The organism is Allokutzneria multivorans, assembly GCF_039537405.1.
GTDB lineage: Bacteria > Actinomycetota > Actinomycetes > Mycobacteriales > Pseudonocardiaceae > Allokutzneria > Allokutzneria multivorans.
Genome location: NZ_BAABAL010000005.1, coordinates 113689 through 169479, shown reverse-complemented (window position 1 = coordinate 169479; position 55791 = coordinate 113689). Strand labels below are relative to the sequence as shown.

Below are 55791 nucleotides of genomic sequence, written 5' to 3'. Positions count from 1 at the left end.
AGCGGGCGGGCGATCACGCACACGCCGGTCGCCACGTCCAGCCGCACCGTGAAGCGCTTGGCCGGTTTGTGCGGGGGCTGCTGCACGTGCCCGCGCGCGCCGTCGAGCAGGGGGCAGCACGGGCAGAGCGGGTCGTAGTCGTCGGTCGGCTGGACCACCGCGTCCAGCATCTTGCGGCCACCGGAGCTGATCATCGCGAGGTGCTTGAACCGTAAAGGCCCCGGCAGGGTCTCCGGGTCCTCGCCGGGCCACGACCAGCCGAAGCCGTCCGCAAGCTCGCGCGGCGCCAGCAGCGAGGGACCGTGATAGCTGTCCCACATCGGCACGCCGAGCCGGGGTTCGAGCATGTCCTCGCTGGGCTCGCGCTCCACCCAGTCGCCCTCCGCCCAGTCCGCCAGCCGCACCGAGCCGTCGCGGGTCAGCTCGATCCGCTGACGGCGGTCCCGGACGTCGTCCCGGAACACGTCCAGCTCGAAGCGCAGCCGCGACCAGCCGCGAGGGGTCTCCCTGGCCAGTCTGCGGAACAGTGCGGTCTCCGTCACACCTCTCGACTCTGCCCCAGCGGCGCCCGCTGAGCGAGGACGACGCACCGGATTGAGCTGAAGTGGTGATCATCGCAGGGAAAAAACCGCTTCCGGCCCAGCGAGAACATCGGTGGTCGAACCTAGGGTGAGAAGGTGAGCGAAACTCAGGGGCACCTGCACGCACCCACCGACGCGGCCGTTCGGCGGGCACTGCGCAGGGCGCGGGACGGCGCCACCCTCGACGTCACCGAGGCCGCCGTGCTGCTCTCGGCGCGCGGCGAGCACCTCGACGAGCTGCTGGCCGCTGCGGGCACCGTGCGCGACGCGCACCTGGCGGCCGAGGGACGCACCGGCGTCGTCACCTACAGCCGCAAGGTGTTCATCCCGCTCACCAGGCTCTGCCGGGACCGCTGCCACTACTGCACCTTCGCCACCGTCCCGCACCGCGTGCCCGCGGCCTTCCTCGAACGTGACGAGGTGCTCGCGATCGCGCGCGAGGGCGCGGCCGCCGGGTGCAAGGAGGCGCTGTTCACACTGGGGGACCGGCCGGAGGAACGCTGGCCGCAGGCCCGCGAGTGGCTCGACGCGCGCGGCTATTCCTCCACTGTGGACTACCTGCGCTCGGTGGCGATCGCGGTGCTGGAGGAGACCGGGTTGCTGCCGCACCTCAACCCCGGAGTGCTGAGCTGGGAGGAGTTCCAGCGCCTCAAGCCGGTCTCGCCCAGCATGGGCATGATGCTGGAGACCACCGCGACGCGGTTGTGGAGCGAGAAGGGCGGCCCGCACTACGGCAGCCCGGACAAGGAGCCCGCCGTCCGGCTCCGGGTGCTCACCGACGCCGGACGCGTCGGAGTTCCCTTCACCACGGGCATTCTCATCGGCATCGGCGAGAACCTGACCGAGCGCGCCGAGTCGCTGCTGGCGATCCGGCGCAGCGCACGCCAGTACGGCCACATCCAGGAAGTCATCGTGCAGAACTTCCGCGCCAAGCCGGACACGGCGATGCGCGGCATGCCGGACGCGGACCTGCACGAGCTGGCCGCGACAGTCGCCGTCGCGCGCCTGCTGCTCAGCCCCGGCGTCAGCGTGCAGGCGCCGCCCAATTTGATCGGCAACGAGCACGAACTGTTGCTGCGCGCGGGAATCGACGACTGGGGCGGCGTTTCACCGATCACCCCGGACCACGTGAACCCGGAGCGCCCGTGGCCCCACATCGACGCGCTCGCGGCACGCACCGAGGCCGCTGGGTTCGCACTCCGCGAACGGCTCACCGTCTACCCGCGCTACGTCAGGGCCGGAGCGCCGTGGATCGACCTGCGCGTGGCCGGACACGTTGCGGCGCTTGCGGAATCCGACGGCCTCGCTCGGGAGGGCGCGATCCCGGTCGGCAGCGACTGGCAGGAGCCCGACGGCGGCCTGGAGTCCAGTGGGCGCACTGATCTGCACGCCAGCATCGACACCGAGGGCCGCGCGCAGGACCGCCGCGCGGACTTCGACAACGTCTACGGCGACTGGAGCGAGCTGCGCTCCGATCTGCCCGTCGTCGCCGCGCCGGAACGCCTCGACGAGGACGTGCGCGCCGGGCTGAAGCTCGCGGAGTCGGATCCCGCCGCCCTGCTCGACGAGGCCAATTCCGTTGCGGCGCTCGCGTTGTTCACCGCCGAGGGCTCCGCACTCGAAGAGCTGGCCAAGCTCGCCGATCAGCTCCGCGCGAGCGTCGTCGGGGACGACATCACCTACGTGGTGAACCGGAACATCAACTTCTCCAACGTCTGCTACGTCGGCTGCCGCTTCTGCGCGTTCGCCCAGCGCGAGCGCGACGCCGACGCCTACCGGCTCTCCGCCGAGGAGGTCGCCGACCGCGCGCAGGAGGCCCACGAGGCGGGCGCGACCGAGGTCTGCATCCAGGGCGGCATCGACCCGAGGCTGCCGGTGACCGGCTACGCGGACCTGGTGCGCGCCATCAAGTCCAGGGTGCCGACGATGCACGTGCACGCCTTCAGCCCCATGGAGATCGTGAGTGGCGCGGCCAAGGCCGGGGTCAGCGTCGAGGAGTGGCTGACCGAGCTGCGCGATGCCGGACTGGACACGATCCCCGGAACGGCGGCGGAGATCCTCGACGACGAGGTCCGCTGGGTGCTGACCAAGGGCAAGCTGCCCGCGAAGACCTGGATCGAGGTCGTCAGCACGGCGCACCGGCTGGGCATCCGCTCCAGCTCCACCATGATGTACGGCCACGTCGACCACCCCGGCCACTGGCTCGGGCACCTGCGCACACTGGCCAGGATCCAGGACGAGACGGGTGGTTTCACCGAGTTCGTGCCGCTGCCGTTCGTGCACCGCAGCGCGCCGATCTACCTCGCCGGACTGGCTCGCCCGGGGCCGACGCTGCGCGACAACCGCGCGGTGCACGCGATGGCCCGGCTCGCGCTGCACGGCCGCATCCCCAACATCCAGTGCTCGTGGGTCAAGCTCGGCGACGAGGGCACCGCGCACATGCTCCGCGGCGGCGCCAACGACCTCGGCGGGACGCTGATGGAGGAGACGATCAGCAGGATGGCCGGCTCGGAGCACGGCTCGGCGCGCACGGTCGAGCAGCTGGAGCGGATCGCGGCCTCGGTCGGGCGGAGGGCGCGGGAGCGTACCACCACCTATCTGCATTCATGATCCAAATGGGGGTGACACGCGCTGAAACCGTGACCGCTACGCTCAGCCGCCGTTACCAACGCGTTGCCTGACACCTCTCCACTCGGTGCGGCGCGTTGGGTAGTTTCTCGGCCGTGTCCTGGTTTCCCCCACAAGGGCGGGAAGCTCCGTCAAGGAGGCACTTGAGTTGCGCAGCCGGATCGCTAGACGTGCAGCGCGTTTGTCCACCGTGCCAGCAGCGGCGCTGGTCAGCGTTCTCGCCTCGACCGAGGCGTCCGCGCAGGGCGCGCAGATGAGCCTCGCCGCGCCCGGTCTCTCCGCGAGCCTGGTGCCGATCACCGCGGTCGGCCTCGGCATCGGTGGCCTGCTGCTGGGCATCGTCCGCCGCAAGAAGACCGTCGCCGTCATCGACCCGGCCAACGAGCGCCGCGAGCCCGAGATGGCGGGAACCGCGGCTCCCCGCTGAGCGCTTCTGCGAGAATCCTTCCCGTGGCAAGCCCGACGCAAACCCAGGACCAGCCCGCTCGCAAGCCGCGCGTGCTCTCCGGCATCCAGCCGACCGCCGACTCGTTCCACCTCGGCAACTACCTGGGCGCGTTGCGGCAGTGGGTCGCCATGCAGGACACCCACGAGGCCTTCTACTGCGTCGTCGACCTGCACGCGATCACCGTCGAGCAGGACCCCAAGAAGCTCCGCCAGCGCACCAGGGTGTCCGCGGCCCAGCTGCTCGCGCTCGGCATCGATCCCGCGCGCTCCACGCTGTTCGTGCAGAGCCACGTGCCCGAGCACGCTCAGCTGGGCTGGGTGATGCAGTGCCTGACCGGCTTCGGCGAGGCCAGCAGGATGACCCAGTTCAAGGACAAGTCCGCGCGCCAGGCCGCCGACCACGTCGGGGTCGGGTTGTTCACCTACCCGATCCTGCAGGCGGCCGACATCCTGGTGTACCGGGCGAACGAGGTGCCGGTCGGTGAGGACCAGCGACAGCACCTGGAGCTGACCAGGGACCTGGCACAGCGGTTCAACTCGCGCTACGGCAAGACCTTCGTGCTGCCGGAGCCGCACATCGTCAAGGACACCGCGAAGATCTACGACCTTCAGGACCCGACCTCGAAGATGAGCAAGTCGGTGCCCGCGGGCGTGGTCGAGCTGCTGGACGAGCCCAAGGTCTCCGCGAAGAAGATCCGCTCCGCCGTGACCGACCTGGAGCGCGAGATCCGCTACGACACCGAGAAGAAGCCCGGGATCAGCAACCTCCTGGTGATCTACTCGGCGCTGACCGGGCGCGCCCTCTCCGCGTTGGAAGCCGACTACGAGGGCAAGGGCTACGGCGATCTCAAGAAGGATCTCGCCGATGTGGTCACCGACTTCGTGACGCCCGTGCGCGAGAAGGTCCGTGGTTATCTCGACGATCCCGCCGAGCTGGACAAGATCTTGCTGGGTGGTGCCCAGCGTGCTCGCGAGGTGGCGTCCAGGACGTTGGAGGCGGCGTACAAGCGGATCGGGTTCCTCCCTCCGGCGGGCTGATCTGCGGCGGTCACCCTGCCGGGGTAACTTCCGGTCGTGGCAGAGGTTGGGGAGCAGACGAAGCAGTCGTGGTTCGAACGCCAGCGGAAACAACGCCGCTGGCTGGACCATCTGGTCCGCTCCGGCGGTCGCTACGTCGACAACTACGGCGATCACTACGCGGCAGCCATCACCTACTTCTCGATCCTCGCGATCGTGCCGCTGCTGATGGTCGCGTTCTCCGTCGCCGGTGTGATCCTCGAAGGCGACGCCGTGCTGCTCGCGCAGCTGAAGTCGGAGATCGTCGCGGCGCTGCCCGGCGGGGCGAACGACTCTGTGGACAAGATCCTCGGCACCGTGCTCGATTCGCGGCAGACCGTGGGGTACATCGGTTTTGTCGTCGCCCTGTACTCCGGCTACAGCTGGATGGTCAGCCTTCGCGACGCGCTGACCGCGCAGTGGGGGCTCGCCCGGCCAGAACTGCCGTTCTTCACGACGCTGCTGAAGGATCTGCTGGCGCTGGTCAGCCTCGGTGTCGCGCTGCTGGTGTCCTTCGGCATCACCGTCGCGGGCAGCGGCATGGCGCAGATAGTGCTCGGGTGGGTCGGCCTCGCTGATCAGGGTTGGGCCCAGGTGTTGATCCGGGCACTGAGCATCGTGCTGTCCCTCGGCGCGAACTGGCTGGTGTTCCTGTGGGTGCTGGCGAAATTGCCTCGCAAGCCGGTCACGTGGCGCAGCGCCATGCGCGGGGCGATCTTCGGCGCTGTCGGCTTCGAGATCCTGAAGCAGGCCGGTGCCCTGTACCTCAGCCAGGTCACCAAGTCCACGACCGGTGCCGTGTTCGGCTCCATCCTCGGTCTGTTCATCTTCGTGAACCTGGTGGCTCGTCTGCTGGTGTTCGCGGCGGCGTGGACGGCGACTTCGCGCGACAACGCGCCGCCTCCGACCGAGAAGAAGACCCCAGCCCCTGCGGTCATCCAGCCGATCGTGGAGGTCCACGACGGCCCCAGCCCGCGCTCCGCTGCCCGACTGGTCGGCGCCGGTGCCGCGGCTGGTTTGCTCGTCGGCAGGCTTTTCAGGTCGCGGCGAACAGGCCGCTGACCTCGCGCGCCAGCACTGCGGCGTCGGCTGGGGCGACCGTGAGGTAGTCGCCTCTTCGCAGCGTCAAGTACCGGCCCGAGTCGTTGTCGTGGAAGCCCACCACGCGTTGTGCCCGCTCCCGGCTGCCTTGTGAAGTCCGCCACGTCGCGCAGAACTGACCCCGCCGGGTGATGCCCTCGCACATCGACACGAGCACGCGTGCGTCCGTGCTCGGCAGCCCGTCGCGGATCAGCGCCTCCGCGATGTCCGTTCCCCTGGCGCTGCGCCCCGCCGCTTCGAAGCTCGCGATCGGCACGCTCACCGAGACCCCGCGCCCCGCAGGCGCTTCCGGCAGCACCGCCACCATGCGTCCGACCGGATCGGCTGAGGGCAGTGACCGCAGCGTGCAGCCGTTGTGCTCCAGCACCGCGAGGACGTCCGTGTCCCCCTCCGAGCTGAGCAGGGCGCGGACCTCGCCGTCCACCCACGCCCGCAGCTCAAGCGCGCGCCGCCCCATCGCCAGCGCGCGCAACCGCTCCTGCACCGCCTCCGGTCGGCACGCGCCGCTCCGCGAGCCCCGCCCAGGTCCGCCGCACCACCTCCGCGCGCTCGGCGTGCGTCGTCCCGGGGGAGGGGACGTCCAGCACCAGCGGCAGCTCGCCCAGGCACGCCGACTCCCACAGCACGTCCAGCTCCACCTCCGACAGCCGCACGTCCACGTTCAGTCCTCCCCGATGACCGGTGGCGCGACGAGGCGTTCGTCGTCGAAGAGATCACTGCCCGGAATCCAGTACTTCCGCTGGTGCTCCGAGTCCTCCGCCTGCTGCGCTCCGCTCGCCGGTTGCAGAAATCCTTGCTGCCCAGGCGTTGCGACCGGCCGTCCCGCGGCCGTTCCTTTGCCCGCTGCCTGCGAACTCGGCGCCCCGCCGCTGTTCCCCGGCCCTGCTGTTCCTCCTGCGCCTCCGCCGAGGCCTCCTCCTGCTCCTGGGCTGCCGCCGACCAGCCCGCCGCCGACCAGTCCGCCACCGCTGCCGCCGCCCAGGCTCCCGCCCGAGTAGCCGCCTCCGCCGCTCGCCCCGGAACCCCCAGCTCCGCCACCCGGCGTGGGGTCCTGGTTCCAGACCAGCTCGCTCCGATCCGGCGGCACGATCGGATTCGGCCCCGGAAACGGGGTGGGCGTCGGCCTCGGGGTCGGCGTCGGGCCGGGCTCAGCGCGGTCATCCGGCCGCGGCGTGGGCACCGACTCACCGCCGCCACCCTGCCCGCCGCCGCTTCCTCCTGAACCCCCACCGCGCACCCTCGGCGGAACCGGCACCGGCCCAGGCGGTCCCGGCGGAGCTGGCGGCGGCGCGACCTCGGTGTTGAACACGATCTTCGGCACCGGCTGCAACGCGGGCATGCTGTCGACCCGCTGCCGCGTGTAGCTCGTGTGCTGCTCCATGATCTCCTGCGCCCGCCGCTCAGCGTTGCGTGCTTCAGCTTCGCGCTTCTGCCAGTCCTGGGTCTGCTTCAGCACGTCCCCGACCGGATTCCCCGTCGGCTGCACCGGTTTCGGCCCCGCGTTCTGCACCGGCGGCACGTTCTTCCGCGCCCAGTCCGAAGTCCCCGCCTGCCCCATCGTGCTGTTGCGCGAGGCAAAACTGGTCAGTCGCAGTCCGTCTGTGTACTGCCGCAACGACTGCATTCCCGCAGTGGCCTTCGTCGCCGCATCGCCCTTCCACACCGATTCGGCCGTGCCGAGCGTTCTGGCGACAGCGTCGACTGCGTTGATGAGGGACTTGTTCATCGACTCCAGGTTTTTCTCCGCCGCATTGCTGCTTTTCGCTCCACCGCCGACGTGAACCCAGTCCCAGATCTGTTTGTGGGCGATACCTTTCCACCGGACGTCGAAGTTCATCGTTCCCCCTCCCTGGCAGCGGTCAGCTTCGGGCAAGCAGCGTCTGCACGGCCATCTCGGCGACTCGCCTCGCTTCGACGCAGAACGGCTCAGGGCTGGTACCGCGCTCCCTCGCTGTAGTGCTGAAGACGTCGAGGTACTGCCCGTCCGCCACGTCGACAACCACCTGGCAGTCGTCTTTGAGCCTCTTGCCCGTCATCTCCAGGGCCGGAAAACCGGCCACAGTGATCTTGTTGCTCGAAGCGAGTCCCCCCTGCCTTTCCGGGGTCAGCCATGCACTGATGTCCTCGTTGACGACCAGGGAAATGAGTGAGCTGAGATTCGGTGGCGGCCCGAAGGAGTTCCCGACACTGCACTGCGGTTCGTCAAGCCTGTTGCCCTTGTCCGGCCTGCGCGTCTTGCTGTACCTGAGCTGCTGCAATTGCTCGTCGGTGAGTACCTGGCAGGGGTCGACCTCTTTGAGGGAGACGTCCTTGGGGCGCGAGCCCAGCGGGCGGGGCGCCACTGAGGTGCTCGGTGTTGCGGCGGTGGAGGAATGCGCGCCGTCGATCTTGTTGCCACCGCATGCCGTCAATGTCGAGAGCAGCGCGAGGGTAGCCAGAAAGGACAGCGATCGCCGAGTCACTTCAGGAGACCTCGCTTCATCAGGGCGGCATTGGTCTGCTCGACCATGTTGTACTGCTTCGCCGCCCCCATCAGGGCGTCGTGGTGAGCTTGATACTCGTTCATCAACTGGGTGAGAACGTTGATCAAGGACAGTGCGTCGTCGCTGAAGTGGTTGTTGAAGCGGCGCGCGGCCTCGACGCTCACTGGATCGCCGAGCCACGGCTCGTGAATCCGCAGCTCTCGACGGGATTTCTCCAGCTCAGTGCGCAGGATTTCGGCCTGCTCGGCGAAGGTCGCCGCGAGCTCGGGGATCATGTGCGGTTCTACGTCGATGACGTGAGCGGGCGGCCCGTCGGGTGGTGGTGCGGGCGCGGGTGGTCGGCGGCCGGAACCGCCGCCGTCGTGCACTGCGACCATTTCGGCTCCCCCCGTATCGGTCACGGCACTTCGATGCTAGCGAGCACGGGATCGCGCGGAGTGCGAGTTCGGGTGAAGACAGGGAAGTGCCCGGCCGATCAGCGGACCGGCCGGGCACGACGTGAGAAAAGGATCAGCGGGCGGCGAGTGCGCGGGCGCGCTTGGCCTTCTTCTTGCGGAGGTAGAGCAGCAGGCCCATCAGGGCGAGCACGCCCGCGACGGCGGTGAGGGGGCCGCCGACGTTGCCGAAGGCGGTGGGCGCGGCGCTGGGGTCGATGCCGTCGGCGGAGCCGTCGGGCTTGGCCTGGCCGGTGGTGCGGACGCCGTTGTCGCCGGGGGCGCGCTCGACGAGCTGGCCGACCGGCTTGACGTCGGGGCGCAGTCCGAAGCCGTAGTCGAGCAGCCGGGCGCCCTGCTGCCACGCCTCGACGGGCTGCTTGGGGGTGAACAGCACGACGGTGACGAGGCGGCGGCCGTTCTTGCTGGCCGCGCCGACGTAGGTGTGCTTGGCGTCGTCGGTGAAGCCGGTCTTGCCGCCGAGCGCGCCGGGGTAGTTGGCGAGCAGCTTGTTGTCGTTGTAGACGTCGACGTCGGGCTTGCCGTTCTGACCGGGGACGACCATCTGGCGGGTCTTCACGGCCTCGGCGAAGTCGGTGTTGCGCATGGCGGCGCGGAAGATCAACGCCATGTCGTAGGCGGAGGTGCTCATCCCGGGCCCGTCGAGGCCGTTGGGCGTCGCGGCCCTGGTGTCGAGCGCGCCGAGGCCGCGGGCGAGGGTGTTCATCTTCTTCAGCCCCTCCTCGACGCCGCCGGGGCCACCGACGGTGCGGGCGAGGGCGTAGGCCGCGTCGTTGCCGGACTTCATCAGCATCGCGCGGACGAGCTGGCGGACGGTGTACTTCCCGCCGGTCACCAGGGGCACGCAGGTGCACTCGCGGCTGGTGTCGTCCTTGGTGGCGGTGATGGTGGTGTCCGGGCTGAGCTCCTGCAGCGCGGTCAGCGCGGTCAGCACCTTGATGGTGGAGGCCGGGCGGTGCCTGCCGTGCGGGTCGTGCGCGGCGAGCACGGCGCCGGTGTCGAGGTCGGCGACGATCCACGAGGCGGCGGCTAGCTGCTTGGGCAGCGCTGGGGCCTTCTCGGGGACCACGTCACCGCACTCGGCGAGGCGCTGGCCGCCGACCGGGCGCTCGGGAACGGGCAGCGGGGCGGGGGCGGTCTTGCCGGGCGGTGGTTGCTCCGATGTGTCCACCGGCGGCGCTGGCACGCTGCGGTAGTTGCACGCGGTGGGCGGGTTCGACTGCGCGAGCGCTGCCGGGGCAGGGGCCGCGGTCAGCAGCGCGCAGACCGAGACCACCAGCGCCGCAACGGGGCGACGAGCGGTGAGACGCACGCAGGCAGGCTAGCCACCCGGCGTCGGCAGCGATAATCGGGATGGCTCTACGCAGTCGAGCGGTCGCGGTGCGTGTCAGGCCCTGGAGCGCCTGGACTGCTTCTTCCGCAGGTAGATGAGCAGACCGGCGACGAGCAGCACCCCGGCTGTCGCGGTGAGCGGACCGCCGAAGTTTCCGAAGGCGGTCGGAGCCGCGCTCGGGTCCATGGCGACCTCGTCGTTGGGATCGCGCACCGCCTGGGCCGTGGTCTCCGGCGCCGCGTTCGCGCCGGGAGCGCGCTCGACGAGCTGGCCGACCGGCTTCACGTCGGCCTTCAGCGCGAAGCCGTAGTCGAGCAGCTTGGCGGCCTGCTGCCAGGTGGCGACCGGCCGGGCCTCCGCGCGCAGCAGCACGGTGACAAGACGGCGGCCCGCCTTCGACGCCATGCCGACGACCGCATTGCCCGCGTTGGCGGTGAAGCCGGTCTTGCCACCGATCGCGCCGGAGTAGTTGGTCAGCAGCTTGTTGTCGTTGGTGACGGTGAACGCCGACTTCGACCCGGTCATCGGGAAGTTCGCGGAACGAGCCCGGGTGATCTCGGCGAAGTTGTCGTTGCGCATGGCAGTGCGGACCATCAGCGCGATGTCGTAGACGGAGCTGCTCATGCCGGGGCCGTCCTGGCCGGAGGCCGTCGCGGCTCTCGTGTCGAGCGCGCCGATCTGCCCGGCGAGCGCGTTCATCTTGCCCAGCGTCGCGTCGGTGCCGCCGAGCTGGCGGGTCAGCGCGCTCACCGCGTCGACGGCGGAGTCCACCAGGAGCATGCCGCGCAGCAGCTGCTTCACGGTGTACTTCCCACCGGCGCCGAGGCCGATCTTGTCGCCGTCCTGCTCCGTGTCTTCTTTGGTCACCGTGACCGTGGCGTTCATGTCCAGCTCCTGGACAGCGGCCAAGGCGGTGAGCACGGTGATCACGGAGGCGGGGCGGTGCCGCGCGTGCGCGTCGTTCGCCGCGAGCACAGCGCCGGTGTCGAGGTCGGCGATGATCCACGAGGCCGCGTTGACCTGGCTCGGGACCGACGGCGCCTTCTCCGGCAGCACGTTGTCGCACTCGCCGAGCCGGGGACCGCCGACGGGTCGCTCCGGCACGGGCAGCGGCGCGGGCGCGGTCTTGCCCGCCTGCGGCTGCTCCGAGGAGTCGACGGGCGGCGGTGGGACGTTCTGGTTCCCGCACGAAGACTGCTGCTGGACCTGGGCGGGGGAGGCCCACGCGGGACTCAGCACGGCCGCTGTCGAGGCCGCGCACACGGAGACCACCAGCGCCGCAGCGAGGCGGTGGGCGGTGAGACGCACGCAAGGCAGGCTAGCCACCCCGCGCCGCCTGCGGTAGGCGAAGCATCGGATACTTCTTTGGTGAAGCTCACCCGCCGTGCCTCGCTGTTCCTGCTCGCTTTCGGGGTGTGGACGTGGCTGATCTGGCCGAACTTCATGCTGAACATCGCCAAGGACGACAGGGCGTTCACGGACAGTGGCGCTCCCACCACGTTCTTCACCGTGCACTTGGTGCTCGTTCTCACGTCTTTGACGCTGGGAACTGTGATCGGCGTCATCGGCTGGCGGGGCTTCCGCGCTGACCGGGCGGCGCGCAAGACCGACTGACACCCCACCACCACACCCCCAGGAGACCCACCGTGGAGTTCCTCCGGCTCGCCCTCGTCTTCCTGCACCTGCTCGGCATGGCCGTACTCGTCGCGATGCTGCTGTTGCAGCGCAGGACGGCCCCGGACGGCCCGCTGAACAAGGGCTGGCTGCACGGAAGCCTGCTCCAGCTGGTCACCGGCCTCGCGCTGGTCGGCATCGCCGAGATGGGCGAGCCGCCGGTCAACCACGCCAAGGTGGGCGTGAAGCTGGTGGTGCTGCTGGTGATCGTCGGCCTGGTCGCCACCAACGTGCGCAAGGAGAAGTTCGCGGGCTGGCTGGTGCCGACGCTGGCCGCGCTGGTGGTGCTCAACACCGGCGTCGCGGTGTTCTGGGTCTAGCGCGGCTCGCGCCAGAAGCTCACCAGCTCCGGGCCGTTCGGCAGGGTGATCTTCCCGTGCACCTCGCAGCCGATCCGCTCGAAGTACCGAACCGAGTCGTGGTTCGAGGTTTCGAAATACAGCGGTAGTCCCTTTGCATCGCAGCGGTTGACCACCGAACGGAGCAACCGGGCGCCGACCCCCTTCCCCGCGCGATCGGGGTCGGCGCCGAGGAACCGGCCGTACCAGTGCGCGTCGTCCGGCCGGGCTTCCTCCAAGCGCTCCAAGCCTTTCAGCACCTCCGACGTGCGCCTGCCGGTGATCGTGGCCAACCGCAGGCGCGACACCAGGTCCCAGTCGAGCGAGGGACCCTCGCCCACGTGCAGGCCCGCGCCCTGGAGCACGCTGTCGCGCTCGGCGACCTCGATGCTGCCCAGCCGGAAGTGCTCGTCCCGCGCGCTGAGCGCGAAGAACCTCGGCAGCTGCCTGCGCCTGCGCGCGGCCCCCGGAACCAGCCACGCCGTGAACGGATCGTCCTGGAACGCCCTGCCGAGGAGGGCGGTGATCCTCGGCAGGTCCGCTCTGGTCGCGGCGCGAACGACGAGTCCCCCTGTGTTGACCATGTTCCACCGATAGCGCCGCGCCGATCGCCGGTCAACCGCGCCGAAAGGAATTCGGTATCAGCGCAAAGGAAAACGGGCCGCCACCGCGAAATGCGGTCACGGCCCGTTTCCGTTGAAGGCGGGTCAGCGGCGGAACAGCAGCGCGCGCTTGACCTCCTGGATCGCCTTGGTGACCTCGATACCGCGAGGGCAGGCGTCCGTGCAGTTGAAGGTCGTGCGGCAGCGCCACACGCCGTCGACGTCGTTGAGGATGTCCAGTCGCTCCTCGGCGGCCTCGTCGCGGCTGTCGAAGATGAACCGGTGCGCGTTGACGATCGCCGCCGGGCCGAAGTACGAGCCCTCGCTCCAGAACACCGGGCACGAGGTCGTGCAGCAGGCGCACAGGATGCACTTGGTGGTGTCGTCGAAGCGCTCGCGGTCCGCGGCGGACTGGATGCGCTCCTTCGAGGGCTCGTTGCCGTAGTTGATGAGGAACGGCTTCACGGCGCGGAAAGCCTCGAAGAACGGCTCCATGTCCACCAGCAGGTCCTTGTGGACCGGCAAGCCCTTGATGGGCTCGATGGTGATCGTGGTCTGCTTGCCCTTCTTCATCAGGTCCTTCACCAGGACCTTGCAGGCGAGCCGGTTGACGCCGTTGATGCGCATGGCGTCGGAGCCGCAGATGCCGTGGGCGCAGGAGCGGCGGAAGGTCAGCGTGCCGTCCAGGTACCACTTCACGTAGTGCAGCAGGTTGAGCACGCGGTCGGTCGGCAGCGCGGGGACGTCGAAGGTCTCCCAGTACGCCTCGCCGTTGTTCTGCTCCGGATTGAGCCGGTAAAGCTTCACCGTGACGACCGTCGAGCCCTCAGGCGCCGGGGGCCGAGCGCCCCGGATTCCGGCTTCCTCAACAGTTGCAGTCATCAGTACTTACGCTCCATCGGCTGGTACCGGGTGATGGTGACCGGCTTGTAGTCCAGGCGGATGTCCGCCGTCAGACCCTCGCCGTGCTTGTAGGCCATGGTGTGACGCAGGAAGTTCACGTCGTCACGGGCCTGGTAGTCCTCGCGCGCGTGCCCACCACGGGACTCCTTGCGGGCCAGCGCGGCCTGCACCAGGATCTCGGCCAGCTCCAGCAGGAAGCCGAGCTCGACGGCCTCCAGCAGGTCGGTGTTGAACCGCTTGCCCTTGTCCTGGATGGAGACCCCGGCGTAGCGCTCCTTGAGCGCCTGCACGTCGGTGAGCGCCTGCTTGAGCGTCTCCTCCGTGCGGTAGACCGAGGCGTTGAGGTCCATCGTGGTCTGCAGCTCACCGCGGATGTCCGCGACGCGCTCACCGCCGTGCGCCGAGCGCATCGACTCCACCATGGACTCCACCAGCGCGGCGGGGGTCTCCGGCAGGTCGGTGTACTCGCGGCCGAGCGCGTACTCGGCGGCGGCGATGCCCGCGCGGCGGCCGAAGACGTTGATGTCCAGCAGCGAGTTGGTGCCGAGGCGGTTGGCGCCGTGCACCGAGACGCACGCGCACTCCCCGGCGGCGTACAGGCCCGGGACGATGTTGTCGTTGTCCCGCAGCACCTCACCGCTGATCTTGGTGGGGATGCCGCCCATGGCGTAGTGCGCGGTCGGGTACACCGGCACCTGCTCGGTCACCGGGTCGATGCCGAGGTAGGTGCGGGAGAACTCGGTGATGTCCGGCAGCTTCGCGTCCAGCACCTCGGCGCCCAGGTGGGTCAGGTCGAGGTAGACGTAGTCCTTGTGCGGACCGGCGCCCCGGCCCTCGCGCACCTCGGTGGCCATCGCGCGGGCGACCATGTCGCGCGGCGCGAGGTCCTTGATCGTCGGCGCGTAGCGCTCCATGAAGCGCTCGCCGTCGGCGTTGCGCAGGATGCCGCCCTCACCGCGAGCGCCCTCGGTGAGCAGGATGCCCAGGCCCGCGAGGCCGGTCGGGTGGAACTGGTAGAACTCCATGTCCTCCAGCGGCAGGCCCTTGCGGAAGATGATGCCCATGCCGTCGCCGGTCAGGGTGTGCGCGTTCGAGGTGGTCTTGAAGACCTTGCCGAAGCCGCCGGTGGCGAACACGACGGCCTTGGCCTGGAACACGTGGATCTCGCCGGTGGCCAGCTCCAGCGCGACCGCTCCGGTGCACACCGGGCCGTTCTCGGTCTCGGTCATGCAGATGTCGAGCACGTAGTACTCGTTGAAGAACTCGATGCCGTGCTTGACGCAGTTCTGGTACAGCGTCTGCAGGATCATGTGGCCGGTCCGGTCCGCCGCGTAGCAGGCCCTGCGCACGGCGGCCTCGCCGTGGTTGCGGGTGTGCCCGCCGAAGCGCCGCTGGTCGATGCGGCCCTCGGGCGTGCGGTTGAACGGCAGGCCCATCTTCTCCAGGTCCAGGACCGCGTCGATGGCCTCCTTCGCCATGATCTCCGCGGCGTCCTGGTCGACCAGGTAGTCACCGCCCTTGACCGTGTCGAAGGTGTGCCACTCCCAGTTGTCCTCCTCCACGTTGGCCAGCGCGGCGCACATGCCGCCCTGCGCCGCGCCCGTGTGGGACCTGGTGGGGTAGAGCTTGGTCAGCACCGCGGTGCGGGCCCGCTGGCCGGACTCGATCGCCGCGCGCATGCCGGCGCCGCCCGCGCCGACGATCACGACGTCGTACTTGTGGAACTGCATCTCTTCTTCTCCCCGTGCCCCGCAGGGCGCGTTTCAGAGGTCTCGTTCGATGAGAGTCTGCCCCGGCCGCAGGCCGAAGTCAGGACTCAGCGAGGTCGTTCCTGGCAAGACGGCGGGGAGACCGCGTACCGGTGTTGTACGCGGGCTTTCCGACGGCGCCGCCAGGGGCGGGCTCGGCCCGGCTATCGCGGACACGGGCTTCTGAAACACGCCCTAGTGCCCGATGTTCGGGTTGAAGGTGAACAGCGTGTAGGTCCCGAGCACGACCGTGAGCACCATCGAGACGGTCAGCAGGACCTTCAGCCAGAAGCGGGTGCCGTCCTTGCGCGCGTAGTCGTTGATGATCGTGCGCAGGCCGTTGCCGCCGTGCAGCGCGGCCAGCCAGAGCATCGTCAGGTCCCAGACCTGCCAGAACGGCGAGGCCCAGCGCCCGGCGACGAACGCGAAGTTGACCTTGTGAACGCCACCGTCGAGGAACAGCATGATGAACAGGTGGCCGAGCACCAGGAAGACCAGCACCATGCCGGAGATCCGCATGAACAACCAGCTCTGCAGCTCGAAGTTGTTCCTGCGGGCGGGCTTGCGCTGCTGGTGGTGGGGGGAGCGCGGGAGGGCCAGGTTGGTAGCCGAGGGCACGGTCATCGTCAGCTACCTCCGAGCAGCATCGAGAGCGCCTTGCTGACCAGGTAGTAGGTGCCCGGGATCATCACGGCCAGCCACAGGACGATGATCGTCCAGAGCATCGGCCGCTGCAGGCGCGGTCCCTTGGACCAGAAGTCGACCAGCATGATCCGCACGCCGTTGAGCGCGTGGAACAGGATCGCCGCGACCAGGCCCAGCTCGAACAGGACGAAGAACGGGGCCTTGTAGAGGGAGATGACCTCGTCGTAGGCGTCGGGGGAGACCCGTACCAGCGCGGTGTCGATCACGTGGACGAAGAGGAAGAAGAACGTGAGCACGCCGGTGATCCGGTGCGCGACCCACGACCACATTCCCAGGTCTCCGCGATAGAGCTTGCCGCCACCCCGGGACTTGGTCCCGGAGCTGGGCGCCCCCGCCGCGGCGGTGGTGCTGGCCATGGTGGACTGGCCTCCAACATCGCTGGTGGATGAAGGCCCGCAGTCCGAGGGGGATACCCGAAACACGGACCCCGGCTCCGGCGTTCGTCACGGAGCCTTCGATTCGGGGAATGCTAGCCCCGGGCGCGCGCGGGTACCCACTTGGCACAGGGCTGTGTGATCGAGCAGACAGGCCGCGTGAGTGCGCTGGGCTGGAAGTTAGCCAAACCTTACTTGACCGGTGTTGCGCCGGACGAGCGGTTTCGAATTCGAAGATCTTGGCGCCCACGTGAATCGAGTTCGCCAATTGTCCAAACGTGTCCGTGCGTTGACCGGGCGTGTTCACCGGTCCCGGCGTCAAACGATTCGGTCACGTCGGCCACTTCGGGGGGCGGCATTCGGTGTACCGGCGGGTACGGTTGCGCGTCCGATATTCCCCGGCAACGCCGCCGCAGGCCGAAGTGTCCGGCCCGCCTCCGCCGTCCGGGTTCGCGCTGCTCAGTTGAGCAGGGAGGAGACACACGCCGTGCGTCGTATGCGTGGCACCGTTCTGGCAGCCGTTGCGGTCAGTACCGCACTCGTGCTCGCCGGATGTGCGAAGGACTCTGGTGCCCCCTCCGGCGGTGGCAACGCTTCCGGCAGCGAGTGCAAGCTCGCGCCCAAGCCGCCTGCCGCCGCGGCCGGGACCACCTCGTCCAAGGCCCCCGAGAAGGCCGACGGCAGTGCCCTCAAGGTGGGCCTCGCCTTCGACATCGGCGGTCGTGGCGACGCGTCCTTCAACGACTCCGCCGCCGCTGGGGTCGACAAGGCGATCGCCGACCTCGGGGTGAAGAAGGAGAACGTCAAGGAGCTCTCCGCGGGCCCGAACGAGGCCGAGAGCGCCAAGCAGACCCGGCTGCGCCAGCTCGCCGCCGACGGCGTGAACCCGATCATCGCGGTCGGCTTCGCCTACGCCGACGCCCTCAAGGCCGTCGCGCCGAGCTTCCCGAACACCAAGTTCGCGATCGTCGACGCCACCGTCGAGGGCGCGACCAACGTGACCCCGCTGGTCTTCGCCGAGGAGCAGGGCTCGTTCCTCTCCGGCGTGATCGCCGCGTACAAGTCGAAGAAGTGCAACGTCGGCTTCGTCGGCGGCGTGGAGACCCCGCTGATCCAGAAGTTCGAGGCGGGCTACTACCAGGGCGCGAAGGCCGCGGCGCCGGACATCAAGATCTCCAAGAAGTACCTGACCCCGGCCGGTGACTTCACAGGCTTCCAGGACCCGGCCAAGGGCAACGCCGCTGCTCAGGGCATGGTCTCCGGCGGCTCGGACGTGCTGTACCACGCCGCTGGCGCCTCCGGTAAGGGCGTGTTCACCGCGGCCAAGGCGGCGGGTGTCTCGGCCATCGGCGTCGACTCCGACCAGTACAACCAGAAGACCGTCGAGCAGGAGAAGGACGTGATCATCTCGTCCATGCTCAAGCGCGTCGACGTCGCGGTCTTCGACTACCTGCTGGCGGTCGCCAAGAACGACCTCTCCAAGATGCCGAAGGTCTTCGACTTCAGCGTCGGCGGCGTGGGCTACTCGACCTCGGGCGGCAAGATCGACGCCGACCTGCAGGCCGTGCTCGAGGGCTACAAGGCCCAGATCGTCTCCGGCCAGATCAAGGTTTCGGACAAGCCGACCAGCTGATCCGGCAGAAGTTCTGATAAGAGCTACGGGCCCGGAGGGGATCGCACCCTCCGGGCCCTATGCTCGCCCACCGCCGAACAACCGGCAGCCGACAACGACGTCGGGCCTTCACCACTGCTACGGAGCTGACACGATGACAACTCCGACCGCCGCCGCCGAGGGTGGTGTCGGCCAGCCAACCGGCGGTGCCTGCGCCGTCCGACTCTCCGGGATCACCAAGCGCTTCCCGGGGGTCATCGCCAACTCCGACGTCCACCTGAGCGTCGCCTCCGGTGAGGTGCACGCCCTGTGCGGGGAGAACGGCGCGGGCAAGTCGACCCTGATGAAGATCCTCTACGGGATGCAGAACCCCGATGAGGGCACCATCGAGGTCAACGGTCACGAGGTGCACTTCAAATCGCCGTCGGACGCCATCCGCGCCGGGATCGGCATGGTGCACCAGCACTTCATGCTCGCCGACAACCTGACGGTGCTGGAGAACGTCGTGCTCGGCGCGGAGTCGCTGCACGGCATCGGCGCCAAGGCGCGCAAGCGGATCGCCGAGCTGTCCGGGCCGACCGGCCTCAACGTCAGCCCCGACCAGGCCGTCGAGGACCTCGGCGTCGCCGACCGGCAGCGGGTGGAGATCCTCAAGGTCCTCTACCGCGGCGCGAAGATCATCATCCTGGACGAGCCCACCGCCGTGCTCGTGCCGCAGGAGGTCGATGAGCTCTTCGACACCCTGCGCGGGATGAAGGAGCAGGGCTACACGTTCCTGTTCATCTCCCACAAGCTCGACGAGGTCCGGGGCATCGCCGACAGCGTGACGGTGATCCGGCGCGGCACCACCGTCGGCACCGCGGACCCGAAGAAGATCAGCTCCCGGCAGCTGGCCGAGATGATGGTCGGCAGCGAGCTGCCCAGCCCGGAGACCCGCGACTCCACGGTCACCGACCGGGAGGTGCTGGTGGTCGACGGCGTGCGCCTGTGCAGCATGGGCGCGGACCGCCCCGTGCTCGACGACATCTCGCTGACCGTCCGCGCCGGTGAGGTGCTGGGCATCGCCGGTGTCGAGGGCAACGGCCAGACCGAGCTGGTCGAGGCGGTCATGGGCATGCGCAAGGCCGACGCCGGGCACATCCGGCTCGGCGAGCTCGACATCACCGGCCTCGGCACGCTCGCCCGCCGCGAGGCCGGGATCGGCTACGTGCCCGAGGACCGGCACAGGCACGGGCTGCTGCTCACCCAGCCGCTGTGGGCCAACCGGATCCTCGGCTACCAGACCCGCAAGCCCACGGCCAAGGGCGCCTGGCTGGACATCGAGGGCGCCAAGGCCGACACCCGCCGCATCGTCGAGGAGTTCGACGTGCGCACCCCGGGCATCGAGGTCGCCGCGGCGGCCCTCTCCGGTGGCAACCAGCAGAAGCTGGTGGTCGGCCGCGAGCTGTCCGGGAACCCGAAGCTGCTGATCGCCTCGCACCCGACCCGCGGTGTGGACGTCGGCGCCCAGGCGGTGATCTGGGACCAGATCCGCGCCGCCCGCGCGGCCGGACTGGCGGTCCTGCTGATCTCCGCCGACCTGGACGAGCTGATCGGCCTGTCCGACACGATCAAGGTGATGCTGCGCGGCCGTCTGGTGGCCGACGCCGACCCGGCCACCGTCACCCCGGAGCAGCTCGGCTCCGCGATGACCGGCGCCGCCGGGGAAGGGGACGAGGAGTGAAGCTCAACCTGCGTTCCGTCGTACTGCCACCGGTGCTGGCCATCGCCTTCGCCGCGCTGCTGTGCGGCCTGGCGCTGCTGGTCTCCGGGGCGAACCCGCTCACCGCCTTCGGCACCATGGTGGCCGAGGTCGGCGAGGGCACGGCGGCGGTCGACATCATCAACGGTGGTGCGACCTACTACCTGATCGCGCTCGCCGTGGCGATCGGCTTCCAGATGAAGCTGTTCAACATCGGCGTCGAGGGCCAGTACCGGATCGCCGCGGTCGTCGCGATGATCGTCGGCGGCGCCGTCACGCTGCCGCCCGGCCTGCACGCGCTGGTGATCATGCTGGTGGCCATCGTCGCGGGCGCGCTCTACGCGGCGATCCCCGCGCTGCTCAAGGCCTACCGCGGGGTCAGCGAGGTGATCTCCACGATCATGCTCAACGCGATCTCGCTGGGCATCGTGGCGTTCCTGCTCAAGCCCGAGATGTTCGGCGTGCTGCGCGCCAACAGCCTCACCACCGGCGAGCTGCCCGAGTCCGCGCACGTGCCCGGCATCTCCTTCGGCGCGGCAGGCACGGTCTTCGGCCTCGGCCTGCTGTCGGTGGTCGCCGGTGTCGGCTACTGGGTGCTGATGAACCGCACCCGCTTCGGCTTCGAGCTGCGCGCCTCCGGTGAGTCCGCCACCGCGGCCACCGCGGGTGGCGTCAACGCCAAGCGCATGATCATCGCGGCGATGCTGCTCTCCGGCGCCGTCGCGGGGCTCACCGCGCTGCCGGAGCTGCTCGGCCGCGACCACACGTTCACCCAGAACTTCCCGCAGGGCTACGGCTTCAGCGGTATCGCGATCGCGCTGCTCGGCCGCAATCACGCGGGCGGCATCGCCTTCGGCGCGCTGCTGTGGGCGTTCCTGGACCGCTCCGCGCTCGCGCTGGACAACATCGGCGTGCCCAAGGAGATCGTCACGATCATGCAGGGCGCGATCGTGCTCTCCGTGGTCGTGGCCTACGAGATCGTCCGCAGGATGCAGCTGGCCGCCGAGCAGCGCAAGGTCGGCCAGCAGCTCGGGACGACCAGCCCCCCTGACGACGCGGCAGCGGGCGGCAAGGACCAACCGGCAGCGACGAGTGCCGGTGGAGGTGCGGCGTGACCACGGTGATCTCCAACCCCGCCGACGGTGGAGCGGTTCCGCCCGCCCCTCGGCAGAGCAGGAAGCTGCCCGGCTGGTCGAAGGGCCTGATCTGGGTCGCCGCGGTGATCGCGGCGCTGTCCGTCGCCTCGTACATGACCGGGGTGGCGCAGCTGACCGCCACCGGCACCATCCAGACCGCGCTGGTGCTGGCCATCCCGATCCTGCTTGCCGCGCTCGGCGGCCTGTGGGCGGAGCGCGCCGGCGTGATCAACATCGGCCTCGAAGGCATGATGATCATGGGCACCTGGGGCGCGGCCTGGGCCGGCTACCAGTGGGGCCCGTGGGTGGCGGTGCTGGCCGCCGCGGCGTTCGGGGCGATCGGCGGCCTGGTGCACGCCGTCGCCACGGTCACCTTCGGCGTCAACCACATCGTCTCCGGTGTGGCGATCAACCTGCTCGGCGCCGGTCTGACGAAGTACCTGTCCACGCTGCTGTTCCAGCCGGTGTCGAACAACCCGCGCGAGTCACCGCCGGTCGAGAAGTTCGACACCTACTCCATGCAGCCGCTCTCGGACTGGCTCGCGGACCTGGAGAACATGCAGCGGGTCGGCCTCTCCGACGTCGCGGGCGTGCTGCGCGGGCTGGTCACCGGGATCTCCCCGCTGACCATGCTGGCGCTGCTGCTGGTCCCGGTCAGCTACCTGGTGCTCTGGCGCAGCCGCTTCGGCCTGCGCCTGCGCTCCTGCGGTGAGAACCCGACCGCCGCCGAGTCGCTCGGCGTCAACGTCTACCTGCACAAGTACTTCGCGGTGATCATCTCCGGCGCCCTCGCGGGCATCGGTGGTGCGGCGCTGCTGCTCACCCCCGGTGTGCACCCCGGCTACCTGGAGGGCCAGACCGGCGGGCGCGGCTACATCGGCCTCGCCGCGATGATCTTCGGCAACTGGCGGCCGACCGGCCTGCTCGGCGGGTCCGCGCTGTTCGGCTACGCCGACGGCCTCCAGCTGCGCAGCGGTGGCTCCACGGTGATGGCGCTGTTCTACGCGGCGGTGCTGGTGCTGTTCGCGGGCGCGGTCGCGCTGGTGTTCATGCGCAAGTACTTCGCCGCGGGCATCACGCTCCTCGGCGCCGCGGTGCTGTACTTCATCTACTGGTCGGTGGACGAGATGCCCAGCCAGCTCTCCACCTACCTGCCGCACATGGTGACCCTGGTGGTCCTCGCGGTGGCCGCGCAGCGCCTGCGCCCACCGGCCGCCAACGGCGATGAGTACAGGCGGGGCAGGGGTCACTAGCTCCAGTTTCGTTCGAAAGCCCGAAAGTGGGTCGTGCGTACCACTTTCGGGCTTTCGTTTGCGAGGATGCCGTAGTGGTCGCCGTCGATTGGGAACGCCTGCGCGCCGCCGCCGTCACCGCGGCGAAGTCCGCCTACTGCCCGTACTCCGGGTTGCAGGTCGGCTCCGCCGCCATCTGTGACGACGGGCGGCTCGTCCAGGGCTGCAATGTGGAGAACGCCTCCTACGGGGTCGGGCTGTGCGCCGAGTGCGCCATGGTCGGCCAGCTCCGCCTCACCGGCGGTGGGAACTTCGTCGCCGTCGCCGTGCGCGACGGGGGCGGGAACCTGCTGATGCCGTGCGGCCGCTGCCGCCAGCTGCTCTTCGAGATGGGCGGGCCGGACTGCCTGCTGGAGACCCCGCGCGGCGTGCTGCCGATGCGGGACGTGCTGCCCGACGCGTTCGGGCCCGACCACCTGCCCGGGAGAGCCAATGGCTGAGGACTTTGCCGCCGTCGACGTGATCAGAGCCAAGCGGGACGGCAAGCGGCTCACCGATCCCCAGATCGACTGGGTGATCGACGCCTACACCAGGGGGGTCGTCGCCGACGAGCAGATGAGCGCGCTGGCCATGGCGATCTTCCTCAACGGCATGGAGTCCGCCGAGACCGCGCGCTGGACCCGCGCCATGGTCAACTCCGGCGAGCGCCTGGCGCTGTCGGTGGACCGTCCCACCGTGGACAAGCACTCCACCGGCGGCGTCGGTGACAAGATCACGCTGCCGCTGGCCCCGCTCGTCGCCGCGTGCGGAGCCGCCGTCCCGCAGCTCTCCGGGCGAGGCCTCGGGCACACCGGCGGCACACTGGACAAGCTGGAATCGATCCCAGGTTGGCGCGCGCAGCTGAGCACCGAGGAGATCGCCGAGCAGCTCAACAAGGTCGGCGCCGTGGTCTGCGCGGCCACCGAAGGGCTCGCGCCCGCCGACCGCAAGCTCTACGCGCTGCGCGATGTCACCGGCACGGTCGAGGCGATCCCGCTGATCGCCAGCTCGATCATGAGCAAGAAGATCGCCGAGGGCGCCGACGCCCTGGTGCTGGACGTGAAGTTCGGCTCCGGCGCGTTCATGAAGTCCGCCGACGACGCCCGCCGCCTCGCCGAAGCGCTGGTCGGCATCGGCGTGGACCACGGCCTCAAGGTCAGCGCGCTGCTCACCGACATGTCCGTCCCGCTCGGCCGCGCTGTCGGCAACGCGCTGGAGGTCGCCGAGTCGGTGGACGTGCTGCGCGGCGGCGGCCCCGCCGACGTCGTCGAGCTGACCGTGGCCCTGGCCAGGGAGATGCTCTCGCTCGCCGGGATCACCACCGACCCCGCCGAGGTCCTCGCCTCCGGCGGCGCCTACGACACGTGGGCGCAGATGATCTCCGCGCAGGGCGGCGACCCGGACGCGGAGCTGCCGCGCGCGAAGCACGTGCACGTCGTCGGAGCTCCGGCGGACGGAGTCCTGGCCACGCTGGACGCCTACGCGGTGGGTGTGGCGGGCTGGCGACTCGGCGCGGGTCGTGCGCGCAAGGAGGACCCGGTGCAGGCGGGCGCGGGCGTGCTCTGCCTGGCCAAGCCCGGCGAAGAGGTGCGCAAGGGCGAACCGCTGCTGGAGCTGCACACCGACACCCCGGACGCCATCCCGGCGGCCTTGAAGGACCTCGAAGGCGGCTACACCGTCGCCGACTCCGCGCCCGAGCGCGGCTCCCTCGTCCTGGACGTCATCAGGGGCTAGTCAAGACGGCAAAGGGGCGCATCCGGCAGAAGTCCGGATGCGCCCCTTTTTCGACGGTTGGTCCTGGGTCAGGCGTCGATCTCCTCGGGGAGGTCGACGTCCTTGTCGTCACGCGACTTGCCGTTCACCTTCTGCTGCCGGGCACGGCGCTGCGGCCGGGGCAGCTGCGCCGGCGGCGGGGGCGGGGTCGGCGCGCCGCCACCGAGGATCAGCTCGGCGAAGGTGGCCATGGCCTCGTCCAGCTGCGCGGCGTTGCGGCGCTCGGTCTCCTCGTTGGCCTTGCGGACCAGGGAGAGCACGGTCTCGTTGGTCGGGCGGTCGCCGACGACGCCGGTCAGCTTGTCCAGGTACTGGCCGGTGGCCTTGCCGAGTTCGTCCAGCTTGGAGCTGAGGTCGCCCTCGACGCCGTCGATCCGGTTGTCCACGCCCTCGATGCGGGTGTTCACGCCGTCGAGGCGCTCGGCCAGCGCGTCGAGCTGGTCGGTGTGGTCCACCGCCGGGCGGGCCAGCACCTCCTCGAAGCGGCCCTGGAGCGCGTCGTGGGTCTCGGCGACCGAGTTCTCCAGCGTGGAGCGGGCCTCGGCGACCGAGCCCTCCAGCGAGACGCGGGCGTCGCTGACGGCGCTCTCCAGCGAGGTGCGGGCCTGGCCGACCTCGGCGCGCAGGCCGTCGGTGTTCTCGGTGAGCGCCCGCTGCAGCGCCTCGCGGGTGCCGTCGAGGTGCTCGTGCACGCCCTCGTCGACCTCGTCGATGCGGCCGCGCAGAACGGTCTCCAGCGCTTCGAGGCGCTCGCGCACCGGGCCGGTCACCAGGCCGGGCACCGCGGCGGTCTTGTCGTCCTGCTTGTCCATGTGCAGGTCGAGGTCGTCGAGGCGCTTGTGGATGTGGGACAGCTTGTCCTCGAGCCCGTCCATCCGGACGTGCACGCCCTCCATGCGACCGGACACGCCGTCCAGGCGCCCGTCGAGCTGGCTGAAGGGGACCGCGAGCTTGTCGACGAGACCGTCGACGGCCCTGCCGAGTCCGGCGATCGCGCCGTCCTGGGCCTCGAGCTTCGCGAGTGCCTCGTCCAGGCGCTCGGCCAGCACGCTGACCTCGGTGCGGTCCGGCAGCTCCGAGATGCGCTTGCGCACCGCGCCGAGGGATTCCAGCGGGGACATCCGGGCGTGGATCTCGTCCAGCGCGTCGAAGATCTGCTGCTGCTCGCTCTCACGGATCTCCGCGGCGCGGGTGAGCATGTTCCGCATCCGGTCGAAGGACATCGTCGAGTGGTTGTTCTCGCTCACGGCTGGTGACCTTCGTCCGATGGGGAGGGGAAGAGGACGGTGGCGAGCGTAGCCAGTCCCCCGATCAGTGGTCCAAGAGACCCCGCCGAGGGATCAGAAGTCCCAGGACGAGTTAGCCCGATCAGGTGACGCCAGGGCAGGCGTGAAGGAGAGGTGAAGAGAATGGCGAGATCGTCGTTCGAGCGCGCGGACCCCGTTCGAGTTACAAATACCCCGACTTTGACTGCGTTCCGTCGCGAAGAGGACCGCGAGGGGGCGCGAAGAGCCAGCCGACCGTGTGGAGTTTCGCACGGCACCACCGGGCCGCCATGATCATAGCGTGAGCGATTTCGGTGCGCGAACCGAGGTTTCGCAGGTGAGGGGTACCGTGTCGCCATGTCAACCCCGGTGACCCTGGAGAGCATTCGCACCGCACCCAAGGTGCTCCTGCACGACCATCTCGACGGCGGCCTCCGCCCGCAGACGGTCATCGACCTGGCCCGCGAGAGCGGCTACGACGCCCTGCCGACCCACGACGCCGAAGAGCTCGGCGTCTGGTTCCGGGACGCGGCCGACTCCGGCTCGCTCGTGCGCTACCTCGAGACCTTCGCGCACACCGTCGGCGTGATGCAGACCCGTGAGGCCCTCGTGCGCGTCGCCGCCGAGGCCGTCGAGGACCTGGCCGCGGACGGCATCGTCTACGCGGAGGTCCGCTACGCCCCCGAGCTGTTCACCGAGCGCGGCCTGAGCCTCGACGAGATCGTGCAGGCCGTCGAAGAGGGCTACCGCCTCGGCGAACGCCGCTGCGCGGAGGCCGGCAAGAAGATCCGCATCGGCACGCTGCTGTGCGCGATGCGCCAGAACGCGCGGTCGCTGGAGATCGCCGAGCTGACCGTCCGCTACCGCGACGCCGGCGTGGTCGGCTTCGACATCGCGGGCCCCGAGGCGGGCTTCCCGCCCACCCGCAACCTCGACGCCTTCGAGTACCTGCGCCAGCAGAACGCGCACTTCACCATCCACGCCGGTGAGGCGTTCGGCCTGCCGTCGATCTGGGAGGCCATCCAGCACTGCGGTGCCGAGCGGCTCGGGCACGGCGTGCGGATCATGGACGACATCAAGGTCGACGAGGACGGCACCGTCCACCTCGGCAGGCTCGCGGGCTACGTCAGGGACCGCCGCATCCCGCTGGAGATGTGCCCCAGCTCCAACGTGCAGACCGGCGCGGCGACCTCGATCGCCCAGCACCCCATCGGACTGCTGGCGAAACTGCGTTTCCGCGTCACGGTGAACACCGACAACAGGCTCATGAGCAACTGCACCGTTTCCGGTGAGTTCGCCGCGCTGCACGAGGCATTCGGATACGACTGGGCCGACATGCAGTGGTTCACGGTGAACGCGATGAAGTCGTCGTTCCTCGGATTCGACGAGCGGCTCGCGCTCATCAACGACGTGATCAAGCCGGGATACGCCGAACTGATCGGCTGATCCCGCAAAGCTGATCCCACAAAGAGAAAGGGCCCCCGCCACATTCGGCGGGGGCCCTTTTTCGTTCTCTGCTCAGTGCTTGCGGAGCCGGTCTTCGAGGTTGCCGACCAACTCCTGCCAGACGCCGACCTCGGCGGTGAACGGCGCGCTCGGCGCGAGCCGCGTGGGGTCGGGCCGCAGCACGAAGGAGACCATCCAGCCCAGCGGCTCCGAGGAGGACAGCGCGTTGGCCACGCGGTCGTCGTCTGCCCACTGCGCCGCGTCGGTCAGCAGCTCGACCGCGAGCTCCAGCTGCGTCGGGTCCATCGACTCCGGGCCCTCGGCCATGTCGTCGGCGACACCGTTGAGCACGTAGACGTTGCTCTGGTGGACCTCGACCTCCAGCTCCCCGCCGGTGGCCTTGGAGAGGACGTCCTCCCAGGTCGAGACCTCGGCGAGCTGGTTGCGCGTCGGGTCGGCCGCCGCGTTGTCGGCCAGGTGGCGGGCCAGCGCGCGGGCCGAGGTGAACACGTCGATCTGCCCGTCGGAGCCGAGGAAGACCGGGCGCTCCTCCTGGTCGTCGACCGGCAGGTAGCAGCGCAGCGTGTAGTACTCGGCCTGGCTGGTGATGATCTTGATCGGGTCGATGCCGACCTCGCCCCAGAAACCGATCGGTTCGTCGGAGTCCTCGTCGGACTCCTCCTCGTCGATCTCCTCGGGCTCGGCCTCCGCCGCCGCCTCTTCGTAGGCCGCGAGCTCCTCCTGCGCGGTGGCCAGCGCCTTCTCGTCCGCCTCCGGCGTGCTGATCAGGGTGTCGATCGCGTCGAGCACCTCGTCCCAGCGCTCGTCGACGACCTTGGCGACCTCGTTCCAGCGCGCCTCGCCCTCGCGGCCGGTGAACGGGAAGGTGCCCTGCTGCAGGACGCTGAACCCGGCGGCGCTGTCCAGCACCTCGTGCACGATCTCCAGATCGCACACGTCCGCGAGCGAGCGCAGGATCGCGACGATGTCGGCCAGGTCGCCGATCGTCCAGGTGTCCGGCTCCTCCGCGACCAGCTCCGGCACGCCGACCAGGTCGTAGCGGTGGTCCTCCTCGGGGACCAGCTCGCCGACGCTCAGCGCGGGCACCACGTGCCAGGCCGGGTGGTCGATGAGGTCGTGCTCGGTCGCGGTGCGGGTGTACGCCGCGAGCTGGGCAGCGTCCGGGAAGGCGTAGAGGTCCTCCTCGTGACCGAGGAACGCCTCCCACTCCTCGCCGTCCTCGCGCCAGCGCGGTGCCCACAGGGTGAGCAGGTCGCCCTTGGGCAGGACGAGCTCGATCGGGACGATGTCCTGCGCCATCCATGCCTCCGGGTCAGCGGACTTCTTCCGGGGCGCAGCCTACGGGGTGGCCAAGATCATGCGGTTCACCGGTCCGACCGCAGCGAGGACACGTCGAAGGTCAACACGTCGTCCTCGTCCACCACATCGGCGGAGTCCGTTGGCGCGTCCGGGAAATCGCCGCTCACCGGCACGTCCTCGGCCACCCGCTCACGCTCCGGGGCGGGCCCCGCGAAGGCCTCGATCGCCGCGGTCAGCTCATCGCCGAGCACGGGTGCCATCGCGTTGTACGCCAGCTGGTTGGCTTGTTCCGCGGCTGCTCGGGCCACTTGGACGATCTCTTCGCCGAGCCTCTGGCCCATGTGGACGGGGTGCGGGTGCAGCCGCAGTCCGACCAGGCGTCCGCGTGCGGTCACCGTGGCTTCCACCAAGCCGTCCGCGCTCGTCGCCGTCGCGCAGACCGTGGCCAGTGTGCGCTCCAGCTCGGCTGCCTTGTCCCTGAGCTGCTCCGCTGAAGCGATCAGTTCCGGTGTGCTCACAACGGCCTCCTCAGCAGCGGCCCGGCTTCGTCGTCGCCCTCGTCCTCCGCGCGCTCGATGCCCAGCGCGACCAGTTCTTCCTGCGCCGTTCTGCCCAGCACTCCGCTGACCGCGTGGTGCAACTGCCCACCCGCGACGCGCTCCGCGCGCCTGGCCAGCGCGAGGATCTCCCTCGCCAGCGCGTCGGTGTTCATCCGCAGGGCGTCCGGGCCGATCCGGACCTCGCGCAGGCCTCCGCCGGGCGACACCTCCACCACGACCTCGCCGTCGCCGGAGGTCGCCCGGCCGGCGACAGGCCCGACGCGGGCGAGGCGTTCTTCGGTGGCCTTGATGCCCGCTGCCGCGCGGGTGACGTCGTCCATGATCAGCTCGCTCTCAACCCGTCGGCCGGTAGAAACCGACGAACGGCATGCCGGAGTTGGTCGTGCGCAACGGCCGGATCTGCACCGGGTCCCCGGCCTCGACCATCTGGCCGTCGCCGATGTACATCGCCACGTGGCCGCGCCACACCACGAGATCGCCCGGCAGCAGCTGTCCCGGCGGCACCGACGCGCCGACCGCCTGCGCCGCCGAGTGCCTCGGCAGGTCGAGCCCGGCGTTGCCGTACGCCCACTTCGTCAATCCGCTGCAGTCCGTGGCCCTCGGCGGGTCCGAGGCCGCCCAGACGTACGGCGTTCCCAATACCGACAGCGCGTTGCGCACCGCCGCCGCTGCCACCGGGTTCGGCGCCTGCACGGTGTGCCCGCCGGGCAGGTTGATGTCGACCCCGGAGCCCGGCTGCGGCGGGATCGCCACCGGCAGGTTCGGCCGCCCGCCTCCGCCACCACCGCCTCCGCCGCTGTGACCGCCTCCACCACCACCTCCGCCACCCGAGCCGCCGCCCGGGCTCTCCGGAGGCGCTGGCGGGGCGATCGGCGAGCCGCCCGCACCCTGGGTCTCGACGACGCCGTTGCCGCCGAGCGGAGTGCCGAGTCCTGTGAGCGCACCAGGATCAGCGGGTTGCAGCGCCCGCAACCGCGCCGCCGCCTCGGTCAGGTGGTCGGAGACCTTCTTCAGCTCCGCCGCCGACTTCTCGACGTAGAGCGCCGACCTGCCGAAGGCCCTGGCGGTCGCTTCGCGCACGGCGTTGGTGTCGCCGCCCTTCTGCGCCGCGATCGCCGCTTCGAAGGCCGGTTTCGCCCAGCCGACGAACTCGTCCAGCAGGCCCTGGATCGCTTTGCGGCCCGTGGTGACCGCGCCAACCGCTCCCGCGACCGTGCCCTGCGCGCTCGCGCAGTTGCCCGACAACCGGTCCAGGCCTCCGTCGAGCGTGGCGACCCTGCCCTGGAACGCGTTGGCCCGGTCCCCGTACCAACCACCCATGGCCGTGCGCACCTGCGCTCCGTGCCGGGACTTCACGTCGGCGATCGCCGTCTTCGCCGAGCCCAGCGACTCCGCCGCCCTGCTCGCGCTCCCCGTGTCCCCGGCCAGCTTCGCCAGGTGCTCGCGCAGTGGCCGGACGAGCGGTTCGATCAATCCTGCGGCGTCCGCCACGCCGTCACCCCTGAGCCTGGGTTCGGCGCATCAGCGCGGCGTGGTCGGCGTCCTGCCGCTGGTAGGCCTTCAACGCCCCCGCGACCGAGCCCGCGAGCCCTGTCAGCCCCGCCGACGCGGCGGCCACCCCGTCCACGGTCGCCTTGGCCGCCTGCTGGAAGGCTTGGCCGACGCCGACCTCCGCGCCGATCCTGCCGAAGGCGTCGGCGGGCAGGGAGGTGATCGGGCCCAGTGTCGCGCTGCCCACCTTGCCGAGCTCGTCGGCCAGCCCCGGCGCAGCCGTCGAGTAACTCGTCAGCGTGGCCGGATCGACCTTGAAACCCTGCTCCACCATGCGACCCAGGCTGCCGCACCCCGTCGCCCGCTGTCCTGGAATGCGCGGGATTCACGCGAGTGAGGGAGCGACACCCGGGATTGTCAGGGGTGTCTGCCAGCATCCGGCCATGGGCTCGACGACAGCTGTTCCCGGGAGCTGGAACCGGATCACCCGCATCCTCACCGTGCGGGCTCCAGCCACCGCGAAGGAGCTGCTGCCACCCGCGACCGACGCGGACGTGCGCGCCGCCGAGCGGGCGATGGGGCGTGCGCTGCCGCAGGAGCTGCACGAGTGGTGGGCGAGCTGCGGCGGTGGCCTGCACCCGGTCCTGCCGCACGGCTACATCCCGTACCGGCCGATCGGGTCGGTCAGCGCGTGGCGGGAGTGGACCAGGCGGCACACGAGCGGCCCCCGGCCCGACGACTCCGCCGGTAGCCCGGGTGCTGGCTGGCACCCCGCGTTCGTCCCGATCGGCACGGACGGCGGCAACTACGACCTCGCCGTCGACCTGCGTCCCGGGCCGCTGCACGGTTGCTTGTTCGCCTTCAGCCACCAGTGGGGCGTCGCGCACCCGCCCGAGTGGCAGGGCCTCACCGCGCTCCTCAGCGGCATCGCCGACGCGCTGGAGACCGACGCGGCGGTCGGCCGCTACCGCCCCGTGACGACGAGAGGAGGAATGCTGATCTGGAAGCTGTGACTGAGGACGACCCGGAGACAGCGTTCGGCGAAGCCGTTGCCAGCGCCAGGTCGTCGGGAAGGGAGATCTCCCCGGAGGGCGTGGCGGCCGTGCGTGCCGTGGCGTACGGGGAAATCACGGTCGAAGAAGCGATCGCTCAGCGCATCGCCGCGCTGACCCGGCCGGAGTGAGGGTCAGGCGGCGGGGACGAGCAGCGCCCAGGACTTCACGGTGCCGTGGCCGGTACCCCAGGGCAGGTGCTCGGCGACGTCGACGAAGTGGCCGCTGACGTCGTTGTTGTTCAGCACGACCTCGACGGTGTCGTCGTTCTCGCCGGAGGTGCGGCCGCACAGGCTGTAGAACCACACGGGCCGGTTGGGCAGCTGGCCCTCGCTCATCAGGCGCTCGGCCACGACGAGGGTCGGCGGGCGCTCGCGGGCGACGTCGGCGAAGCCGCCCTCGATGCCGCCGAAGTCGCGCCAGTCGACGGGACCGGCGAACAGCTCGGTGGGGCGGCCCTCGCCGTCCGCGCCGAGCTGGTGGAACACGGCCTCGGCCAGCGAGTGGTCGGGCTGCTGAATGGCGATGAACACCGGGAGCACGTTGTTCACCCAGTACATCAGCGCGTCGGCGAGCGGGTGGGCCTCGTCGGTGCGCACACCGACGGCCTGGTCCCAGGCGTAGCCCTCCTCCCAGGCAGTGCAGCGCACACCTAAGGGCAGCCGCACGTACGCGCCGTCAGGAGCGTGCTCGGCCTCCTCGACGGCGATCTCCAGGTCGAGGTCGACCAGCGCCACCACGGAGCCGGTGCGCTCGGTGCGCAGGCCGTGCGAGCCGCTGAGCATCGCCGCGATCACTTCGGCGATGCCGCCGGCGTCGAGTTCTTCCACCTTGGACAACCCCTTCGAAGACGATGTGCCCCACGGTCCGCGGACTGTGGGGCACATCGTGGCCGAAGCGGTGGATCAGACTCCCATCGGGTGCCAGACCGTCTTGTGCTCCAGGTACGCGCGCAGCCTGGTGATATCGGGCCTGCGGGTCCAGTCCGGCTCCTTGGCGGAGGCGCGCAGCACCCGCTTGACGGTGCCCGCCGCGGTCCGCTCCAGGTCGGCGCGGATCACCTCGGGAGCACCGCACAGGTCGAGCGCGTTCACGTCCGCGTGCGAGGCCAGCCAGGGGCCGAGCTCAGCGGCGTTGCCGGTGAGCAGGTTCACCACACCACCCGGCAGGTCCGAGGTCGCCATGACCTCCGACAGCGTCACGGCGGGCAGCGGGCGGTGGTGGCTGGACACCACGACGCAGGTGTTGCCGGTCGCGATCACCGGAGCCACCACGCTCACCAGGCCCAACAGCGAGGAGGCCTGTGGGGCGAGCACCGCGACGACGCCGGTGGGCTCGGGCACGGAGAACGAGAAGTACGGCCCCGCGACCGGGTTGGACGCGCCGAGCACGGAGGCGACCTTGTCGGTCCACCCCGCGTACCAGACCCATCGGTCCACGGCAGCGTCCACAATGGACTCCGCCTTCTTCGCGTTCACGTTCTCCGCGGCGCAGACCTCCGCGACGAACTGCTCACGCCTGCCCTCCAGCATCTCCGCGACGCGGTAGAGCACCTGGCCGCGGTTGTACGCGGTCGCGCCGGACCAGCCGGAGAACGCCTTGCGGGCCGCGGCGACCGCGTCCCTGGCGTCCTTGCGCGAGGCGTGCGCGGCGTTGGCGAGGAAGGTGCCCTTGGCGTCGTTGACCGGGTAGACCCTCCCGGACTCCGAGCGCGGGAACTTCCCGCCCACGTACAGCTTGTAGGTCTTGGTCACGCCAATACGCCCGTCAGACATCGAGATACGCCTCCAGTCCCGCGCGGCCGCCCTCACGACCGAAACCGGACTCCTGGTAGCCGCCGAACGGGGCGGTGGGGTCGAACCGGTTGAAGGTGTTGGCCCACACCACACCGGCCCGCAGCTTCTGGGACATCCACAGGATCCTGGAGCCCTTCTCGGTCCAGATGCCCGCGGACAGCCCGTACGGGGTGTTGTTGGCCTTGGCGACGGCCTCGTCCGGGGTGCGGAAGGTCAGCACGGACAGCACCGGGCCGAAGATCTCCTCGCGGGCGATGCGCATGGCCTGGTGCACGTTGGAGAACACCGTCGGCGCGAAGAAGAAACCCTTGTCCGGCAACGGGCACGAGCTCGTCCAGCGGTCGGCGCCCTCGGCCTCGCCGGAGGCGGTCAGCTCGCGGATGCGGGCCAGCTGCTCCTGCGAGTTGATCGCGCCGATGTCGGTGTTCTTGTCCAGCGCGTCACCGATGCGCAGCGTGGAGACGCGGTAGCGCAGCTTCTCCATCACCTCCTCGGCGATGGACTCCTGGACCAGCAGCCGCGAACCGGCGCAGCAGACGTGGCCCTGGTTGAAGAAGATGCCGTTGACGATGCCCTCGACGGCCTGGTCGACGGGCGCGTCGTCGAAGACGATGTTCGCCGCCTTGCCGCCCAGCTCCAGGGTGAGCTTCTTGCCCGTCCCGGCCAGCGAGCGCTGGATCAGCTTGCCGACCTCGGTCGAGCCGGTGAAGGCGATCTTGTCGGTGCCCGCGTGGTTGACGATCTCCGAGCCGACGTCACCGGCGCCGGGCAGGATGTTCACCACGCCCGCTGGCAGACCGGCCTGCTGGCAGATCTCGGCGAAGACCAGCGCGGTCAGCGGCGTGGTCTCGGCGGGCTTGAGCACCACGGTGTTGCCGCAGGCCAGCGCGGGCGCGATCTTCCACGCCAGCATCAGCAGCGGGAAGTTCCACGGGATGACCTGCCCAGCGACGCCGAGCGGCTTCGGGTCCGGCCCGTAGCCCGCGAAGTCGAGCTTGTCGGCCCAGCCCGCGTGGTAGAAGAAGTGCGCCGCGGCCGTCGGCACGTCGACGTCGCGCGACTCCTTGATCGGCTTGCCGTTGTCCAGGCTCTCCAGCACCGCGAGCTCGCGGCCGCGCTCCTGGATCAGCCGGGCGATGCGGAACAGGTACTTGGCCCGCTCGCTGCCGGGCATCCGGCCCCACACCTTGTCGTAGGCGCGGCGGGCGGCCTTGACGGCGCGGTCCACGTCCGCGCTGGAGGCCGTGCTGACCTCGGCCAGCACCTCCTCGGTCGAGGGGTTGACCGTCTTCAGCGGTTCGCCCTCGCCCTCGACGAACTGACCGTCGACGAACATCCGGTAGTTCGGCTTGAGGTTGGCGATGTCCCGCGACTCCGGTGCCGGGGAGTACTCCCAGAGCTGTGTCATCTCAGTCCACCGTCACATAGTCCGGGCCGCTGTAGTGGCCCTCGAGCTGGGTCCGCCGCTGCATCAGCAGATCGTTGAGCAGGCTGGACGCGCCGAAGCGGAAGAGCTTCGGGTCCAGCCACTCCTGACCGGCGACCTCGTGCACGGCGACGAGGTAGCGCATCGCGTCCTTGGTGGCGCGGATGCCACCCGCGGGCTTGACCCCGCGCAGCTGCCCGGTCTGGTTCTTCCAGTCGTGGACGGCCTGCAGCATCAGGTGCGTCACCGGGAGGGTCGCGGCGGGGGAGACCTTGCCGGTCGAGGTCTTGATGAAGTCACCGCCCGCGAGCAGCGACAGCCACGACGCGCGGCGCACGTTGTCGTAGGTCGACAGCTCGCCGGTCTCCAGGATGACCTTGAGGTGCGCGTCGCCGCAGGCCGCCTTGATCGCGACGATCTCGTCGTAGACCTGGCCGTAGCGGCCGGACAGGAACGCGCCCCGGTCGATCACCATGTCGATCTCGGTCGCGCCCGCGTCCACGGCGATCCTGGTGTCCTCCAGCTTGATCGCCAGGGACGAGCGGCCGGAGGGGAACGCGGTCGCCACGCTGGCGACGCCGATGTCGGCGCCCTTCAGCTCGCGCACCGCCGTCTCCACCATGTCCGGGTAGACGCAGATCGCGGCGACCTGCGGCACGTCGGGGCGCTCGGGGTCGGGGCGGCGGGCCTTCGCGCACAGCGAGCTGACCTTGCCCGCGGTGTCGGCGCCCTCGAGGGTGGTCAGGTCGACCATCCTGATGGCGGTGTCGATCGCCCAGAGCTTGGACGCCTTCTTGATGCTGCGCGTGGCGAGCGTCGCGGCGCGTTGCTCCAGTCCGACCTGGTCGACGCCGGGCAGTCCGTGCAGGAACCGACGCAGCGCGGCGTCGTCCCTGGTGGCGTCTGCCAGCTCTGGGGGAAGTCCCGGGATGTGCGGCGGCTGGCGGTTCGCGGGGGTGTCCGCGGACTCGGCAGCCGTCGGCGGTGACGGTGCGGCCATGGCCAGGAGTCTAGGGCGTGGTCATCGGCCGTCCAGCCCGTTGAGCCGGACCTGTGGACAACTCATCCGCCCAGCTCACAGGAGGCGCACCTGGGGACAACCGTGCGCCGAGAGTGCTCTCCGATGGCACTGGTCACATCGGCCCTACCGGCATGAGAGCGTGACCACCGCAGGTCCGGCGATCGCCAATAGGCCATTCGGTGATTCCTTTTCTTAAGTGTTCATCAAGTCGTTGGTGGCTCACGTCGTCGCCGGTTACTGTGGAGTAGCCGGTGTGCCGAGGCAGGCCGGGCTAGACACGAGGGTCCACCGGACGCGCCACCGGTGGACCCTCGATTTAGTTCTCCACCAAGGCATCCGAGCGCGCGGGGAACACCAGGATCGCGTCGAGGTGCTCGGCATCGGGTGTCCGGTCCCACGCCCACGCGCGCATCTGCTCGGGGCTGCGCCTGCCGAAGAACCCGCGCCACAGCTCGAAGGGCTCCGCCTCCACCGTCGCCGCGGGCTCGCCGTCGCCGATCCGCCACTCCGAGCCGTCCGCGCGCACGACCAGCGCCCACGGCTGCTCGTGGTAGTGCCCGACCGCGCCGCCGATGTGCTCCAGCATCGGCCGCCACGCCGCCTCCGGCAGCCGCTCCAGACCGAGCGCCGAGCGCAGGTCGGCCTCGTGCTGGGTGATGTCGTGCACCAGCTGGAGCTGCGCTTTCTTCGAGCGCAGGCCCCGCTCCAGCTTCTCGCTGAAGCCCGCCCACTCCGCGAGGTTCTCCTCGACCGGCCTGTCCAGCCGCTCCCCGACGTGCCGTTCGGTCCACTCGGTGCCCGGAGCGCCGTCGAGCCGCCCGGTCGCGGCGTCGTGCGCGACTCCGCACAGGTGCGCGATCAACGCCCGGACAGTCCATTCCGGACAGGCGGCAACAGCTCGCCCCAGCTGCTCGTCGTCCAGCGTTCGCGCGATGGCGGTGATCCGCTGCCGTGCCCCGCTGTAGATCACGTCGTACATCAGCACCCCTTCTCCGGCTAACGTCTGTGGTCATGGACGTGCTCGTCGTCGAACACCCGCTGGCCAAGGCCCGGCTCACCACCATGCGTGACGCCCGCACCGACAGCGCGGCCTTCCGCGCCGCGCTGCACGAGCTGACCGTCATGCTGATCTACGAGGCCATGCGGGACGCTCCCGTCGCGGAGGAGCGCATCCACACGCCGGTGGCCAGGACGACGGGCTTCCGCCTCGCGAACCCGCCGCTGCTGGTCCCGGTGCTGCGCGCGGGCCTCGGCATGGCCGACCAGGCCCACAAGCTGATCCCGGACGCGCAGATGGGCTTCGTCGGCCTCGCCCGCGACGAGGAGACCCTGCAGCCGACGCCGTACATGGTCTCGCTCCCGGAGAACCTCGCGGGCCGCCCGGTGCTGGTGCTCGACCCGATGCTCGCCACCGGTGGCTCGATGGTGCACACGATCACGCTCCTCACCGATCGCGGCGCCACCGACGTCACCGCCGTGTGCACCCTGGCCGCGCCCGAGGGGATCCGCACCCTGGAAGCGGCCAAGCTGCCGGTGCGCGTGGTCACCGCGAGCGTGGACGAGCGGCTCAACGACTCCGGCTTCATCGTCCCCGGACTCGGCGACGCGGGGGACCGCCAGTACGGCGCGGTCTGACCCCGCCCCTCGGTCGAACCCGGTCATCGCGCGTCCCCCGGCTACTTGAAAAACATATAGCGAATCCGATCTTGGCCCGCCGCCGCGCGCGGGTCAAGGCTGCGCCGATCGAGTGAGCGCGGTGGTCTAGACCTTGACGAGTTGTGGTCTGGACCACATCGTCTGCTGTACACATCCGCGAACAGATTCCGCTCCGCCGCCCTGCACCCCTGGAGCGATCGATCATGTACCGCAAGCGATGGCAGCCGTTGCTCGCGCTCTGCGCGGGCGCCGTCGTCGTGCTCGGGCTCGTGTCCGCCCCCGCGCAGGCCGCGACGACCCCCACGGCGACGTTCACCAAGACCTCCAGCTGGGACGGTGGTTTCACCGGCCTGGTCACGATCACCAACGGCGGCACGACCGCGCTGAACGGGTGGAAGGTCGAGTTCGACCTGCCCGCGGGAACGAGCGTCGGCGCGTACTGGGACACCCTGCTCACCCGTGCGGGCGACCGCTACTCCTTCACCAACCGCGAGTACAACGGAGCCGTGGGCGTCGGCGCCTCGGTTTCCTTCGGCTTCAACGGGATCGGCAACGGCGGCCCGGCGAACTGCCGCCTCAACGGCCAGCCCTGCGAGGGCGGCGCGCCGGACACCGAGGCGCCCAGCGCGCCCGGCGGCCTCACCGTCTCCGGCACGAGCGCCACCACGATCTCCTTGCGCTGGAACGCATCCACTGACAATGTGGGCGTCACGGGCTATGAAGTCTTCCGAGGCGTGGCCTCCGTGGGGAGCACGCCCGACACGACGTTCACCGCGAGCGGGCTGACCCCCGAGACCGACTACGCGTTCACCGTCCGCGCCAAGGACGGAGCCGGGAACGCTTCCGCGCACAGCACTTCCGTGTCCGGACGCACCGGAAAGCCTGGAGCCGAAGGGCGCGTGCGCGTCGGGTACTTCCCGCAGTGGGGCATCTACGAGCGGAAGTTCTTCATCAAGAACCTGGACACCTCCGGCGCGGCGGCGAAACTGACGCACCTCAACTACTCCTTCGCCAACATCCACCCGACGGACCTGACGTGCTTCGCGGTCACCAAGCCGACGAGCTCGAATCCCGCCGACCCCGACCAGGGGACAGGTGCGGGAGATTCCACCGCCGACTACGTCTGGCCCTTCGACGCCGCGCAGAGCGTGGACGGCGTCGGGGACGGCGGCTGGGCGGGAACCGGTCCGCTGAAGGGCAACTTCAACCAGCTGCGCAAGCTGAAGGCCAAGCACCCCAACCTGAAGGTGCTCCTCTCGCTCGGCGGCTGGACGTACTCGAAGTTCTTCTCCGACGCCGCGAAGACCGACGCCTCGCGCAAGAAGCTCGTGTCCTCCTGCATCGACATGTACATCAAGGGAAACCTGCCGAAGCACTACGACATGGGCGGGCCCGCGACCGGGGCGAACATCTTCGACGGCTTCGACCTCGACTGGGAGTGGCCGGGCGCGGAAGGCCACCCTGGCAACCACTTCGGGCCCGATGACAAGGTCAACAACTCGCTGCTGATCGAGGAGTTCCGCCGCCAGCTCGACGCGCTCGGCTCCACCTCCGGCAAGAAGTACCTGCTGACCGCCTTCACCCCGGCTGCTCCAGCGCTGGCCTCCGCGGGCTGGGAGATGGCCAGGGTGGCGAACAGCCTCGACCTGTTCAACTTCCAGGGCTACGACTTCCACGGCGCGGGCAGCGACAACTCGTGGGAGCCCAACCGCACCGGGCACCACGCGAACCTGCACACCGACGTCGACGACCCGTACGCCACGAAGTTCAGCGTCGACGTGGCGTTGAAGATCTACACAGACGCGGGCATCGACCCGAAGAAGCTGGTGCTGGGCGTGCCCTTCTACGGTCGCGGCTGGCAGCAGGTGAGCGACGGCGGGAAGAAGGGGGAGTGGCAGACCGCCAACGGCGCTGCTCCCGGTGACTTCGCCGCGGAGGCGGGAACGCGGGCCTACAAGAACCTCAAGGCCCAGTTCCCGACCGTGCACCACGACGAGCAGGCCGTTGCGGCCTACGCGTTCGCGAACGGGCAGTGGTGGTCCTTCGACGACGCGTGGGTGATCGGCAAGAAGATGGAGTACGTCAAGGCGAAAGGGCTCGGCGGAGCCATGATCTGGTCGCTCGACGGCGATGACGGCACCCTCATGACCGCGCTCGACACCGGGCTGCGATGAGGGTGCGCTAGGCGGGCTGTCCTCAGTGGACAGTCCTGGTGGGGCTCGGGGAACCGTTGGCGGCGGGGTATCCCGAGCCCCTCCGCTATTCCGGCGCCGAGCACCAGCCGCGCGCCTGGGCCCGCAGCACGGTCTCGAAGTTGGCGGTGACGTCGATCCCCGGCGGCATGTGGTCCCTGGACTCCAGCGACACCAGCCCGTGCACCAGCGCCCACGAGGCCAGCGCGATCTCTTCGGCGCGGTAGCCCGCGAAGTGCCCGGAGTCGATCCCGGCGCGCACCATCTCCATCAGCGGCCGCAACGTGCTCACCGCCCGCTGGGTGGCCTCGGTGTCCGGCTCGAAGCCGGGGACCATGGTGGAGAACATGATCGAGTAGAGGTGCGGGTCGGCCCGTGCGCTCTCCCGGTAGGCGATGCCGAGCTGGACCAGGTCCTCGACGGGGTCCCCCGTGCGCTCCACAGTGGACAGTCGCTCGCCGAACCTGCGGAACGCCTCGAGGTAGAGCTCGCGCAGCAGCGCGGGTTTGCCGCCGAAGAGCGAGTACACGGCGGTGGTGGAGGTCCCGACGTCGGCGGCGAGCTTGCGCAGGCTGAGCCCCTCCGGCCCGTGCGTTGACAGGGTCTCCGCCGCGCGGTCGAGCAGGCGGGCGCGGAGCGCGTCGTCGTGAACCTTGGGTCGTGGCACTCCGGCAGGATAGAGGAACACTGTTTTAAAACTTCGGTGCGCCGCGTGACCTGGTGATCAGTGATACCACGGCGGTACCATCCCGCGCATGGCGATGACGCTGCGGTTGAGCGAGGACGAGAATCGGCAACTCGACGAGCTCGCCGCCGCGGAGGGGCGATCGAAGCAGGACGTGGTCCGCCTCGCCCTTGCCGACCGCTGGTCGCGGTTGAACAAGGAGCGTCAGCTGACCGAGGTCCTGGCCCGCGTGATGCCGCGCTACGGTGCCCTGCTCGACCGGCTCGGTCCCACCTGACCGCAAGGTCCGCGCGGCTGGCCAACGAGCCAGTTTATGTTGCCGCACTTGAGAAATCTCCTAGTTCGTCGCTGGATTCAAGTCCTCTATGCACGGCAGCCCGAATGGCCGATCCCGCGTCCACTGTCAGTGACCCCCGATATCGTCAGACAGCCACGTCGACCACGGGAAAAAGGCCGAGTGATCTCCTACCTGGACGCCAGCGACCTGCTGGTGCTGGCAACCGCCGTGACCGGCGGTGACCTCGTCGTGCGCGACGTCGGCCTGCTCGACGCGGCCGCGCACCGGCCGAGGGCGGCCGTGCTCGGCGTCGAGGCGTACGGGACGCTCTGGCTGAAGGCCGCCGCGGTGCTCGACTCCATCGTCTGCACCCGCCCGCTGGTCGAGGGCAACTGGCGGCTGGCGTGGGTGGCCGCCGTCACGCTCTGCGACATCAACGGCTGGTGGATCGATGCCGACGAGGACGACGCGCTGAAGATCGTCCGCGAGGTGGGCAGGGGTGAGTTCGAGGTCGCCGACGTGGCCGCGCGCTTCGAGGGCTGGGCCGTGGCAAAGGGTGAGCTGGGCTGATTTCCCCGGAATGAGCTTGACCTGGAGCGCACTCCAACTTCTACCGTCGTTCCCGTGAGCTACTCGATCGCCGAAGCGGCAGAACGCACAGGGCTGTCCATGGACACCCTCCGCTACTACGAGCGCATCGGGCTGATCGATCCACCGGCGCGCGACTCGGGCGGCAGGCGCAGCTACTCCGAGGACGACCTCGGCTGGGTGGGCTTCCTGTCCTGCCTGCGGATGACCGGGATGCCGATCCGCCTGATGTGCGAGTACGCCAGGCTGCGGCGCTTCGGCACCTCCAGTGCCGGCCCGCGCAAGCAGATCCTGCTGGAGCAGCGCACCTCGGTGCGGGAGCGCATCGCCGAGCTGCAGATGTGCCTGAGCACGCTGGACTACAAGATCGACAACTACGAGATGATCGAGCGCAGGGTTGCCGAGCTGACCCCGCTCGCCCAGGAGGCCACGGCATGAGCAAGCTGCCCACTCGCACGCTCGGCGCGCTGGAGGTGTCCGCACAGGGCCTCGGGTGCATGGGGATGAGCGACTTCTACGGCGACACCGACGACCGCGAGTCGATCGCCACGATCCACCGGGCCATCGAGCTCGGCGTGCGGTTCCTGGACACCGCCGACATCTATGGCCCGCACCGCAACGAGGAGCTGGTCGGTCGCGCCATCGCCGACCGGCGCGACCAGGTCGTGCTGGCCACCAAGTTCGGCATCGTGCGCACCGCCGACCCGCACGAGCGCGGTGTGCGCGGTGACGCCCCCTACGTCCGGCAGTCGGTCGAGGCGTCGCTGAAGCGGCTCGGCGTGGACCACATCGACCTGTACTACCAACACCGAGTGGACCCCAAGACGCCCATTGAGGAGACCGTCGGCGCGATGGCCGAACTGGTCGCCGAGGGCAAGGTCCGCTACCTCGGCCTCTCCGAGGCGAGTGCGGCGACGATCCGGCGCGCGCACGCCGTGCACCCGATCTCCGCGGTGCAGTCCGAGTGGTCGTTGTGGACGCGCGACATCGAGGCCGAGGTCCTTCCGGCCTGCCGTGAGCTGGGTATCGGGATCGTTCCGTACTCGCCGCTCGGTCGCGGTTTCCTCACCGGCCGCTTCACCAAGACCAGCGACTTCGACAGCGGTGACTTCCGCGTCGTCGGTCAGCCCCGCTTCAGCGAGGAGAACCTGGCCAAGAACGCCGCGATCGTCGAAGCGGTGCGCGAACTCGCGTCCGCTCGCGGTGTCACGCCCGGACAGCTCGCGCTGGCGTGGGTGCAGAACCAGGGCGATGACGTGGTGCCGATCCCGGGAACCAAGCGCCGCAAGTACTTGGAGGAGAACGCCGCCTCGGCCGAGATCGAGTTGAGCGCGGACGAGCTGGCGCAGATCGCTTCTGCCGTGCCTGCCGACAGGGTGGCGGGCACGCGCTACGCCGAGAACATGATGGGCCTGCTCAACGGCTGAGTCGGCCAGGTCGCGCGGGCCCTCGTCGAGCCCGCGCGACCTCCTGTGTCAGCCGAGCAGTGCGGAGATCTCCTGGCGCAGCGCCGAAAGCCGCTTCCGGCCGCGCTCGCGGGCCTCGTCCAGTTCGGCCGCGTCGGCGACGGGCTCGACGATCTCCAGGTACGCCTTGACCTTCGGCTCGGTCCCGGACGGCCGGACCAGAACGCGCAGCCCAGCACCCCGCATCGTCAGGACGTCCGCCTTCGGTCGCAGATCCGAGACCGTGACGGCGATCCCGGCCAGCTCCGACGGCGGTTCGGCGCGCAGGCGGGCCATCGTCCTGCCGATCACGCCGAGGTCCTCCACCCGCAGGGAGACCTGGTCGGTCAGGTGCAGGCCGTGGTCGACGGCCAGGTCGTCCAGCGCGTCGAGCAGTGAGCGCCCGGACGCCTTCAACGACGCTGCCAGGTCGCACGCGAGCACCGCCGCGCTGATGCCGTCCTTGTCCCGCACCACATCCGGGTCGACGCAGTGACCGATCGCCTCTTCGTAGGCGTACACCAGTCCGGTGCCGTTCCCGTCACCCGCGCGCACCAGCCACTTGAAGCCGGTCAGCGTCGCGTCGTAGCGGGCGTTGTGCTTCGCCGCCACTGCGCTCAGCAGCTCGGAGGAGACGATCGTGGCCGCTACCAACGGATCCGGGTGCACAGTTCTGTCCAAAGTGGACAGAACGCGCTCGCCGAGCAGTGCCCCGGTCTCATCTCCGCGCAGCATGCGCCAGGAACCGTCGCGCTCCCGAACGCCGAGCGCGCAACGGTCCGCGTCCGGGTCCAGCGCCACGGCCAGGTCAGCGTCCACAGTGGACGCCAGCTCCAGCAGCAGGTCCGCCGCCCCGGGCTCCTCCGGGTTCGGGAAGCTCACCGTGGGGAAGTCCGGGTCCGGCCGCTCCTGTTCCGCGACCAGGTGCACGTCGGTGAAACCCGCGCGCGCCAACACTTCCCGCAGGGTTTCCGCGCCGACACCGTGCAGCGTCGTCGCCGCGATGCGCAGTCCCCGCTCCGAGCTGCGCGTCAAGCTGGCCGCTCTGTCCACATAGGACTGAACGAGGTCCTCGCCGGTCGTCGTCCAGCCCTGCGCGGTCGGCACGACGACCGCCGCGCCGACCTTGGCGATGGCGGCTTCGATCTCCCGATCGGCGGGCGGCACGATCTGCGAGCCCGCGTCCAGGTAGACCTTGTAACCGTTGTCAGCAGGGGGATTGTGCGACGCGGTGACCTGGACGCCGGCCACGGCGTTCAGCTTGCGCACGGCGAAGGCGAGCACCGGTGTCGGCAGCGGACGGGGCAGGACGCGCACGTCGAAGCCCGCCGCGGCGAGCACACCGGCCACATCGCGGTGGAACTCCTCCGAACCGTGCCGCGCGTCGCGTCCGACCACGACGATGCCGCCGGACTTCCCCGAGGCCGCGAGCCACTCGCCGAGCCCCGCCGTCGTGCGCACCACGACAGCGCGGTTCATGCCGTTCGGGCCGGGGCGCACGGGGCCGCGCAGCCCAGCGGTGCCGAAGCTCAAGGGCGCGCGCATCCGGTCGGCCAGCTCGTCGATCGCCTGCTGCTCGCCGACCATGGCCTTGCCGAGCAGCCGCTGCATCCCCTCGCGGTCAGCGGCGTCCAGGTCGTCGGCGATCCAGCGGTACGCGCGGTCCCGCAGCTCCGGGGACAGCGTCACGCCCGGCTCACCAGCTCGTGCAGCAGCGTGCCCATGCGGCTCGCCGCCTCGCGCCCGGCCTCCAGCACCTCTTCGTGGTTCAGCGGCTCACCGGTGATGCCCGCCGCCAGGTTGGTGACCAGCGACAGGCCGAAGACCTCGGCACCGGCGGCGCGCGCGGCGATGGCCTCCAGCACGGTGGACATGCCGACCAGGTCCGCGCCCATCGTGCGCAGCATCCGGATCTCGGCGGGCGTCTCGAAGTGCGGCCCCGGCAGGCCCGCGTAGACGCCCTCCTCCAGGCTCGCGTCGATTTCCCTGGCCACATCGCGCAGGCGGCTGGAGTAGAGGTCGGTCAGATCCACGAACCTGGCCCCGACCAGCGGCGAGGCAGCGGTCAGGTTGAGGTGGTCGCTGATCAGCACGGGCTGGCCGACCTGCATGCCCTGGCGCAGGCCGCCCGCTGCGTTGGTCAGCACCACGGTGGTGCAGCCCGCCGCGGTCGCGGTGCGGACCCCGTGCACCGTCTGCGGGATGCCCTTGCCCTCGTAGTAGTGGGTGCGGCCGAGCATCACCAGCACGCGCTTCTCGCCGACCCGGACGGACCGGATGGTGCCGCCGTGGCCGACGACGCTCGGCGCGGCGAACCCGGGCAGCTCGCCCATGGGGACCTCGGAGACGAGCTCGCCGATCACGTCGGCGGCCGGGCGCCAGCCCGAGCCGAGGATGACGGCGATGTCGTGCCGGTCGGTTCCGGTGCGCTGGGCCAGCGCCGCTGCGGCCGCGGTGGCGGCGCCTTCGGGATCGACGGCAGGGCTGAGTGCGTCCGCGTCGCTGGTGGCGGCGGTCGCGCGGGTCTCGATGCTCACGTCCGGGGAGCTTAATGGCCCGCGTCAGCTGGCGATGGCGAACGTGGGCGCGATCCGGTCGTAGAGGTCGGTCTTGCCCCACTCCTCGGAGTCGGTCGGCACGGTCACCCTGAGCACCCACAGGTCCTTGGCGTTGGGCAGCAGCAGCGCGTAGGTCGTGCGCGCCACCTCGGCCCCCGACGCCCGGCCCCTGCTGTTGGACTTGCCGCTCTTCGGCGAGATCGTGCGGTAGATCAACTCCTGCGAGCGCTCGTAGGAGTTCTGCGCGGTGGCGGGTTGTTGGACGAGGAGGTTGAAGCTGCCCCCGTCGTTCTTCGCGACCGAGGTGAGCTGGTCGACGTAGCGGCCCATCTTGTTGTGCGGGTAGAAGCCCGCGAAGCGCTCCACCGCGACCTCGTTGCGCCCGTCGGTCGAGACGAACCTGAGCAAGGTGCTCGGCATCGAGGAGCTGGGCCGCTGCTCCTGGAAGTCCGTCCAGTTCTTGGGGACGTTGATGCTGAAGCCCCCGCCGGGATCGCCCTTGGCGAGCTGGGCCACGTCGTTGCGCTGCACGAAGGCGGCGAGCGGAGCCGACTGGACCGACGTGATCTCCGGGGACGGCGGCGTCCTGAGCTGCGGGACGACGTCCTGTCCCGCGACCGTCCTGGCCAGGGCGAACCCGCCGCCCGCCGACATCACGAAGAGCACGACGGCCGCCACGATCGCCAGCACCCGCGCACCGCGCTTCTGCGGAGGGGGCGGTGGAGGACCGCTCAGCATGAAGGGCAGCGGACCCGGATCGGCCGCGAGCTCCTTGGCCATCGACTCCTCGACCGCGCGCTGCCGCTCCGACCCGCGCCGCCGGGCCTGCTCGACGATCGGGTTCGGCGCGAAGGACTGCTCGGTGTCGTCGTGCGGGAACAGGCGCGTTCCGGGCTCCGGCAGCAGGGGGTGCAACCGCCGGCGCACCTCGGTCAGCGACATCCGGCCGGCCGGGCTCTTGATCATCAGCCCGCGGATCACCTCGCCGAGCACGCCCTCGTCGCTCGGCGGCGGGATCTCCCCGTGCACGACCTGCGTGACGGTTTCCAGCGGGTCGTCCTCGACGTCGTAGGGCGGAGTGCCCTCCATCGCGGCGAACAGGGTCGCGCCGAGCCCCCACAGGTCCGCGCTCGGCGACGCCGGGTCGCCGGAGGCCACCTCGGGCGCGATGTAGGCGGGGGTGCCCAGCAGCAGCCCCGCGCTGGTCAGGGTCGAGTCGGAGACGCTGCGCGCGATGCCGAAGTCGGTCAGCTTGACCCTGCCGTCCGCCCCGACCAGCACGTTCCCCGGCTTCACGTCGCGGTGGGTGACACCGGCTTCGTGCGCGGCGGCGAGCGCGGCGGCGAGCGCGTTGCCGACCTCGGCGGTCTGCGCGATGTTCAACGGGCCGTGCTTGCGGACCAGCTGCGCCAGGCTCCGCGACGGCAGCAGCTCCATCACCACGAACGGCTCGCCGTCGTGCCGGACCACGTCGAACAGGGTGACCACGTTCGGGTGAGAGAGCACGGCGATGGCCCGCGCTTCCCGCAGCGTCCGCTCCCGCATGGCGTCGGCCTCCTCCGGGGGCATCCCCGGCGGCAGGCGGACCTCCTTGACGGCGACCTGTCTGCGCAGCATCTCGTCGTAGGCGGCCCACACCGTGCCCATGGCGCCGCGTCCGATCACCCGCGTGAGCCGGTAGCGCTCGGCGATCAACCGCTCGCTCGGCTCCTGGGTGCCGGTGTTCTTGTCCTCGTCGGCCGGTGGCACGAACCCCATTCTCCACAACTCGGGCGCCATCACCGGGTTGTGCGACAAGTCAACCGCCGCCGATTACGCATCGTGACCTCGGCCGCGGTCCAGCGAGACCGTTCCGGGGCCGAATACGTGGGGACCCCCCACTTCGAATTATCCCAGAAACCCCCGACGACCAGACCGCGAAAAGCACCGGCAACGCGTGAGTTGTCCACAACGCCACCCCCTGTCCACAGATCGCGACACCCCACTGGAATCCCACCCGGACCCGAAGCAATCTGGTCGAGGAGCACCGACCGAGCACGACGACCAGGGCAGCGGAAAAGGAGGTGAAGCCTGGCCGAGCCCATGCACTGCCAGGGGCCCGCCCCTTCCACCGATCCACGGTGGTGACGCATGATCCGACGTCATGACCGTGGTTATCGGGATCGACTCCTCGACCCAGTCGTCGAAGGCCATCGCCGTCGACGCCGCCTCCGGCCAGGTGCTCGCCGAAGGCCGCGCCGCGCACCCCGACGGCACGGAAGTCCATCCCGACGCGTGGTTGCGGGCCACCCGGCAGGCGGTCGCGGAGGCCACGGCCGGTCTGCCCGAGCCGGTCGCGGCCCTCGCGGTCGCAGGCCAGCAGCACGGGATGGTCACCCTGGACGCGTCGGGTGAGGTCGTCCGTCCCGCGCTGCTGTGGAACGACAACCGCTCAGCGCCGCAGGCCCGTCGACTGACGGACGAGTTCGGCGGGCCCACGCGCTGGGCGGAACGCACCGGATCGGTCCCCGTCGCCAGCTTCACGGTGAGCAAGCTGGCGTGGCTGGCCGAGCACGAGCCCGCCAACGCGGACCGCACGAGCAGGGTCCTGCTGCCGCACGACTGGATCACGTGGCGGCTGGCGGCACCGGGATCGGAGACGGCGACCGATCGCGGTGACGCCTCGGGCACCGGGTACCTCTCGCCCGCGACCGGCGAGTGGTTGCCCGACCTGCTCACCGCCGCCCTCGACGGCCGGACACCCGAGCTGCCCCGGGTGCTCGGCCCGGCGGAGGCGGCGGGGCGGACCGCTGACGGTGCTCTGCTCGGCGCGGGGACCGGCGACAACATGGGCGCGGCCCTGGGGTTGGGGGCCGGACCCGGCGATGTCGTCGTGTCCCTCGGCACCTCGGGCACTGTGTTCGCGGTGGCTGAGCAGCCGACCGCGGAGCCCACCGGAGCCGTCGCGGGATTCTGCGACGCCACGGGCCGGTTCCTGCCGCTGGTCTGCACGCTCAACGCCGCACGCGTGCTCACCGCGACCGCCGCGATGCTGGGGGTCGACCTGGCCGGGCTGGACGAGCTCGCGCTCAGAGCCGAGCCAGGGGCGGGCGGCCTGGTGCTGCTGCCCTACCTGGACGGGGAACGCACGCCGCAGCTGCCCGACGCCAGCGGCACCCTCATCGGGCTCCGGCGCGCCAACATGACGCCGGAGAACCTGGCCAGGGCTGCGGTCGAAGGCATGCTCGGCGGCCTCGTCGACGGCTTGGACGCACTCCGGCGGCAGGGCGTCGAGGCCCGCCGGGTGCTCCTCGTGGGCGGCGCGGCGCGGTCAGCCGCGGTCCGAGCGGTGGCGCCGCTGCTGTTCGGCCTGCCCGTCGAGGTGCCAGAGCCCGCCGAGTACGTGGCGCTGGGCGCGGCGCGGCAGGCCGCGTGGGCACTGTCGGGGGCCGCGGAGCCGCCGACGTGGGCCATCCGGTCCACAGCGTGTGAGCCGGGCGCGCTCGACATCGGTGCGGAGCTGCGCGCGGCCTACGGCGCGGCCCGCGAGCAGGTCTACGGCCACTGACCTGCTGTGAACCGCCGCCTCGCGGCAATGAACAAGCGAGACGGCGGTTCACAGCCCGCGTTGCACCCCCGGACCCGGTTGACCCGGGAGCGAGAGCGACTTAGTTTGTCGATCCAACAAACGAAATGGGGCGACAATGCGAGGCCAGGCCGATCGACCCGTTGACCAGACCGGTCTGCGTCGGCTCAACCTGTCGCGGGTGCTCCGCTCGCTGCGCTCCGACGGACCGCAGTCGCGGGCCCTGCTCGCTCGCCGGACGGGGCTGAACAAGGCCACCACGTCGAGCCTGGTCGCCGAGCTCGAACAGCGGCGCCTCGCCCAGCTCGGCGCGATCGTGGCGGGCGCGGTGGGGCGGCCGAGCCAGCTCGTCGAGCTCAGGCCGCGTGCGGTGTGCGGGGTAGGGCTGGAGATCAACGTCAACTACGCGGCGGTCGCGGTTCTCGACCTCACCGACCAGGTGCTCTTCTCGAAGCGAGTGCCCCTTGACGTCGTGGAGTTGGGCCAGGTCGCGGTGATCGACCTCTTGGCGGAGCTCGCGGCCGACGCCATCGCCGTGATGCGGGAGGCGGGCAATTGGGTCGCGGGGGCCACTGTGGCGGTGCCGGGGCTCGTCGACGTGGAGAACGGCGTCGTCCAGCACGCACCGAACCTGCGCTGGCGAGAAGCATCGGTGGCGGAGCGGCTCGCGAGTCGGCTCGATCTGGCACCGGAAGCGATCTCCGTGGACAACGACGCCAACCTCTCCGCCCTCGCTGAGCACGCGGTCGGTGTGGCGGCTGGGGTCAGCGACCTGCTCTACCTCACGGGCGAGGTCGGCGTGGGCGGTGGTGTGATCGCGGACGGCCGGCTGGTCCGAGGTGCCACGGGGTTCACGGGCGAGGTCGGGCACATGCCACTCAATCCCGCCCCGGCGGAGTGCGGCTGCGGGCGGCGAGGCTGTTGGGAGACCCAGGTCGGCCTCGCCGCCCTGCTGCGAGCTGTGGCGGATCCGGGTGACGAGGTCCGCGACTCCACGCACGACCTCGAACTGCGGTTGCGCGTGATCGCGGCGAGGGCCGCCAAGGGCGACGCGAGGACGCGGACGGCGCTGGCGGAGATCGGCTCAGCGCTCGGGGTCGGTGCCTCGATCCTGGTCAACGTCCTCAACCCCACCGCCGTCGTGCTGGGCGGCTACTTCGCGCTGCTCGGGGAATGGCTTGCCGAGCCCGCGCGGAGGGAACTCGCTGAGCGGGTCATGGCGACCGGCTCCTGCCGTCTCGTGCTGTCGGACCTCGGGTTCACCGCTGCGGTGCGTGGGGGAGCGCATGCCGCCCTGGACCGGGTTTTCGCCGACCCTTCGATCGCCCCAACCGAGATCGTCCCGACCGAAGTCCCACACCTTGGAGGCATCGCGTGAACGACTACACCCCGCGCCCCGAGCACAAGTTCAGCTTCGGCCTGTGGACGGTGGGCTGGCCCGGCAACGACCCGTTCGGCACCGCTACGAGGCCCGCCATGGACGCGGTGCACGCGGTGGAGAAACTGGCGGAGCTGGGCGCGTGGGGAGTCACCTTCCACGACGACGACCTGGTGCCGTTCGGCGCGGATGAGCGCGAGCGGGATCAGCGCGTTCAGGCGTTCCGCAAGGCGTTGGACTCCACGGGCCTCGTGGCGCCGATGGTCACCACGAACCTGTTCACGCACCCCGTCTTCAAGGACGGCGCCTTCACCGCGAACGACCGCGACGTGAGGAGGTTCGCGCTGCGCAAGGTGCTCCGCAACATCGACCTCGCGGCTGAGCTCGGCGCCACCACCTACGTGCTGTGGGGCGGCAGGGAGGGCGCGGAGTCGCCTGCTGCCAAGGACGTGCGTGTCGCGTTGGCGCGCTACGCCGAAGCATTGGACCTGCTCTGCGCGTATGTCAACGAGAAGGGCTACGCCATCCGGTTCGCTTTGGAGCCCAAGCCGAACGAGCCGCGCGGAGACATCCTGCTGCCCACGATCGGCCACGCGCTGGGCTTCATCGGCCAGCTCGCGCACCCTGAGATGGTCGGCGTGAACCCGGAGGTCGGGCACGAGCAGATGGCCGGGCTGTCGATGGTGCACGGGGTGGCCCAGGCGCTCTGGCAGGGCAAGCTGTTCCACATCGACCTCAACGGTCAGAACGGGCCGCGCTTCGACCAGGACCTGCGCTTCGGCAACGGCGACGTGAAGACCGCCTTCTTCCTGGTCGACCTGCTGGAGCACGCGGGCTACGCAGGACCGAGGCACTTCGACTTCAAGCCCGCGCGCACCGAGGACGAGGACGGCGTGTGGGCCTCGGCCGCCGCCTGCATGCGCAACTACCTGATCTTCGCCGAGCGGGCGCGCGCGTTCCGGGCCGATCCGGAGGTGGCGGAGGCGCTGTCGGCCTCGCGCGTCGCCCAGCTGACCGTGCCGACCCTGCTGCCCGGGGAGACCCTCGCCGACCTGCGCGCGGAGGAGTTCGACGCGGACGCCGCGGGTACCCGGGGCATGGGATACGAGCGGTTGGACCAGCTGGCGCTGGAGCACCTGTTCGGCGTCCGATGAAGCGGTAACGAAAAGTAACAAAGGACATAAAGATCGCTGACTCGGATGACCACGGGCGGGTGAGGAGGGCAGACTCGAATCGTCGTCACATGTCGGAGGAGGCAGTCATGCGGGCAGCGAGCCGAGCGATTGTGATCACCCTGCTCGGGGTGTTGGCGCTGCTCGCCGTCTCCCCGGCCGCCTCCGCGCTCCCCGGGCCCGCCCTGGCGCAGCAGCCGACCACCTCGGCACCGCCCGCCGAGCAGCAGCCCGCGTCGCCGGACGACCGCAACCGCGTGACCATCGGCATCATCGCGGTCGTGCTGCTGGGCACCGTGGTGCTCGGCCGCCGTATCCGCAAGCGCGCGCAGAAGGCCTGATCCGGTCCGGGGTCACACAATCGTGCATCTACGCGCGTGGCAATTGCGCGTTATTGCTCGGGCAACTCGCCGGTAACCGTTCTTCGCAGTACGCCAGTACTGTTTTTCTCACGATGTAAACCGGCTTGGAAATCGTTCCGACTTCGTCGACCATGGGCGGGTCATAGCGCGGGAGCGCTATGCCGTGACCGGTTATCCGGATACAGCCAGACCGAAGTCGTGTGTTCCACTCGGCGCAGCCTGGCGACCGGCAACCGCGCCAGGCCACTTCTTGATCACTTATGAAGAGTGCATGGTGCAGGATGGATGCACATGAGCACCGACACCAAGTCCCAGTGCCGCTCCGCCCTGGAGCGTCACGCGGACGCGCTCGTCGAGCTCTCCCGCGCCATCCACGCCGATCCCGAACTGGCCTACCAGGAGCACAGGGCGGCCGCCAGGGTCGCTGACGTCCTGCAGCGCGAGGGCTTCGCCGTCGAACACGGAGCAGGCGGCCTGGAGACGGCGTTCACCGCGACCTACGGCTCCGGCGACCTGGTCGTCTGCCTCTGCGCCGAGTACGACGCGCTCCCCGAGATCGGCCACGCCTGCGGCCACAACATCATCGCGGCGTCCTCCACCGGGGCCGCGCTGGCGCTGGCCGAGGTCGCTGACCAGCTCGGCATCACCGTCAAGCTCGTCGGCACCCCGGCGGAGGAGGTCGGTGGGGGCAAGGTCGCGCTGCTGGAGGCGGGGGTCTTCGACGACGTCGCGCTCGCGATGATGGTCCACCCCTCGCCCGAGGAGACCGTCGCCTGCTCGTCGCTGGCCATCGCCGACATCGAGGTGCGCTACACCGGCCGGACCTCGCACGCCGCCGCCGCCCCGCACCTGGGCCGCAACGCCGCCGACGCGATCACCGTCGCGCAGGTCGCCATCGGCCTGCTGCGCCAGCACCTGGAGCCCGGCCAGATGGTGCACGGCATCGTCACCCACGGCGGCGCGGCCCCCAACATCGTCCCGGCGGACACCGCCGCGGTCTTCTACCTCCGTGCGCTGGACCTCGACTCCCTGAACAGGCTGGAAAAGCGGATCAGGGACTGTTTCCAGGCGGGTTCCGTCGCAACGGGCTGCACTCATGAGGTCACCCACATCTCAGCCATCTACGCCGAGCTGAACCCCGACCGGTGGTTGGCCTCGGCATATCGAAGGTCGATTTCCGAACTGGGCCGGGTACCCGTTGACCTGGAAGCGGAACGGAAACGACAGCTCTGGAGCACTGACATGGGCAACATCACCCGTGCGTTGCCCGGTATTCACCCCACCATCGCCATCGACTGTGGAGACGCGGTCAACCACCAGCCCGAGTTCGCGGCGGCCTGCGCGTCGGCTTCGGCCGACCGCGCGGTGCTCGACGGCGCACTCGCGCTCGCGTGGACCGCCGTCGCCGCCGCGACCGACGCCGAGCAGCGCGCCCGCCTGCTCGCCGGTGTCGCGGACCGTCTCCCCGGTCGGGTCGCCGCAGGCGCGGCGGCAGCAGGAGGTTTCGCGTGACCGTCCTCGACTCCCGTCCCGACTACCCCCGTGGTGGCCCCGGCCTCCCCGGCCAGTCCGACGTGCTGATCACTCCGTCCGGCGCGACCATGTCCGCTGTGGAGGACCTCGGCGCCGGACGCGGACCGGCCTGGCTGGACGCCTGGATGCAGCGCCACGCCCAAGACGTGGTCAGCTGGCGCAGGCACATCCACGCCCACCCCGAGCTCTCCCGGCGCGAGCACGCCACCACGGAGTTCCTCGCCGAGCGGCTGGAGTCCGTCGGGCTCAAGCCCCGCGTCCTGCCGGTCGGCACCGGGCTGATCTGCGACATCGGTTCCGGCCCTCGCTGCGTGGCGCTGCGCGCCGACATCGACGCGCTGCCACTGACCGAGCGCACCGGCAACCCGTTCTCCTCCACCGTGGACGGAGTCATGCACGCGTGCGGGCACGACGCGCACACCACGGTGCTGCTGGGGGCCGCACTCGCGCTCGCGCACGCGCCCGGACTGCCCGGCCGCATCCGGCTGATCTTCCAGCCCGCCGAGGAGGTCATGCCCGGCGGAGCGCTGGACGTGCTCGCCGCCGGTGGGCTCGACGGGGTCGAGCGGATCTTCGGCCTGCACTGCGACCCGCGACTGGAGGTCGGCAGGGTCGGTACCAGGGTCGGCGCGATCACCTCGGCCAGCGACCTGATCGAGCTGCGGCTGACCTCGCCCGGCGGGCACACCTCGCGGCCGCACCTGACCGCCGACCTGGTGCACGCGCTGGGCACGGTGATCACCGGCCTGCCCACGCTGCTCTCCCGCCGCATCGACCCGCGCTCGGGCACCGTCCTGGTGTGGGGCGCGGTCCAGGCGGGCGAGGCGGCCAACGCCATCCCGCAGGAGGGCGTGCTGCGCGGCACCCTGCGCACCGGCAACCGCGACACCTGGGCGGAGCTGGAGCCGCTGGTCCGCGAGCTGATCACCTCGCTGCTCGCCCCGATGGGCGTCGGCTTCGACCTCCAGCACCGCCGAGGCGTGCCGCCCGTGGTCAACGAGCGGGAGAGCACCAGGCTGCTGCGCTCCGGCGTGCTCTCCGCGCTCGGCGAGGACGCGTTGGCCGGCACCGAGCAGTCCTCCGGTGGTGAGGATTTCGGCTGGTACCTGGAGCACGTGGAAGGGTCCTTCGCACGCCTCGGCGTGTGGCCGGGACACGGTCCGCAGCGCGATCTGCACCAGCCGACCTTCGACCTCGACGAGCGGGCGCTGCTCGCGGGCGTTCGGGTGATGGTGCACACCGCCCTCACGGCTTTGGCCTGATCCACCAGGGAAAAGGGGCGGCCGGTTCGAACCGGCCGCCCCTTTCTCATGACCAGGTGCGCCTAGTTGTCCACATCGACCCCACCTGTCCACAGACTGGCCGATCTCGTCTCCGGAGTGCTCGCGGAGGGCGCATGGTCGATGCATGCCGAATCGACCGAACCCCTGGCACTGGGCCTACAGCTACAGCTCGCTGCTGAGCGTCCTCGGGGAACACCAACTCCGCCACGCATTGCGCTACGGCAGGCTCGTCCAGCCCTGGCGCGGAGTCGTCATCCCCCGCGAGCGGATGGGCGACCCCAAGACGATGGCCAGCGCCGCGCTGATCGCCATCGGCCCAGGAGCAGTGCTCTCCGGTTTCACCGCGGCGGCGATGTACGGCTGCTCGGCGGCGGACACGCGCCGGGTGCACGTCACCGTCCCCACCGCTCGACTGCCGCGGAGCAGACCCGGGCTGCTGGTCAGGCACGCCGCGTTCCGGCCGGAGGACGTGGTGGAGCTCGACGACCTACCGGTGCTCGCCCCGGACATCGTCTTCGCCGAGTTGCTGTGCTCCGGCCCCAGACCCACCGCGCTCGCCTGCGCGGACCAGCTGATGCGCACGCTGCCGGAGGAGCTGCGACCGGCCTTTCAGGAGCACCTGCGGGAGCGACTGGACAAGCGGGTGGACCGGCGCGGGGTCGCGGGTGCGCTGGCCATGGTCGAGCTGATCACCGAGCGTGCCGAGACGGCTGAGGAGAGCGCGTTGCGGCTGCTCGCCGTGGACGCCGGTCTGCCGACGCCGGAGGTGCAGCACGAGATCCCCGGAGGGCCCCGCGTTCCACTGGCGTGGCCGGGGCTGGGGATAGCGCTGGGCTACCGAGATCCTGGGCGACATCCGCCCGAGGCAGCGCGGGAGCTGGCCCACGACACCGGACAGGCCCGGCAGCTCACCGAACTGGGCTGGACCTGGGTGTGGGCCGGACCCGCCGATCTGCGCGACCCGACGGCGCTCGCGACCCGGTTGTGGGCCGCCTTCCGCCACCGGGGCTGGGATCAGGTGGGGCCGAGTCCCGCGCACGGGCGGGTGCGCAGGTCGTTGACGTAGTCGTCGGGCGCGCCCGCGGCTTCGGCAGCGTCCGCGACCACGCCGAGGTAGCGGGCCGACGGCAGGCCGCCCTCGTAGGCGTCGAGGACGTACAGCCAGGCCAGCGTCGACCCCTCCAAGGTCTGCACCCGGAGCCGGATCTTCTTGTAGAGGCCCAGCTCCTTGCCCTCCCAGCGGTCGAGGCGGGCCTCGTCCTCCGGGCTGACGTCGTAGAGCACGACGAAGACCTGCGAGTCGGGTTCCTCGACAATGGTGGAGAGCGCGCCCTCCCAGCCCAGGTCCTCACCGCCAAAGGTCAGTCGCCAGCCGACGAGCCAGCCGGTCCCCGACATCGGCGAGTACGGGGCTCGCTGTTTCATCTGGTCCGGTTCCATGTTGGAGCCGTACGCGGCGTAGAGCGGCACGAGAGACAGAGTAGCGACCTCGATCAACGGATGGGACCCGTCGGGCATCTCGGACACCCGGCTCGCACCGTTCGGGTAGCGCGTACGGTTGACGCGCTCGGCGTAGGAGTGCCAGTTGCTCTAGGAGGATTCTTCCGTGACCCGCATCGTGATCATGGGCGGCGGACCTGCCGGGTACGAGGCGGCACTGGTCGCCGCGCCGCACGGGGCCGACGTGACCGTCGTCGAGGACGAGGGCGTCGGCGGTTCGTGCGTGCTCTACGACTGCGTGCCCTCGAAGACCTTCATC

General features: G+C 70.2%; 57 protein-coding genes and 1 pseudogene (2 of these 58 cut by a window edge). 30 read left to right on the top strand and 28 right to left on the bottom strand.

Translation table 11 applies throughout. The features are described 5' to 3' along the window. Window positions 1–542: the 5' portion of a hypothetical protein gene (locus ABD798_RS04665; RefSeq protein ID WP_344871261.1), read on the bottom strand. 55 nt of this gene lie to the left of the window's left edge; only the first 542 of its 597 coding nucleotides appear in the window; its start codon is at window positions 540–542; its stop codon lies off the left edge, out of view. A gap of 135 nt (window positions 543–677) precedes the next feature. Here ABD798_RS04665 and ABD798_RS04660 point away from each other — a divergent pair, with 135 nt between their 5' ends. The 4 genes from ABD798_RS04660 (at window position 678) to ABD798_RS04645 (ending at window position 5774) form a co-directional block, all read left to right on the top strand. Then, on the top strand, window positions 678–3191 hold the full coding sequence (locus ABD798_RS04660) for a bifunctional FO biosynthesis protein CofGH (protein ID WP_344871260.1): 2514 nt from the start codon (window positions 678–680) through the stop codon (window positions 3189–3191). Window positions 3192–3390: 199 nt separating this feature from the next. Beyond that, window positions 3391–3636 carry a hypothetical protein gene (locus ABD798_RS04655; protein ID WP_086820136.1) on the top strand — a complete coding sequence of 82 codons (246 nt, stop codon included), beginning with the start codon at window positions 3391–3393 and terminating at the stop codon, window positions 3634–3636. A 23-nt stretch (window positions 3637–3659) separates the two neighbouring features. After that, entirely contained in the window at window positions 3660–4694 is a 1035-nt protein-coding gene (gene trpS, locus ABD798_RS04650; protein WP_344871259.1) for a tryptophan--tRNA ligase, read from the top strand. A 36-nt stretch (window positions 4695–4730) separates the two neighbouring features. Further along, window positions 4731–5774 (top strand): YhjD/YihY/BrkB family envelope integrity protein, encoded by a 1044-nt coding sequence (locus ABD798_RS04645; protein WP_344871258.1) that lies wholly within the window; start codon window positions 4731–4733, stop codon window positions 5772–5774. Here ABD798_RS04645 and ABD798_RS04640 read toward each other — a convergent pair. The 6 genes and pseudogenes from ABD798_RS04640 to ABD798_RS04615 form a co-directional block, all read right to left on the bottom strand. Then, window positions 5749–6400: pseudogene (locus ABD798_RS04640) on the bottom strand (ESX secretion-associated protein EspG). The gene ABD798_RS04645 and the pseudogene ABD798_RS04640 overlap by 26 nt on opposite strands. Window positions 6401–6474: 74 nt before the next feature. Beyond that, on the bottom strand, window positions 6475–7539 hold the full coding sequence (locus tag ABD798_RS04635; protein ID WP_344871257.1) for a hypothetical protein: 1065 nt from the start codon (window positions 7537–7539) through the stop codon (window positions 6475–6477). 133 nt (window positions 7540–7672) lie between these two features. Further along, window positions 7673–8275 (bottom strand): DUF3558 domain-containing protein, encoded by a 603-nt coding sequence (locus tag ABD798_RS04630; RefSeq protein ID WP_344871256.1) that lies wholly within the window; start codon window positions 8273–8275, stop codon window positions 7673–7675. Beyond that, window positions 8272–8571 carry a hypothetical protein gene (locus ABD798_RS04625; RefSeq protein WP_344871255.1) on the bottom strand — a complete coding sequence of 100 codons (300 nt, stop codon included), beginning with the start codon at window positions 8569–8571 and terminating at the stop codon, window positions 8272–8274. Before ABD798_RS04625 ends, ABD798_RS04630 begins: the two co-directional genes overlap by 4 nt. Window positions 8572–8806: 235 nt before the next feature. Then, a complete protein-coding gene (locus ABD798_RS04620; RefSeq protein WP_344871254.1) occupies window positions 8807–10063 on the bottom strand; it encodes a D-alanyl-D-alanine carboxypeptidase family protein in 1257 nt (418 codons plus the stop codon). A gap of 75 nt (window positions 10064–10138) precedes the next feature. Further along, window positions 10139–11392 (bottom strand): D-alanyl-D-alanine carboxypeptidase family protein, encoded by a 1254-nt coding sequence (locus ABD798_RS04615; protein ID WP_344871253.1) that lies wholly within the window; start codon window positions 11390–11392, stop codon window positions 10139–10141. A gap of 60 nt (window positions 11393–11452) precedes the next feature. On the opposite strand from ABD798_RS04615, the gene ABD798_RS04610 reads away from it, so the two are divergent. Further along, window positions 11453–11698 carry an SCO4848 family membrane protein gene (locus tag ABD798_RS04610; protein ID WP_344871252.1) on the top strand — a complete coding sequence of 82 codons (246 nt, stop codon included), beginning with the start codon at window positions 11453–11455 and terminating at the stop codon, window positions 11696–11698. A 32-nt stretch (window positions 11699–11730) separates the two neighbouring features. Next, window positions 11731–12078, top strand: coding sequence for a hypothetical protein (locus tag ABD798_RS04605; protein ID WP_344871251.1), 348 nt, complete (start codon window positions 11731–11733; stop codon window positions 12076–12078). Here ABD798_RS04605 and ABD798_RS04600 read toward each other — a convergent pair. From ABD798_RS04600 to sdhA, 3 genes are all read right to left on the bottom strand, one after another. Beyond that, window positions 12075–12680, bottom strand: coding sequence for a GNAT family N-acetyltransferase (locus ABD798_RS04600; RefSeq protein WP_344871250.1), 606 nt, complete (start codon window positions 12678–12680; stop codon window positions 12075–12077). The two genes, ABD798_RS04605 and ABD798_RS04600, sit on opposite strands and share 4 nt — an antisense overlap. Window positions 12681–12803: 123 nt before the next feature. Next, window positions 12804–13580: a succinate dehydrogenase iron-sulfur subunit gene (locus tag ABD798_RS04595; protein WP_344871249.1), complete on the bottom strand. Its 777-nt coding sequence runs from the start codon at window positions 13578–13580 to the stop codon at window positions 12804–12806. Next, window positions 13580–15331, bottom strand: coding sequence for a succinate dehydrogenase flavoprotein subunit (gene sdhA / locus ABD798_RS04590; protein WP_344871248.1), 1752 nt, complete (start codon window positions 15329–15331; stop codon window positions 13580–13582). Before sdhA ends, ABD798_RS04595 begins: the two co-directional genes overlap by 1 nt. Before the next feature lie 49 nt (window positions 15332–15380). Here sdhA and ABD798_RS04585 point away from each other — a divergent pair, with 49 nt between their 5' ends. Continuing rightward, window positions 15381–15536: a hypothetical protein gene (locus ABD798_RS04585; protein ID WP_344871247.1), complete on the top strand. Its 156-nt coding sequence runs from the start codon at window positions 15381–15383 to the stop codon at window positions 15534–15536. Between the two features lie 8 nt (window positions 15537–15544). Here ABD798_RS04585 and sdhD read toward each other — a convergent pair whose 3' ends face one another. Both sdhD and sdhC read right to left on the bottom strand, forming a co-directional pair. Then, entirely contained in the window at window positions 15545–15973 is a 429-nt protein-coding gene (gene sdhD, locus ABD798_RS04580; protein WP_344871246.1) for a succinate dehydrogenase, hydrophobic membrane anchor protein, read from the bottom strand. Between the two features lie 2 nt (window positions 15974–15975). Next, entirely contained in the window at window positions 15976–16410 is a 435-nt protein-coding gene (gene sdhC, locus ABD798_RS04575; RefSeq protein ID WP_344871245.1) for a succinate dehydrogenase, cytochrome b556 subunit, read from the bottom strand. A 514-nt stretch (window positions 16411–16924) separates the two neighbouring features. On the opposite strand from sdhC, the gene ABD798_RS04570 reads away from it, so the two are divergent. The 6 genes from ABD798_RS04570 (at window position 16925) to ABD798_RS04545 (ending at window position 23922) form a co-directional block, all read left to right on the top strand. Next, entirely contained in the window at window positions 16925–18061 is a 1137-nt protein-coding gene (locus tag ABD798_RS04570; RefSeq protein ID WP_344872850.1) for a BMP family lipoprotein, read from the top strand. A 133-nt stretch (window positions 18062–18194) separates the two neighbouring features. After that, a complete protein-coding gene (locus ABD798_RS04565; RefSeq protein WP_344871243.1) occupies window positions 18195–19763 on the top strand; it encodes an ABC transporter ATP-binding protein in 1569 nt (522 codons plus the stop codon). After that, the gene (locus tag ABD798_RS04560) at window positions 19760–20896 is read left to right on the top strand and encodes an ABC transporter permease (RefSeq protein WP_344871242.1); all 1137 of its coding nucleotides are present in this window, start codon (window positions 19760–19762) and stop codon (window positions 20894–20896) included. The genes ABD798_RS04565 and ABD798_RS04560 overlap by 4 nt, the downstream gene beginning before the upstream one ends. Beyond that, the gene (locus ABD798_RS04555) at window positions 20893–22170 is read left to right on the top strand and encodes an ABC transporter permease (protein WP_425549159.1); all 1278 of its coding nucleotides are present in this window, start codon (window positions 20893–20895) and stop codon (window positions 22168–22170) included. The genes ABD798_RS04560 and ABD798_RS04555 overlap by 4 nt, the downstream gene beginning before the upstream one ends. 74 nt (window positions 22171–22244) lie before the next feature. Next, window positions 22245–22649, top strand: coding sequence for a cytidine deaminase (locus ABD798_RS04550; RefSeq protein ID WP_344871241.1), 405 nt, complete (start codon window positions 22245–22247; stop codon window positions 22647–22649). Continuing rightward, window positions 22642–23922, top strand: a complete 1281-nt coding sequence (locus ABD798_RS04545) for a thymidine phosphorylase (RefSeq protein ID WP_344871240.1) — start codon at window positions 22642–22644, stop codon at window positions 23920–23922. Before ABD798_RS04550 ends, ABD798_RS04545 begins: the two co-directional genes overlap by 8 nt. A 68-nt stretch (window positions 23923–23990) precedes the next feature. Here ABD798_RS04545 and ABD798_RS04540 read toward each other — a convergent pair whose 3' ends face one another. Further along, window positions 23991–25169 carry a hypothetical protein gene (locus tag ABD798_RS04540; RefSeq protein ID WP_425549185.1) on the bottom strand — a complete coding sequence of 393 codons (1179 nt, stop codon included), beginning with the start codon at window positions 25167–25169 and terminating at the stop codon, window positions 23991–23993. 414 nt (window positions 25170–25583) lie between these two features. Between ABD798_RS04540 and ABD798_RS04535 the strand changes: the two genes are divergently transcribed. Next, complete coding sequence (locus tag ABD798_RS04535) at window positions 25584–26672, top strand: adenosine deaminase (protein ID WP_344871238.1); 1089 nt, start codon at window positions 25584–25586, stop codon at window positions 26670–26672. 72 nt (window positions 26673–26744) lie between these two features. Here the strand turns inward: ABD798_RS04535 and ABD798_RS04530 are convergent, their stop codons facing one another. From ABD798_RS04530 to ABD798_RS04510, 5 genes are all read right to left on the bottom strand, one after another. Beyond that, window positions 26745–27992 (bottom strand): primosomal protein, encoded by a 1248-nt coding sequence (locus ABD798_RS04530; protein WP_344871237.1) that lies wholly within the window; start codon window positions 27990–27992, stop codon window positions 26745–26747. A gap of 65 nt (window positions 27993–28057) precedes the next feature. Continuing rightward, a complete protein-coding gene (locus tag ABD798_RS04525) occupies window positions 28058–28510 on the bottom strand; it encodes a YbaB/EbfC family nucleoid-associated protein (protein ID WP_344871236.1) in 453 nt (150 codons plus the stop codon). Then, the gene (locus ABD798_RS04520) at window positions 28507–28872 is read right to left on the bottom strand and encodes a YbaB/EbfC family nucleoid-associated protein (protein WP_344871235.1); all 366 of its coding nucleotides are present in this window, start codon (window positions 28870–28872) and stop codon (window positions 28507–28509) included. Before ABD798_RS04520 ends, ABD798_RS04525 begins: the two co-directional genes overlap by 4 nt. 13 nt (window positions 28873–28885) lie before the next feature. Further along, on the bottom strand, window positions 28886–30043 hold the full coding sequence (locus tag ABD798_RS04515; protein ID WP_344871233.1) for a C40 family peptidase: 1158 nt from the start codon (window positions 30041–30043) through the stop codon (window positions 28886–28888). Window positions 30044–30047: 4 nt separating this feature from the next. Then, window positions 30048–30377 (bottom strand): type VII secretion target, encoded by a 330-nt coding sequence (locus ABD798_RS04510; RefSeq protein WP_344871232.1) that lies wholly within the window; start codon window positions 30375–30377, stop codon window positions 30048–30050. A gap of 109 nt (window positions 30378–30486) precedes the next feature. On the opposite strand from ABD798_RS04510, the gene ABD798_RS04505 reads away from it, so the two are divergent. Further along, window positions 30487–31056 (top strand): SMI1/KNR4 family protein, encoded by a 570-nt coding sequence (locus ABD798_RS04505; RefSeq protein WP_344871231.1) that lies wholly within the window; start codon window positions 30487–30489, stop codon window positions 31054–31056. Then, entirely contained in the window at window positions 31053–31226 is a 174-nt protein-coding gene (locus ABD798_RS04500; protein ID WP_344871230.1) for a hypothetical protein, read from the top strand. The genes ABD798_RS04505 and ABD798_RS04500 overlap by 4 nt, the downstream gene beginning before the upstream one ends. Before the next feature lie 3 nt (window positions 31227–31229). On the opposite strand, the gene ABD798_RS04495 is transcribed toward ABD798_RS04500, so the two are convergent. The 5 genes from ABD798_RS04495 to ABD798_RS04475 all read right to left on the bottom strand — a co-directional run bounded on the left by ABD798_RS04495 (window position 31230) and on the right by ABD798_RS04475 (window position 36317). Then, window positions 31230–31925 carry a hypothetical protein gene (locus ABD798_RS04495; protein WP_344871229.1) on the bottom strand — a complete coding sequence of 232 codons (696 nt, stop codon included), beginning with the start codon at window positions 31923–31925 and terminating at the stop codon, window positions 31230–31232. A 75-nt stretch (window positions 31926–32000) separates the two neighbouring features. Beyond that, entirely contained in the window at window positions 32001–32870 is an 870-nt protein-coding gene (locus ABD798_RS04490; RefSeq protein WP_344871228.1) for an aldehyde dehydrogenase family protein, read from the bottom strand. Then, window positions 32863–34299: an aldehyde dehydrogenase family protein gene (locus ABD798_RS04485; RefSeq protein ID WP_344871227.1), complete on the bottom strand. Its 1437-nt coding sequence runs from the start codon at window positions 34297–34299 to the stop codon at window positions 32863–32865. The genes ABD798_RS04490 and ABD798_RS04485 overlap by 8 nt, the downstream gene beginning before the upstream one ends. A gap of 1 nt (window position 34300) precedes the next feature. Beyond that, window positions 34301–35317 (bottom strand): deoxyribose-phosphate aldolase, encoded by a 1017-nt coding sequence (deoC, locus tag ABD798_RS04480; protein ID WP_344871226.1) that lies wholly within the window; start codon window positions 35315–35317, stop codon window positions 34301–34303. 337 nt (window positions 35318–35654) lie between these two features. Next, window positions 35655–36317: a maleylpyruvate isomerase family mycothiol-dependent enzyme gene (locus ABD798_RS04475; RefSeq protein WP_344871225.1), complete on the bottom strand. Its 663-nt coding sequence runs from the start codon at window positions 36315–36317 to the stop codon at window positions 35655–35657. A 32-nt stretch (window positions 36318–36349) separates the two neighbouring features. On the opposite strand from ABD798_RS04475, the gene upp reads away from it, so the two are divergent. Further along, on the top strand, window positions 36350–36973 hold the full coding sequence (gene upp / locus ABD798_RS04470) for a uracil phosphoribosyltransferase (RefSeq protein WP_344871224.1): 624 nt from the start codon (window positions 36350–36352) through the stop codon (window positions 36971–36973). 224 nt (window positions 36974–37197) lie between these two features. Further along, complete coding sequence (locus ABD798_RS04465; RefSeq protein WP_344871223.1) at window positions 37198–39168, top strand: glycosyl hydrolase family 18 protein; 1971 nt, start codon at window positions 37198–37200, stop codon at window positions 39166–39168. Window positions 39169–39253: 85 nt separating this feature from the next. On the opposite strand, the gene ABD798_RS04460 is transcribed toward ABD798_RS04465, so the two are convergent. Then, window positions 39254–39853, bottom strand: a complete 600-nt coding sequence (locus ABD798_RS04460) for a TetR/AcrR family transcriptional regulator (RefSeq protein WP_344871222.1) — start codon at window positions 39851–39853, stop codon at window positions 39254–39256. 88 nt (window positions 39854–39941) lie between these two features. On the opposite strand from ABD798_RS04460, the gene ABD798_RS04455 reads away from it, so the two are divergent. The 4 genes from ABD798_RS04455 (at window position 39942) to ABD798_RS04440 (ending at window position 42163) form a co-directional block, all read left to right on the top strand. Further along, window positions 39942–40148 (top strand): ribbon-helix-helix protein, CopG family, encoded by a 207-nt coding sequence (locus ABD798_RS04455; protein ID WP_086821129.1) that lies wholly within the window; start codon window positions 39942–39944, stop codon window positions 40146–40148. A 180-nt stretch (window positions 40149–40328) separates the two neighbouring features. After that, on the top strand, window positions 40329–40718 hold the full coding sequence (locus ABD798_RS04450; protein ID WP_344871221.1) for a type II toxin-antitoxin system death-on-curing family toxin: 390 nt from the start codon (window positions 40329–40331) through the stop codon (window positions 40716–40718). Between the two features lie 54 nt (window positions 40719–40772). Further along, window positions 40773–41174: a MerR family transcriptional regulator gene (locus ABD798_RS04445; protein ID WP_344871220.1), complete on the top strand. Its 402-nt coding sequence runs from the start codon at window positions 40773–40775 to the stop codon at window positions 41172–41174. Continuing rightward, window positions 41171–42163, top strand: a complete 993-nt coding sequence (locus ABD798_RS04440; RefSeq protein ID WP_344871219.1) for an aldo/keto reductase — start codon at window positions 41171–41173, stop codon at window positions 42161–42163. Before ABD798_RS04445 ends, ABD798_RS04440 begins: the two co-directional genes overlap by 4 nt. A 48-nt stretch (window positions 42164–42211) precedes the next feature. Here the strand turns inward: ABD798_RS04440 and ABD798_RS04435 are convergent, their stop codons facing one another. From ABD798_RS04435 to ABD798_RS04425, 3 genes are all read right to left on the bottom strand, one after another. Then, on the bottom strand, window positions 42212–43870 hold the full coding sequence (locus ABD798_RS04435) for a phospho-sugar mutase (RefSeq protein WP_344871218.1): 1659 nt from the start codon (window positions 43868–43870) through the stop codon (window positions 42212–42214). Beyond that, on the bottom strand, window positions 43867–44619 hold the full coding sequence (locus tag ABD798_RS04430; protein WP_344872846.1) for a purine-nucleoside phosphorylase: 753 nt from the start codon (window positions 44617–44619) through the stop codon (window positions 43867–43869). Before ABD798_RS04430 ends, ABD798_RS04435 begins: the two co-directional genes overlap by 4 nt. A 123-nt stretch (window positions 44620–44742) precedes the next feature. After that, the gene (locus ABD798_RS04425) at window positions 44743–46488 is read right to left on the bottom strand and encodes a serine/threonine-protein kinase (protein WP_344871217.1); all 1746 of its coding nucleotides are present in this window, start codon (window positions 46486–46488) and stop codon (window positions 44743–44745) included. 394 nt (window positions 46489–46882) lie between these two features. On the opposite strand from ABD798_RS04425, the gene xylB reads away from it, so the two are divergent. The 7 genes from xylB to ABD798_RS04390 all read left to right on the top strand — a co-directional run bounded on the left by xylB (window position 46883) and on the right by ABD798_RS04390 (window position 55098). Beyond that, window positions 46883–48286, top strand: coding sequence for a xylulokinase (gene xylB / locus ABD798_RS04420; protein ID WP_344871216.1), 1404 nt, complete (start codon window positions 46883–46885; stop codon window positions 48284–48286). Window positions 48287–48422: 136 nt separating this feature from the next. Then, window positions 48423–49682: an ROK family protein gene (locus tag ABD798_RS04415; protein ID WP_344871215.1), complete on the top strand. Its 1260-nt coding sequence runs from the start codon at window positions 48423–48425 to the stop codon at window positions 49680–49682. Continuing rightward, window positions 49679–50836 (top strand): xylose isomerase, encoded by a 1158-nt coding sequence (gene xylA / locus ABD798_RS04410; RefSeq protein WP_344871214.1) that lies wholly within the window; start codon window positions 49679–49681, stop codon window positions 50834–50836. Before ABD798_RS04415 ends, xylA begins: the two co-directional genes overlap by 4 nt. Window positions 50837–50943: 107 nt before the next feature. After that, a complete protein-coding gene (locus ABD798_RS04405; protein ID WP_344871213.1) occupies window positions 50944–51195 on the top strand; it encodes a hypothetical protein in 252 nt (83 codons plus the stop codon). A 312-nt stretch (window positions 51196–51507) separates the two neighbouring features. Beyond that, entirely contained in the window at window positions 51508–52728 is a 1221-nt protein-coding gene (locus tag ABD798_RS04400) for a M20 family metallopeptidase (protein WP_344871212.1), read from the top strand. Further along, window positions 52725–54011: a M20 family metallopeptidase gene (locus ABD798_RS04395; RefSeq protein WP_344871211.1), complete on the top strand. Its 1287-nt coding sequence runs from the start codon at window positions 52725–52727 to the stop codon at window positions 54009–54011. The genes ABD798_RS04400 and ABD798_RS04395 overlap by 4 nt, the downstream gene beginning before the upstream one ends. Window positions 54012–54156: 145 nt before the next feature. Next, the gene (locus ABD798_RS04390) at window positions 54157–55098 is read left to right on the top strand and encodes a hypothetical protein (protein ID WP_344871210.1); all 942 of its coding nucleotides are present in this window, start codon (window positions 54157–54159) and stop codon (window positions 55096–55098) included. Here the strand turns inward: ABD798_RS04390 and ABD798_RS04385 are convergent. Beyond that, a complete protein-coding gene (locus ABD798_RS04385) occupies window positions 55047–55502 on the bottom strand; it encodes a gamma-glutamylcyclotransferase (RefSeq protein ID WP_344871209.1) in 456 nt (151 codons plus the stop codon). The genes ABD798_RS04390 and ABD798_RS04385 overlap by 52 nt on opposite strands. A gap of 136 nt (window positions 55503–55638) precedes the next feature. Here ABD798_RS04385 and ABD798_RS04380 point away from each other — a divergent pair, with 136 nt between their 5' ends. Continuing rightward, window positions 55639–55791 carry the start of an NAD(P)H-quinone dehydrogenase gene (locus ABD798_RS04380; protein ID WP_086821140.1) on the top strand. The gene runs 1251 nt beyond the window's last position, so only the first 153 of its 1404 coding nucleotides appear in the window; it begins with the start codon at window positions 55639–55641; the stop codon falls past the right edge of the window.

Excerpts from the sequence above, each read along its gene's own strand:
- ABD798_RS04635 (WP_344871257.1), bottom strand. The coding sequence starts at position 7,539 with ATGAACAAGTCCCTCATCAACGCAGTCGACGCTGTCGCCAGAACGCTC.
- ABD798_RS04625 (WP_344871255.1), bottom strand. The coding sequence starts at position 8,571 with ATGATCCCCGAGCTCGCGGCGACCTTCGCCGAGCAGGCCGAAATCCTG.
- ABD798_RS04600 (WP_344871250.1), bottom strand. The coding sequence starts at position 12,680 with ATGGTCAACACAGGGGGACTCGTCGTTCGCGCCGCGACCAGAGCGGAC.
- ABD798_RS04595 (WP_344871249.1), bottom strand. The coding sequence starts at position 13,580 with ATGACTGCAACTGTTGAGGAAGCCGGAATCCGGGGCGCTCGGCCCCCG.
- sdhA (WP_344871248.1), bottom strand. The coding sequence starts at position 15,331 with ATGCAGTTCCACAAGTACGACGTCGTGATCGTCGGCGCGGGCGGCGCC.
- ABD798_RS04585 (WP_344871247.1), top strand. The coding sequence starts at position 15,381 with ATGAGAGTCTGCCCCGGCCGCAGGCCGAAGTCAGGACTCAGCGAGGTC.
- sdhD (WP_344871246.1), bottom strand. The coding sequence starts at position 15,973 with ATGACCGTGCCCTCGGCTACCAACCTGGCCCTCCCGCGCTCCCCCCAC.
- sdhC (WP_344871245.1), bottom strand. The coding sequence starts at position 16,410 with ATGGCCAGCACCACCGCCGCGGCGGGGGCGCCCAGCTCCGGGACCAAG.
- ABD798_RS04570 (WP_344872850.1), top strand. The coding sequence starts at position 16,925 with ATGCGTGGCACCGTTCTGGCAGCCGTTGCGGTCAGTACCGCACTCGTG.
- ABD798_RS04565 (WP_344871243.1), top strand. The coding sequence starts at position 18,195 with ATGACAACTCCGACCGCCGCCGCCGAGGGTGGTGTCGGCCAGCCAACC.
- ABD798_RS04545 (WP_344871240.1), top strand. The coding sequence starts at position 22,642 with ATGGCTGAGGACTTTGCCGCCGTCGACGTGATCAGAGCCAAGCGGGAC.
- ABD798_RS04540 (WP_425549185.1), bottom strand. The coding sequence starts at position 25,169 with ATGCGGAACATGCTCACCCGCGCCGCGGAGATCCGTGAGAGCGAGCAG.
- ABD798_RS04535 (WP_344871238.1), top strand. The coding sequence starts at position 25,584 with ATGTCAACCCCGGTGACCCTGGAGAGCATTCGCACCGCACCCAAGGTG.
- ABD798_RS04530 (WP_344871237.1), bottom strand. The coding sequence starts at position 27,992 with ATGGCGCAGGACATCGTCCCGATCGAGCTCGTCCTGCCCAAGGGCGAC.
- ABD798_RS04520 (WP_344871235.1), bottom strand. The coding sequence starts at position 28,872 with ATGGACGACGTCACCCGCGCGGCAGCGGGCATCAAGGCCACCGAAGAA.
- ABD798_RS04510 (WP_344871232.1), bottom strand. The coding sequence starts at position 30,377 with ATGGTGGAGCAGGGTTTCAAGGTCGATCCGGCCACGCTGACGAGTTAC.
- ABD798_RS04505 (WP_344871231.1), top strand. The coding sequence starts at position 30,487 with ATGGGCTCGACGACAGCTGTTCCCGGGAGCTGGAACCGGATCACCCGC.
- ABD798_RS04490 (WP_344871228.1), bottom strand. The coding sequence starts at position 32,870 with ATGTCTGACGGGCGTATTGGCGTGACCAAGACCTACAAGCTGTACGTG.
- ABD798_RS04485 (WP_344871227.1), bottom strand. The coding sequence starts at position 34,299 with ATGACACAGCTCTGGGAGTACTCCCCGGCACCGGAGTCGCGGGACATC.
- deoC (WP_344871226.1), bottom strand. The coding sequence starts at position 35,317 with ATGGCCGCACCGTCACCGCCGACGGCTGCCGAGTCCGCGGACACCCCC.
- ABD798_RS04475 (WP_344871225.1), bottom strand. The coding sequence starts at position 36,317 with ATGTACGACGTGATCTACAGCGGGGCACGGCAGCGGATCACCGCCATC.
- upp (WP_344871224.1), top strand. The coding sequence starts at position 36,350 with ATGGACGTGCTCGTCGTCGAACACCCGCTGGCCAAGGCCCGGCTCACC.
- ABD798_RS04465 (WP_344871223.1), top strand. The coding sequence starts at position 37,198 with ATGTACCGCAAGCGATGGCAGCCGTTGCTCGCGCTCTGCGCGGGCGCC.
- ABD798_RS04455 (WP_086821129.1), top strand. The coding sequence starts at position 39,942 with ATGGCGATGACGCTGCGGTTGAGCGAGGACGAGAATCGGCAACTCGAC.
- ABD798_RS04440 (WP_344871219.1), top strand. The coding sequence starts at position 41,171 with ATGAGCAAGCTGCCCACTCGCACGCTCGGCGCGCTGGAGGTGTCCGCA.
- xylB (WP_344871216.1), top strand. The coding sequence starts at position 46,883 with ATGACCGTGGTTATCGGGATCGACTCCTCGACCCAGTCGTCGAAGGCC.
- ABD798_RS04415 (WP_344871215.1), top strand. The coding sequence starts at position 48,423 with ATGCGAGGCCAGGCCGATCGACCCGTTGACCAGACCGGTCTGCGTCGG.
- ABD798_RS04405 (WP_344871213.1), top strand. The coding sequence starts at position 50,944 with ATGCGGGCAGCGAGCCGAGCGATTGTGATCACCCTGCTCGGGGTGTTG.
- ABD798_RS04400 (WP_344871212.1), top strand. The coding sequence starts at position 51,508 with ATGAGCACCGACACCAAGTCCCAGTGCCGCTCCGCCCTGGAGCGTCAC.
- ABD798_RS04390 (WP_344871210.1), top strand. The coding sequence starts at position 54,157 with ATGCCGAATCGACCGAACCCCTGGCACTGGGCCTACAGCTACAGCTCG.